The following is a 56,925-nucleotide window of genomic DNA, read 5'->3' as shown; positions in this document are numbered from 1 at the left end:
CGCCTTGAGCAGCATTACGAGGATATGCAGGATATTGAATTCACAGTAGAGCGCGGAGAGTTGTTCATCCTTCAGACTCGTACCGGGAAACGTACTGCTCAAGCAGCAATCCGTATCGCCACGGAACTTGTCAATGAAGGGATAATTGATAAGAAGACCGCTCTGCTACGCGTGGATCCAGAACAATTGGATCAGCTTCTGCACCGCCGTATTGATGAGGATTTCGAGCGCAATCAGCTGGCAAAAGGATTGCCTGCTTCACCAGGTGCCGCTACCGGGATAGTAGTATTTGATGCTGATGAGGCAGAACTGCTTGCGAATGATGGTCAAAAGGTCATTCTTGTCCGACCAGAAACAACTCCAGATGATATCCATGGAATCATTGCTGCACAGGCTGTCGTTACGAGCCGGGGCGGAATGACAAGTCACGCTGCTGTAGTTGCGCGGGGTATGGGTAAAGCATGTATTTGTGGCTGTGAAGCTATGAAAATTGATCTTCATGAAAAGCAGTTCCGTGTTGGCGAAGTGGTAGTAAAACATAGTGATGTCATTACAATTGACGGTGGAACCGGTGAAATCATGCTTGGTGAAATCCCAATGATCGAACCTGAGCTTTCAGAAGAGTTCCAGCTATTGCTTGCATGGGCTGACGAAGAACGTAAAATTGGAGTCCGCGCCAACGCTGATAATCCTGAGGATTCTGCCAAGGCCCTGGAATTCGGTGCAGGCGGTATTGGTCTATGCCGTACTGAACATATGTTCATGGACGCAGCAAGGGTGCCAATTGTGCAGAAAATGATTCTTGCTGAAACATACGATGAGCGAAACGCAGCACTTGATGAACTATTGCCGATGCAGCAGGGGGATTTTGAAGGGATTCTTGAAGTGATGCAGGGGCTGCCTGTAACAATTCGTTTGCTGGATCCACCTTTACATGAGTTCTTGCCTGATAAAGAAGAACTTATTGTCGAGATCACCAAATTGCAAATCCAGGACCCAGAATCGAAAGAGCTTAAGGAAAAGGAAGCATTGCTTAAGAAGGTACGCCAATTGGACGAATTCAATCCAATGCTTGGCCACCGGGGCTGCCGACTTGGCATGATTCATCCGGAAATCTACGAAATGCAGGCAAGAGCGATTTTCTATGCTGTAGCGAACTTGGCTGATAAGGGTATCGATGCACAGCCTGAAATCATGATTCCTCTAGTCGGTCATGTCAATGAGTTAAAGGAAATGCGTGAACTGGTAAACGCAGCTGCGCAAAGTATTAAAGAAGAAACTGGCAAGGATTTTGAATATACAGTGGGTACAATGATTGAGATACCGCGTGCTGCATTGACTGCAGACCAAATCGCCGAGGAAGCTGACTTCTTCTCATTTGGTACGAATGACTTGACACAGACAACTTTCGGATACAGCCGAGACGATGCTGAAGGAAAGTTCCTTCAGGCGTATATCGAACAAAAGGTCCTTCCAGAAAATCCGTTTGCAGTCCTTGATCGTGAGGGAGTGGGCAAGTTGGTCGAGACAGGAGTGGAACTTGGCCGCCAGACTAAGCCTGGCCTAAAGACCGGTATTTGCGGTGAGCACGGCGGTGAAAAGAGTTCGATCGAATTCTGCTACAATGCAGGACTTGACTACGTAAGCTGTTCTCCATACCGTGTGCCGCTTGCCAGACTGGCTGCTGCACAGGCAACGATCCGTCACGAGAGAAATAACGAAAAAGAGGCTGTTATTGCCAAATAACCTTGAACTGGAGCGTGTTACTAAATCACGCTCCTTTGTTTTTTAAATCATTTATTTCCTTATTAATAGGTAACTGATGGAAAAAAGGGTATACTATCTATATACGCAATTCCTCGGGTCTTCTGGTGTTTCCACTTACCATGAGAAGGCGTGAGACCAAACCAGAGAGGATGAGGGAAATGTTAGTAAAACTTTATCAAGCAAAAGCGGGCGATGGCAGCAAAAAAAAGGGGTTAAGGAGAACAAAATCCTATTTTGTGACACCGGAGGATGCATTATCTGAGGCATTTGCTTTAAAAGAAAAAATGGATTCAAGATATAAAAATGAAATAGAATGGGATTATCAAGGTGCTTTCACAGGTACCTCTGAAAAAATGAAAATTCTAAAGGGTTATCTGAAGGGTAATCGGAAAACCACTCCGTTTTACCTAGAAATCCTAAGTGTCGATAACATCGATAAAATTAAACCAGTATCACCGATTAAACCTAAAAGTGTAACAAAGGACGACAAAAAGGTTCTAACCAAAGTCATGAAAAAGTTAAAGGTGAAGAACGCATAGTCAAGCCGTTCCACTGATTTTATGAAGAATCCTAAATGGAAGGGCGCGCACATCTCGTTGTGCGGCCTTTTATTTAGGTTCTTTTTGTAACTTTTGCCGCTTATAGCCGATATTCATTTTGGCGGTTGTCTTAAAGCTTATATTTTACAGATTTTAAGGGGTTCAGATATGAAACAAATTGAATTGATCCATCAGCAGGCAGTGGAGAACACCAAAGTTAAGATAATGGATGATATTGAAAATTTCCTTGGTCAACTGGAAACTCTTCCGGAATTTAAGGAGTATCTAGATAAAAGAAGTACTTACATCAGCCAGATCTGGCTGAATGTGTGGCTGACCAAGTCTACAAATGATTTTTCAAAGCGAGATAAAAAGGCTTTCTTGGGTGAACGGGGATATGTTGTTGAAGGTGTCGACCGGAAGTTAATCAATAAGCTTTTCAGGAATGAAATGAGAGACTATAAACCTTTCAATACTAGGGAGTGGATCAAGTCTGCAATCAATGAGCAAGACTGGGAAGCACAGTATACTCTTGCAAGGAAGAGCTTTCTCAAAAAAGCTGAGGAAGACCGGCTGCTTGAGAAAAAGGCGGGCATAAAGGAAAAAGTTTACCAGGTTGCACACACGGTTTTAAGTGATTTCCAGGAGTCGGCATATCTGAAAATCCGGCATGAGATGGCAAAGGATTTAAAGAGAATTTTAAATGAAAATCAGAAGTACAAGGATATCGACACATACATGCTGGAAGAAAGATTGACCGTTATTGGCTCTTTCAACTCCGATGATTACAGGACGATGGCTGACTTCTTTGATGAATTGACGGGGGAGATCCATCAAACAGCTAGCTGGGGGCGCTTTTATTTTGAATACGAGACCTACCAGTATCATTTTGAGAACAGTGTTTTAAAGTATTTTACAGTGATTGCGGCTGAGGTGGTAATGAAACATCTTGACCAGCAAATCCTGAGCGAATATGAGGAAGTTTTCGCGGACAGGCTTTCAGTCGCTGAGACAAAAAGAATCATTAACGACTTGACTGAAATTTATTTAGATGGTTTCCTTTTTAAGCTTCAGGAAGAGTATGTAACAGACCTATTGGCTCTAGCTGAATTAGAATTTGAAGAACGGGCGCATCTTGCGATCTATGAAAGAGACCTTGCTGAGAGGAAACGCAGGAAGGCAGAGGAGCTGGCCGAGCTTGAACGGAAAAGGGAAGAAGAAGCTCGCATGCTTGAGGACATATTCGGCAGAGAATACAATCCTTCACTGAGAAGAAATGTTAGATATATTCTGCACATAGGTGAAACAAATACAGGAAAAACCCACCACGCTTTGGAAAGAATGAAGGATGCAAGAACTGGTTTGTATCTGGCTCCGCTTCGTCTGCTTGCTCTTGAGGTTTACGAAAAGCTCAATGCAGAGGGCGTTCCATGCTCACTAAAAACAGGCGAGGAAGAAAAGCCTGTGGAAGGAGCAAACCATATTTCCTGCACAGTAGAAATGTTCCACGAAAAGGAATTTTATGAAGTAGTCGTCATAGATGAATCACAGATGATCGCTGATAAGGATAGAGGATTTTCCTGGTTTAAAGCCATTACAAAAGCAAACGCAGAGGAAGTCCACATCATCGGGAGCAAGAACATCAAGGAAATGATGTTGGGTCTTCTGGATGATGGGGTGGCGGAAATATATGAATACACTCGTGATATTCCTCTCCAGGTAGAGAATAAAGAGTTCAGCCTGAAGGATACGAAGAAAGGCGATGCGCTTGTTTGCTTCTCACGAAAACAAGTGCTTGAGAATGCATCGAAACTACAGAACAACGGGCGCCAGGTAAGCATGATTTATGGAAGCATGCCGCCCGAAACAAGGAAAAAGCAAATCGACCGATTCATCAAAGGAGAAACGAGTGTGGTAGTGGCGACCGACGCTATTGGTATGGGGCTGAATTTGCCAATCAGGAGAATCGTCTTTTTGGAAAATGAAAAATTCGATGGTACAAGGAGAAGAAGGCTTACTTCCCAGGAGACAAAGCAAATAGCGGGGCGTGCCGGCAGAAAAGGGATTTACAATGTCGGCCGAGTAGCGTTCACCTCAGATATTAGCTTGATGACAAAGCTGCTTGAGAAAGAGGACAAACCTGTAGAGACATTTTCCATTGCTCCAACATCTGGTATTTTTGAAAGGTTCCAAAAATACCACCGTTCACTTGCTGTTTTCTTTGAATTATGGGATAAGTTCGAGAGTCCTAAAGGGACGAATAAAGCTTCGCTGTCAGAAGAAAAAGAGCTTTATGAGTACATCAGGGATACTGAAATTGAAGCGAGACTGCCAATGATGGAGCTGTATGGATTTCTTCACCTGCCTTTTTCATCAAAAGAACCTGCCCTTATTGAACAATGGCTAGAAACAATCAGAGCAATTGTCGCAGATGCAGAACTTCCGGAGCCGCCAGTTAAAACTGCCTCCCTGGAGGAACTGGAGCTTTCCTATAAAGCAATCGGCCTTCACTTGTTGTTTTTATATAAGCTTGGAAGAAAAACTGAGGCTGTTTACTGGGAAAGAGTTCGTACAGGCTTAAGCGACGATGTTCACGAATTTTTAAAGTCAGAAGTGAAAAATTATAAAAAGAAGTGCAGACACTGTGGAAAGGGAATCCATGTTGACTCCCCTTATCAGATATGTGATTCCTGTTATTCTGCTAGAAACAGGAAACGGACAGACAACAGAGATCGTTGGAGATAATCAGCTGTAAGCGGGGCTTTCATTTGGAAGCCCTGCTTCATTTATCCCACAAGTATATAACAGCTCAATCGCCATATGATTATAGAAGGAAAAAATAAAAAGGTGTGATCAGATGGCTGTCCACGTAGTTAGGTCAGGAGAGAACCTTTGGGCAATCGCCAGAACATATGGTGTATCGATCCAAAGTATTGTCGATGTCAACGGACTTCCTTCCACTAGCTTAATCATTCCCGGGCTGGGACTCTATATTCCAGATCAACAGCCAATTACTCGCTATTATCAAATCAAGGCTGGCGATACATTATGGAGGCTTGCTTTACAGTTCAGGACGAGTGTCAGCAGCATTGTCAGTGCAAATCCGGGACTGGATCCCAACAGATTATATATTGGCCAGAACATTAATATTCCTTCACCTGTTAAGCCGCGGTTTTCTACACTTGGATTCATCGTACCTGGCGCCTCTCAAACCTTTCTAAATGATTTCGAAAAAATTGCCCCCAATCTTACATTCGTTGCTGTTGCGGCCTTTACCTTTACGGCAGAAGGATATGCCTATGTGGTGGGCAATGATGCCCCTATTGTTCTTAAAAGCAAAGAATTGAATGTTATCCCCTTATTATTAATCCAAAACACCACGGCATCTGGATTCAGCAAAGAACTGGCAGGCATTGTACTGGCTTCTCCGACTTACCGAAGGAACCTTGTTGCCAGTCTCGTGAATTTAGCAAATCAAAGAGGCTATGGCGGCATAAGTGTCGACCTTGAATTCATTCCGCCGCCACAGAGGGAAGATTTCAATACTTTCCTCCGTGATCTGAAGGCGGCGATGGGAAATCTGATTTTACATGTAAATGTCCATGCAAAGACAGAAGATATCCCGACAAATCCAATAATCGGAGCGTATGATTATAAAACGATAGGGGAGATTGCTGACATTGTTGCGGTTATGACCATTGATTACGGATACCCGGGAGGTCCGCCTGATCCTGTTTCTCCTTTATGGTGGATCGCACTCGTTGTCAGGTATTCATTAACATTGATTCCACGTGAAAAATTGCAAATCGGTCTCCCGCTTTACGGGCATGATAAAGTCGTCTCGACCAATCAATATCGAGCACTCTCCGTGCTGGACGCACAAAATCTCGCTATTTCTACTGGTGCGGTCGTCCAGTATGATACCGCAGCCAGGTCACCGTGGTTCAGGTATTGGAAAGGAACCGAGGAGCATATCGTCTGGTTTGAGGACATCCGAAGCTATATTGAAAAGTACAGATTGATTGATCTATATCAGCTTTATGGCGCAACCTATTGGCAGCTTAGTTTAAAAGCTCCGCAAAATTGGGCTTACTTGGATAAAGTGGATGTTATCAAACTCTGAATTTACATTAATTGCCGAATCCTTGTATTTATTCTGAAAAGTGAATGTTATCTAGGAAGTAGTAAGCATCTGTTCTCCAATAGAAACAGGTGCTTTTTTTATTTAATAAGGTGATTGCTCGCTTTTTTGGGGTATTAATAAGTAAATTGACTTATATAAGAGGAGGATCATAGATGAATAATTTTCTGAAGAGCGGCTTTCTGCTTGGACTGGGAGCAGCGGTTGCCGGTAAGGAAAAAGTAGATGAAACCATTATGAAGCTGGTTGAGAAAGGGAATATGACCCAGGCTGAAGCAGACACCATCTTTGACGACTTTTTCAAAAAGGGAGAATCGAAGAGCGGGGAATGGAATAAGGAATTCAAGGAGATGGCGAGAAACCAGCTGACTGAGCTTGGTTTTGTCCGAAGGGAAGAATTAGACACTGTGCAGGCACAGCTTGTTTTATTGCGGGAGGAAATTTCACAACTTCGAAACAGCGGATTAAATAAAGAAATTGACCAGGTTGAAAACGGAATGGAGAATATTCCGCCTGGATTTTCAAAAGACATTGATTAGCAGCGGGTGATGGAATGTTGACTGACCGATTGAGACGTTTAAATAGATATAGAGAGATAGCTTCATCATTTGTGAAATATGGATTTGGCTATGTACTGGAAGAGGTGGGGCTGTTCCATGTCCTGTCATTGAAGGACCGGATCGCTGCAGACGTAAAAAACGGAAATACAAAGGAAGCTGGTTACCGTATAAGGTGCATGCTGGAGGAATTGGGGCCCGCTTTTATAAAGCTTGGCCAACTCCTCAGCATCAGGAGTGATATGCTTCCTGAAGAGATTGTTAAAGAACTGGAACTGCTTCAGGATCAGGTTCCCCCAGTGCCTGTTGATGAAATTAAAGAAAAGCTTCACCACGAGTTTGGCAGGCCTGTTGAGGAAGTCTTCACCTATTTTAATGAGGATTATGTAGCAGCAGCGTCGATTGGACAGGTTCATGAAGCGGTACTGTCAACAGGGGAATCTGTCATGGTGAAGGTCCAGCGCCCGGGCATTAAGCATACAGTCCATACAGACCTTGAAATTTTAAGGGATATTGCGAGATTGATTGAGCAGCGATATGACTGGGCTCAATATTACAATATCACTGATATGGTTGAAGAGCTGTCTGAATCAATCCGCAGGGAGCTGGATTACACAGAGGAAGCCCGTAATACGGATATAGTCCAGATGCAGTTTGAAGATTGCGAATCGATAAAGGTGCCGGTTATCTTTCCTGAATACTCAACTCCACAGATTCTCACCATGGAAAAGGTCGAAGGTATCAAGCTCAACGAACTGAATACTATTGTTATTGATTATGAGGAAAAGCGAAGGATTGCGGATTTATTGGTAAGTGCATTCATAACCCAAATCTTAAAAGAAGGTTTTTTCCACGGTGATCCGCATCCGGGTAATATCCTTTATAATCCAGAAAATCAACAGCTGATTTTCATAGACTTTGGGCAGGTAGGTCGTCTGTCAGCAGGCTTGAGATATGATTCTGCATCAATGATGATGGGAATCATGCAGGAAGACACCCACCAGATTGTCAGGTCTATTTTCAGGATGGCCTATGTGCCTTCTGATATTGATGAACAGCATTTTTATGACCGAGTAGATGGAATCAGGAAAAAGGTGGAAAGGTCGTCAAAAGAAGGTCTAAGTTTAGGCTTGACGGTCAAGGAGTTGTTTGCTGCGGCACAGGAACATCGCATCATCCTGCCTAAGGAAATGACAATGATGGGGAAAGCGTTGATCACGATTGAAGGAATCATCTCTGAAATTGACCCAGGCCTGGATATGATCGAGTTAGCCAAGCCTTATGGTGAACAGATAATGAGGGAAAGGTACGATCCGATTAAAATGGGCAAAAGGCTTTGGAATAAAGCCGAGGACTTATCAGATACGGTCACCAATATTCCGAAGCAGGTTGAAAATGTTTTGAATCAAGCTTCCAAAGGTGATTTGAAATTTGAAATCAGCTTATCGGAAATCAATCGGATTCTTCATAAATTCGACCGGATCAGCAACCAGGTTTCCTTCAGTTTGACCCTGCTTGCCTTCAGTATTGTTGTTCTCGGTCTGATTGTGGGAGCAACATTTGGCAATAATACTATACTGACAAGTGTACCGGCAATCGAAGTAGGGTTTATCATTGCATTCGGAATGTTTTTATGGATAATTTATTCTATATTGAAATCCGGACGATTTTAATAAGTCCGCTGAAATTTTTCTTTTTCATTGTTAATTTAGCTGGTTGATTTCCACTCCAAGATGCTTCGCTTTCCGCGGGGCGTGCGGTGAGCCTCCTCGGCGCTAATGTGCCTGCGGGGTCTCACCTGTCCCGCTGATTCCGCAGGACATTGATTGACTTCCTCGAACCTGCCCACGCACGATGGAAATGCGGCAGCATTTTCGAAGGAGTCTCGCACCTTCCGTTCCAATCAACCTATTGCTATATAGCAAATCACAATAACCAAATTCAAATTTATGAATTACAAGGTGCTATATTTATATTTACGGTCAATTTAAAAGAATGTAAACTTGCGGCACTATTAGAGGCAACAAGACAGGATACAAGCTAAGAAAGTCTAGAAAACAGCAGATTTTCAGTGCTCCTTTTCTAAAGCTTAGGCAATGTTAACACCATTGCCCTTTTTCTGTGGAAAGACGGTTAAGAATGTTATGAACTAATGATTCGGAGGAGTTAATTATGCCTTGCAGAACGACTGATGAATTAAATGAACTTGTACAAGAAGCAAAAAAATACACTGACGGCGGGAAGGTTGCAGACTACATTCCTGCTTTGGCAAAAGCGAATCCTGAAGAGTTGTCCGTCGCTATTTTTCATGATGACGGAACTTGTGTTTCGGCCGGAGACATTCATCAGAAGCTAACTTTGCAAAGTGTTTCAAAAGTATTGACACTTGCACTTGCCCTAATAGATTACGGGGAAGAAGCCGTTTTTGACAAAGTGGGTTATGAGCCAACTGGTGATCCATTCAATTCAATTGTCAAACTGGAATTCAGCCCTTCGAAACCATTGAATCCAATGATTAACGCAGGCGCACTTGCCGTTACTCATATGATCAAGGGGAAGGATGCGGATGAACGATTTGAACGAATTCTCTCTTTCATCCAGGAACTTGCAGGTAATTCTTCCATTGGATATTCAGATGAAGTTGCTGTTTCTGAATATGAAACTTCAGATCTCAACAGGGCTTTATGCTATTTTTTGAAGCAGCACGGGGTTATTGATGAGGATGTTGAGGAATTGTTGGAGGTTTATACAAAGCAATGTGCGATTGAAATGGATTGCCTGGATCTCGCCCGAATTGGTTGTGTGTTCGCAATGGATGGTTTGGAGCCTGTTACCAACCGACGTTTGATTCCTGCCCATGTGGCTCGCCTTTGTAAAACGTTCATGGTAACCTGTGGAATGTATAATGCGTCGGGCGAGTTTGCTGTCAGGGTCGGAATTCCTGCGAAAAGTGGTGTATCAGGCGGGATTATGGGGTCAGTTCCAAACAGATTTGGAATTGGAATTTTAGGGCCAGCCCTTGATGAGAAAGGGAACAGCATTGGTGGGATCAAGCTGCTAGAAAGCATGTCTGCAAAGTATAAGATGAGCATGTTTTAGTGAATGTAAAATTGTAAAAATTCAGACAAATATTACCCGCATGCGTATTTAAATTCTTGATATGATAAGGAGGTGATTGATTACAATTGAAAGGAGAAAAATATGGCAGTTGAACAAAAGGTAATCTCAATTCAGGAGAAATTAAAAGATTTGGCTTTTGAAGAGATTGGAGAAATATTCAATTTCAGCAGTGTTTACTATGGTGTATATTTACTTGGATTAGTTAATGATTTTATAGAAACAGAACAGATTCCTGAAGAAATTGCCTCCGCACTGGTGCCTCACTTAATTTCTTGGGTTGTGTTTTCCCACCGCCTCAGCGATGAGAAGAAGTCTATTTTTGAGTTTTATCTAGACTCGCCAAAATATAAAAGCAGAATGAAACCCAAAGTGCATACACTCATCAGTGAATGGAAATATGCACTTCCTGGAGTTTATAACATTGAGGGATTTCTTGGGGAAAGAGTGCTAGTACTTAAGGATATCATTCTTATGAAGGAGAGATTAGTTGGAGTATATAATGAAATATACCATTTGCCAAAGGAAAGCGATTTGCTTATAGGATATCTTCTTCCTGCAGGGGATAGCACCTATTTCCCAATCATAGACTTTTTCCACATTCCAGCTGTCCACAAAAAACAAGCCGCATATAGGATCATCGAGTTCTATAATAAAGCCGAAACCACCGATCATGAATTCTTCGTCCGCTACTATCCAAAACTACTCTCAATTATTTCAAGTGTAATTAAATGAAGAAACTGATTTTAACTATGAAGATAGATTCAAAAGACCCAAATACAAAAGTGAAGGACGTGTACATTAGTACCGTCCTTAATTTTGTTCAATATGACTAGCCCCCGAACGCTTCAAGGATATCCTCAACTTCCTTCATATTGAGTAATTTTGCGGCCTCTGTTTGTTCTTTCATGGTTCTTGCCTTTATAGGTGGCTGGATGAGGTAGGTGCCATTTTCAAGCATCGATCGAATGTCAGCAAGCTGCTGAAGGATTTCAGCAGAGCCACCACTCAATACGGGCTTGGGATTTAGGTAATGATGGAGTGCGGATAGAACAAGATGGCTCAGTGAACTGTTATCGGCATGATATTCGATTTGGTCCACTATTTTTGGTGAAACCGAGTACGACTCACCAGTCTTAACATCAATATATCGTTCAGGGACAGTTATCGCGATCTTATTTACATAATCCGTATATGTGTTTGACATACCGATCATCCTTCAATGGAAATTAGTTCCTCGGTATTCTCATGTTGTTTCTTGAGTTGATTCATTTTGGCTAAAATCATGAGTCCGAAGACGTTCAATTTTTCCAGGTTTTCTGGGAAAGTCAGCTCAATAGGGCGCCCCTTATCAGCCCATCTTACTGCGGCTTCCTGTATTTGATTCTGGGCGAGTTTTGCTGCACCACCAACTGCAATGTAACGGGATGCTCCCTTGATTTCGCTGGAACTGCTTCTGGCGCGGTCAAAGTGCTCAAGGTACTTTATTGCCATGATCCTCAATTGAGGGATTACATACTTGCTAATATCTTTCCTGACACCGGCAAAAGGTTCGACATACCATTCTGATTGGCCGGCGAATAGCTTTTCTTCTAACTCAGACCTTGAGTCGAAAGTGTATAATTCATTCTTACTGATTTTTTTTATGATCGTATCCAAGAACAAATTGATTCCAAAATGGTCGCCTTCAACTGAGGCTACAGGCTTACTGTTCTTGATTCCAACGAAATCTACTGAATCACCTCCCAGGTCGCCAATGATGATTCCTTTCTTAGAATCCTTCACCAGGTTATCGTCCTTAATTGTCAGTGTATCAACGTCCCGAATTAATCCTAAATAGGCACATGCTCCTTCCGCACCGACAATCACATCCTTGATTTCAAGCTTGACAATCAGTTCTTTCGGCTCCGGAATTCCCGGCACTTTATGGAGTGTAATGGTATGGTTACCAATCAAGCGCTGCTTGATTAATTCTTTCCTCTCCTTATATTGCGTGGTTGGAAGAGATACAGCTAATTGGTCTATACAATAACTTAATTCGATGTCATTTGGATTTATGATTGAAGCATGGTAGGCAGCCGCGGCAAATAGAAGGATATATGTGCGGTCTTCGTCAGCTTTTTGATTATTGCTTGCTGTCAGGCTGACATTTCTTTGCTTGGCAGCCGCTTTTCCAGCATAAAAAATTTCTCTTTTATTTGTGATCGCCGGGCTTTTTACCTCTACGATCAAATTCTCCTCGAGGTCAATATCTTCCTCGTCATAGGGCTTTTCGTAAAACTCATCGTCATACAATGCGATGGCGTTTGGCATCTGGTATTCCCTTAGCTCTCCATGATCAGAGGCTAGAACTTTATACCAGCTGTTGCCTATGTCGACTGCAAAATAATTATGATTGTTCATTTTATCCTCCTCCTTTTGAATCCTATGCAAAGTGCCTGTTCAATTGTGCAAGTACCTAATTTTAATGGAAGAAAAGAAATTAATTGTTGAGGAAATCTCGTGAATCGTAAAAAATCCGCATTTGTGCTGATTCATTCATCTAGTCCAAAAAATCTAGTAGGAATAGGATAAATTGTACAAGAAATTTTAAAGGAGGAAATAAAATGACTAATGATAAACATGGTAACCACAAATGTGTTAGCATAAATAAGTCTGCCTCTAAGGCTGAGTGTGCTAACGTTCAGGCGTTATCAGGCAATATAGATGCAGGACCAGCACTCGTTAATTTGCCAGTAACTCTTACTGAAGTTCGTATTACAAGCAATCTTGATGCTAATATTCATTTCCCAGATCCGGTTTTAGAAATTAAGGATATAAAAAAGAGGGTTAAGATTGTCCAGTGCACATTGCTGCTTGGTGGGGCTGAGCTTGATGATGCGGGAGATCTTATTTCTGACATTCCACTTTTCATTAAAGGATTTATCCGCAAAAATATCCAATATGCAACACCTTGCCCAAAAACAAGCGGTGATTGTGTGGCATCTGATTTGCGCTCACTAACTGTTGACGTTCCATTTGACTGTGTAACTACAATTGCAGCAGCAGATTTTAATAGACCACCAGTCCTTCCGGAATTTAATTCGCGCTTCGAATTCGATTTCTTCAGAGCTCAGAAATTAGGCACTGGTTTCCCTGAAAAAGACCGACTCCTGTCTAGCGATCTATCGCAGTTCCACCAGGTAAGTGACCAATTCTATAATCAATTTCCTTACTGTGAGCTGATTGATAGCCGAATCGTCCAATATGATGAAGCGATTGACCGTCATCCCCTGCATCATAATGCTCCATTCGAAGAAGGAGTATTCTATAATATGGTTGAAAAGTCATTATTGGAATTCCGGGTTAGAGTAATTCAAAACCAGCAAGTAAGGATTATCGCAGACTAATTCTGATCTGTGATCTTCAGAAAGAAAAAAGGACCAAGACGATATCAGATATCAACTGTTATCGTCTTTTTCTATGTACTTATACATATTCATTTGATGATGTTTTTGCAAGTAATATAAGAAGACTTAAACCCCCTAAAAAAATTATTATAATGAAATTTAACATGTACATTCCCAGGGATATAAAGGGATGTCACTGGGTACTTGCCCTGAATTTTGTAATTGCATACGGGCAAATGCCTAGACCCAGAAAATCAAAGTGCATAGGATAAAGCATCTTCACTCTAAGGAGTTATAAGGAGGAGCCATGTATGTTTGAATTAGATAAAAATAAAAAGCCTGATTTTGAGTGTAAGCCTTCAACAGATCATTTTGAATGCTCACCTCGACACCACCATCCACATGTAAGCCTGGGAAAGTTGGTTACCAAAGTTCCTGTCGTTCTTGCGGAACTGACCTTGCACGTGAATCTGGATACGATGATCAATTTTCCAGAACCAGTACTAGAAATTAAGGATATCAAAAAAAGAATAAAATTGACTCAATGCAGACTGCTTTTGCCGACAAATAAATTGTTTATCAAAGGGTTTGTAAGGAAGAATATCCAATATGCAAGTCCGAGTCAGGAAATCGAAGCTTCATCATCATCTTCAGTAGCTTCCGACTTGCATTCTTATACAGTAGATATTCCGTTCCAGGTAGTAACAGAAGTGAAGGACTTCCTTTCAAAGCCTGTATTGCCTCAAGTAAACAACCGTAAGGAATTCGACTTTTTCGTATCAAAACCTTTGTCAACAGGATTTCCGGAGAAAGATGAATTGCTGACAAGCGACTTGAGCCAATTTCATCAGGAAAGCTCACAGCACTATAACGAGCTGCCTTTCTGTGAATTAGTATCAAGTCAAATCATTGAATGGGATGAAGCGATTGACAGACAGCCGCTTCCTACATCTTCACCGATCGATGAAGGGTATTTCCAGACAATCGAAGAAAAAATGGTCATTGATTTCACTGTCCGCGTACTTCAAAATCAACAAATCCGCGTTTCATCAGCAACAAATGATCCAGATTGCTATGACGAATCAGAATAAATATTAGATAAAAGGCGGGGTAATATACTAGGCACCAATAGTATATGCCCCTTTATGTTTTTACCCCTATAAAGAAAGGAGGGTAGGGATAGGTTGCAATAAAAGCAGACCCTTCCATTGAATATGGAAAACACAAATAGAACGTTTCATGAAATGCATCTTTTCCAGGGGAATTGGAGAAATAATTCTGTAGAGCGCGGAGTGTCTGAACGTGACTCGGAAATGGAAAAAGTTTTTGAGGAAATCGATAAAGATCTAGGCGGAAATTTCAATGAAAGCAGGTTCCTGCCAAAAGGAAAGAGTTCAGGCAAGCCACTGATCCTCGCGCCTCCTGTTATTAAAAGTGTCGAAGAAAAGCCTTCTGCTTCAAGAAGAAAATTTACAATAGATGAGGTTGAGGAAGAGTCAAGTGAACTGAATGAAGTCGTTGGTGGCATAGAGGATTATGTAGAGGAGGAAATTCAGGAAGGTCACATGGAATCCTCTAGTGAAATTATGTTGGAGGAGTCCAGCAGTTCCCCTGATGAAGAGGAATCTGCCAATCAATTATTAGCCATAAACGAATACTGTGATGAGCTTCATTATAATGATAGCCTTGATGAATCAGTGGATTATCAATATGATTCATCTGAATCTTCCTCAGAATCTATGAAATTAGCTACAGCCGCATACAGTGGAAAAAAAACTAAGACAGAAATGACGAAGGTGAGGCTTCCTTTACATCTGGCAGATGTTGATCTCGAAATTGACATCTTTGATACATTCAGTCTCTCAAGGCCAATTTCCACGGTTTCTAATGTAGAGTGCTCACTTCATTCGATTGATGCTGAGGTATTGCTGCCATCAGCCAACTTATTCACCAAAGGAACGCTTCTGCTAAATATTGATTATGTAAGTATTGACGATACTGGGACGATGCATTCACTTAAGATACACATACCATGGAAAAAAATCATCCCGGTAAAATGGGTTCATAAGCCCGAACTTTCTGCCAAAGAAAGCAAGGAATATTTATTCACTTCAAATCTTGGTAGGGAAGAAGGATATACCCGTGAATATAGTGAGAGTTTAGTAGAAAAAGTGGATTTCAGTCTATCGAGTTTGCATTGTGTGTGGAATGAACAATTCATCCAGAACGACAGAGTAATGATCCAGGGTACGGCAAGGATGAAAATGGAGCTATTTCAAACACAATGCCTGGATTTACAAAAGCTGCTTTCGCTATAAAGGAAAACAGGGTGCCTCAGGTGAGACACCCTTGCTTTGGTGTTAGCCTTCATGGCGTTTCATTAATGCATCCATTCTGTGCTTCATGTTTTTTGGCTCGTGCTCCATTTTATAATCTGATTCCCAAGAGGATGATGACGACGATGATGAAGATGACTCTTCTTTATCTTTGTATCCATGGGAATGGTCTAAGTCAACCTGCTGCTTCTGAAGCAATTTGAAGAATAAACCAACCTCCATCTTTTCAGTGATGCGGCTGAATCTGCCCCAGTTGTCAAAATCCTTGTAAAGGTCCAGGTCGTTGACGAAAGAAGCAAGAAGTTTGCATTCAATTGGCTCATTATAGTATTCATACGTAAATGCTCCAGAGGTGCACTGGTCAGCTCCGTGGCCTTTTTTATCAATGAATCTTCTTTCAAAGACCGTGTTCTTCTGGCTTAGATGTTCGTAATCAGGGTAGTTGAAGACATGGACAGCTTCACTGCAAGTAAATGGTACATCTACACTGTAGTCCTTCAGCAAGCCACTGCATTGTTCTACATACTGGATATTTTTATGAACAACACCAGAAATATAGAGTTTTACCTTTTTGTAATCCATTGCAGAGCGGATCGCCTTACATTGAGTCAGGGAAACGTTTCTGCGCATATGCTTGATTTCACGTGCTGCAGTTGGCAGCTTGATGTCAGATTCAACTTCAACTTGTAGTTCTACTTCGGCCAGAGCTACATTGATGTCGGCGACTGGGAATTTGAGTTTGTTGCCATATGGATGGAAGGAATCACTATCGCAATCTACCCGAATCGTTTTTGCTTTATCACAAGAAAGCTGTGGCGGGCAGCCATGGTGCGAGTTGCAATCTGTATTTCTCTTCATTTTTTTCACTCCTTTTTTATTATAATCAAAAGCAGTAAGAAACAGATTGTTTTCGTTTCTTTCTTTTGACTTACTATTTATATATGCCAGTACAACGGCAAAGGAATAGACGAATGATAGAGGGCAATCACATATTTTTTTATTAGCAGTGAAAATGTTAAGAGAATTCGGGACAAATGTGATTAAAAGACAAATAAAGCAACCCCACTTGATGTGGGGTTGTAGATCTATATTGAAAATCCACTGTTATATCCTCGCTTTAGCGTCGAGAGCATAACATCTTCTTAGGATCCATCTTCTTCACTTTTACAGGAGGGAAGCAAGTAATGCCGACAAAATCCTTCAAATCAACTTCGAAGCAAGCTCCAGTCCTTGTGAATCCCTCGATACCGTGATGCTTTCCTTCACATCGTTCCGGACAGAGCAGCTCAAGAATCGCGCAGCAGTCAGATCCTTTCACAAAGTCAACAACCCGGAAAAAACTAGACTTGATATCAAAAAAGCAGCCATCGATTTTTACTACACCTGTACCAACGAATGTCTCGCAGTCTCCTTTGGTGCAGCCGCATAATAATTTGAACGGTATTGTATCGAAGCTTGATTGCTTGCATTGATTAAGCAGCTCTTTGATCGACCGGTCGCAGCTTACATCACATCCGTGTTTCCTTTGATTTACCTTGTGCTGTGCTTCATTTATTTCCCTGACTTTTTTGCATATACACTTGTCGGAATGTTTTTCATCATGGTGGCCTTTGTTACAGCCACAGTCATGAAAGTCATCGTCCCAATCTTTATGCTTTTTCCTTTCCTTGTGCTTATCTCTTTCCTTTCGTTTATCCCAATCCTTGTGGTCATTCCAATCTTTGTGATCGTCCCAATCCTTGTGGTCATTCCAATCTTTGTGATCGTCCCGATCCTTGTGGCCATCCCAATCTTTGTGATCGTCCCAATCCTTGTGTTTATCTCTATCCCGGTGCTTAGGTTTTTCCTTTTTATGAGTGTAATCATCGTCAGGTCGATGATCATCTTTGTAATAATAATTCATAAAACGCGCCTCTCCTTTCTTATAGAGTGGTGATATATTAACAGGATATGGGGAAAAGCAGTGATTTGTATGGGGATGTGACTATACTGGCGAAATTCTTAATAAAGTTTTGGGAAAACTGATAAAGATATTTGCTATTTGCAAATTTACCATTCAATATAAATAGCAGCTAAATAAATATGGAGGCAATTAATATGTTAAAAAAACAGATGGAGAAGTATATAACTACGCTGAAGGATCCAGTTGAATTACATACTGAAGAAAAAGAATATGCACAACGTCATGGACTGCTTCATGGAGTTGAAGTTAAAGAATTAGAATCGGATGTTCGTTTTGCGGATGCTTATGTTGAAAGAGGCAACAAAGAAACTGAGGAGTTCCTGGGTGAAGAATTATTTGAGTTCCTGAATCTTCCAATTGGTTATTTTAAAGAGCGAAAAAATGAATTCATGTATTTGGAATCCGAATGGTTTGATCTGATTAGCGTTGATGCCGTCAGTCTAGAAAAAGATGATGTGTTCGGAACATATGATGTCATGCTGGGACTTAAGGTGCAGAAGAAATATGAAGCAGTCATCAAAAAATACCTGGAGGAAAACCTCCATGATGAAGGGTCTAGATATAATTTAATGTTCGATGCCAATGAAGGAGTTTGGAGCCTTAATTTCCCATTGAATGGGCTGGAAGGATTCAAAGAGGATTTATCTGTTAGAGAAGCTTATACTTTAATATACGGTTTTCTTTTTAGGCTGGCAGAGTCAATTGAAAATAAGCAATAAGAAGCGCCTTTAGGGCGCTTTTTCAATGCTTTAACAAGTTATCATACTACTATATTAGAATACTAAAATTTACCATATGTGTTGACAATGGCATTAAGGAAACATAAAATTAATATAAGTTATTAGTCAATAGTTAAAATTCAGAAAACGGGGTTAATCATGAGCAAAATTGCGATTGGGAAAACAGCGATCCTGCTTGCATCTTTTACAGAGGAAGAAATGGCTTTCTTTCAGGATTCCTTAAAAGAAGTAAGCTATTGCCTTGGCAAAGTAGGATCGATGAACATGCAAAAAGTTATTTCCGCAGTGGAAACAGCTGCCAAACGCCATGGCCTCATACATCCCAATTTATACCGTGAAACCCATGCACTATACCATGCGATCATGGAAGGGATGGAGGGGGTCACGCGAGGTCATCTTTCAATTGGTGAAATGAGCCGCACTGTAGGTCTTCGCTTTGCTGTTGTCCGTGGAACACCTTTTACAGATGAAGATGAAGGAGAATGGATTGCTGTCGCTTTTTATGGAACGATTGGCGCTCCTGTAAAAGGATCTGAACACGAAACGGTTGGTTTAGGAATCAATCATATATAAAGTTACATTGCCTATAGTCCACTAGTCAGTAGGAGGCGATGATGGTTTAAGTATGCCATTGTCGTCTCCTTTTTATTTTATCTACAGATTTGGAGGTTACGAGAATGGTTGTTTTAACAGGTGCAACGTTAACATTAGAGCAAATCAGGCAGGTTTGCTATCTCGACGAGGTAGTCACTATCAGTCCCGATAGTATGAAGAAGGTTGCTGAAAGCAGGGAAGCAGTAGAGAAAATCGTTGCCGACAAGCGTACGATTTATGGAATCAATACAGGATTCGGCAAGTTCAGTGATGTCATCATTAATGAACAGGATGTCAATGCATTGCAGTTAAACCTGATCAGGTCACATGCATGCGGCGTAGGAGAACCATTTCCCGAGGTCGTTTCACGTGCCATGGTCTTACTCAGACTCAATGCGTTGATTAAAGGGTTTTCCGGGATCAGGCCGGTAATCGCTGAGAGGCTGAAGGAATTGCTTAACCTGCAGATCCACCCGGTTGTCCCGCAGCAAGGCTCGCTTGGCGCTTCGGGTGATTTAGCGCCACTATCGCATTTGGCACTAGTACTGTTAGGTGAGGGCAAAGTTTTTTATGAGGGAAGGGTTTGTGCAACAGAAGAGGCATATAACAAAGAAGGTCTTGAGCCAATTGTATTACAGGCAAAAGAGGGCCTTGCCCTGATTAATGGGACCCAGGCAATGACGGCAATGGGTGTTGTCAACTGGATTGAAGCAAATGATCTGGCAAATCAATCAGAATGGATTGCCGCCCTTACAATGGAAGGCCTAGAAGGTGTCATTGATGCATTCCATCCCGCGATTCATGAAGCGCGCGGCTACCAGCAGCAAATGGATGTAGCGGAGCGCATGAGAAATTTACTGGCTGGCAGCAACCTGACGACTCGCCAGGGCGAAAAAAGGGTCCAGGACGCTTATTCATTAAGATGTATTCCTCAGGTACATGGGGCCTCATGGCAAGCTCTTGATTATGTAAAAGAAAAGCTAGAGATCGAAATGAATGCAGCTACGGATAATCCGCTCATTTTTGACGGGGGAGAAACCGTCATTTCGGGAGGTAATTTCCACGGCCAGCCAATTGCAATCGCGATGGATTTCATGAAAATAGCTGTTGCTGAATTTGCCAGTATCTCTGAAAGAAGGATTGAAAGACTGGTAAACCCACAATTAAATGATCTGCCCCCATTCTTAAGTCCACAACCGGGACTTCAATCTGGTGCGATGATCATGCAATACAGTGCTGCGTCACTAGTTTCTGAAAATAAGACTCTCGCTCATCCTGCAAGTGTGGATTCCATCCCATCCTCTGCCAATCAGGAGGATCATGTGAGCATGGGAACGATTGCTGCCCGACATGCACACAGTATCATCCAGAACGTCAGACGTGTTCTGGCAATTGAATGTATTTGCGCCCTTCAAGCAGTCCAATATCGTGGTATAGAAAAAATGGCACCTAAAACAAGGAGCTTCTACGAGGAAGCAAGAAAAATAGTTCCTTCTATTACTGAGGACCGAATTTTCTCTGAAGATATTGAAAGACTTGCAGAATGGCTAAAAAAAAATAGACGCCAGTGGACAGCTATAAAAAATCAGGAGAGCCTGGTTTAAAAACTTAAAAATTGAGGAGTGTGGAAACAATGGCAATCGAAGCAAAGCGAAATATTAAAGCAAAAAAGGGTCTTGAACTGGAATGTAAAGGCTGGGAGCAAGAAGCTGCGTTAAGAATGCTCTATAACAATCTTGATCCAGAGGTCGCTGAAAAGCCGGAGGATCTAGTTGTATACGGTGGAATTGGCAAAGCGGCACGGAACTGGGAGGCATTCGACGCAATTGTTGATACGCTGCGCAGGCTGGAAAATGATGAGACAATGCTCGTTCAGTCTGGCAAACCTGTGGCTGTATTCAAAACGCACAAGGCTGCACCAAGAGTGTTAATATCGAACTCCGTATTAGTTCCTAAATGGGCGAATTGGGACCATTTTCACGAACTCGATAAAAAAGGCTTGATGATGTACGGCCAAATGACTGCGGGGAGCTGGATTTACATTGGTTCTCAGGGAATCCTGCAGGGGACATATGAAACATTTGCCGAGGTTGCGAGACAGCACTTTGGAGGTACCTTGAAAAATACAATTACGTTGACAGCAGGGCTTGGCGGCATGGGTGGAGCGCAGCCTCTCGCGGTCACGATGAACGATGGGGTGTGTATAGCAGTTGAAGTTGATCCAGAACGGATCAAAAAGCGAATTGATACCCGATATTGCGACCGGATGACACATTCAATCGATGAAGCCATTGAGTGGGCTAAGGAAGCCAAGCATAAAGGAGAAGCCCTATCAATCGGTCTGGTCGGAAATGCAGCCGAAATCCATCTTGAATTATTGTCCAGGAATTTTAAAGTTGATATTGTAACGGACCAGACTTCTGCACATGACCCGCTAAACGGATATATTCCGGTTGGTCTTACTTTGGAAGAAGCAGCTAAACTTCGTGTGGAAAATCCTGAAGAGTATGTAAAGCAATCATCTTTCTCAATGGCTAAGCATGTCGCATCCATGCTTGAATTCCAGAGGAGAGGTGCTGTGACCTTTGATTACGGCAATAATATCCGTCAGGTTGCCAAGGATCATGGGGAGGAGCATGCTTTCGATTTCCCTGGTTTTGTTCCTGCTTATATCAGGCCCCTGTTCTGTGAAGGAAAAGGACCGTTCCGCTGGGCAGCTTTATCAGGAGACCCGGCTGATATCCACCGGACAGATGAACTGATCAAGGAGCTTTTTCCGGAAAATGAAGCCCTTCAGCGCTGGATTGACATGGCCCAGGAAAAAGTGGAATTCCAGGGTCTGCCTTCACGGATTTGCTGGCTTGGATATGGTGAGCGAGTGAAAATGGGATTGGCAATCAATGAACTCGTTCGAAAAGGTGAATTGAAAGCGCCGATCGTAATTGGACGCGACCATTTAGATAGTGGGTCCGTTGCCTCTCCAAATCGCGAAACAGAAGCAATGAAAGATGGAAGCGACGCAGTCGGCGACTGGGCAATTCTCAATGCACTAGTCAACGTCGCAGCTGGGGGATCCTGGATCTCTGTCCATCATGGCGGCGGAGTTGGCATGGGATATTCCCTTCACGCAGGAATGGTCGTAGTGGCAGATGGCACAGACCTTGCTGAAGAAAGACTTAGAAGAGTACTGACTACAGACCCAGGCATGGGAGTAGCCCGCCACGCAGATGCTGGCTATGATAAAGCCATTGAAACAGCGAAAGAAAAAGGCGTCGACATCCCAATGCTCCCTTAAAATGTAAAGAGACGGTGTTTGGACTGATAGAAACCAAACATGGCCCGTTTTGCAACAACTTAAACTATGGGACTTAAATATAGAAAGAAAGGGTGGAGAAGATTGACATACGATTTATTAGTACACAATATCGGCCAGCTTATTTTACCCAAAAGCTCTGATAAGCCATTGAAGGGGCAGGAAATGAAAGAGCTGAACATAATTGAAAACGCAGCAATAGGAATCATGGATGGGAAAATAGCCTGGCTTGGATCAAATGCTGAAGCCGAATCACTTAAGGCTTCCGAAAGAATTGACGCCCAGGGAAAGGTAGTTTCTCCTGGTCTCGTTGATCCTCATACTCATTTGGTTTTTGGGGGATCTCGTGAACATGAACTATCATTGAAGCAAGCTGGAGTACCATACTTAGAGATCCTCGCTCAGGGCGGTGGGATTTTATCGACGGTGGGATCCACTAAAAAAGCCACAGAGGAAGAATTGTTTGAAAAAGCATCCTTCCATCTGGAGAGAATGATTTCTTACGGAGTTACGACTCTAGAAGCTAAAAGTGGATATGGCCTGGATGCTGATACAGAGCTCAAGCAGCTTAGGGTGGTTCAAAAATTAAAAGAAAAGTACCCTGTTTCTGTTGTTTCAACATTCCTTGGCGCGCACGCTGTTCCACCCGGTTTTAAAGGGAAAGAGGATGAATTCCTGGAAGAAATGTCCCGGCTTTTTGATGATATTAAGGAAGGCCAACTTGCTGAATTCGTGGATATATTTTGCGAAACAGGTGTATTTACCATCGAACAGTCAAGGATGTTTTTACAACAGGCAAAGGAAAAGGGATTTGGCTTGAAGATTCACGCTGATGAAATTGATCCCCTTGGCGGTACTGAACTTGCCGTGTCATTAGGGGCAGCAAGTGCAGACCATCTGGTTGCCGCTTCTGATGAAGGAATTAGACAGCTAAGCGAAGGAAATACAGTAGCTGTTCTGCTGCCAGGAACGACATTTTATCTGGGGAAGGACTATTACGCCCGCGCCAGAAAGATGATTGATGAGGGAGCGGCAGTCGCTTTGGCGACAGATTTCAACCCTGGCAGCTGTGTTACTGAAAACCTTCAGATGATAATGTCCCTGGCAGCTTTGAAGTTGAAAATGTCTGCGGAAGAAATCTGGAATGCGGTCACGGTCAATGCTGCCCATGCAATCGGAAAAGCCTCCGAGGCAGGGACATTAGAAAAAGGGCGCTCAGCTGATTTCGTCATCTGGGATGTGCCTAACTATAAATATATCCCGTACCACTTTGGCGTGAATCACGCACAAAGTGTTTACCATTCTGGTAAAAAACTTTGGGAAAGGACAGCTTATGGTGAAATTCAGTTATCTCCAGCCAGGTAAGCCTGCGGTTTTCAAGGACCGGTTTGTCACAAAGGTCAATGAGTGTCTTATACCTTATTCTGAAGGGGAGAAAGGGGAGATCGGCTTAATCGGTCTCCCATTCTCTAAAACATCCATATCCTTATCGCAGGCTTCAGATGCGCCGAATACAATCAGGGCAAGCATGAGTTCATTCTCCACTTTTTCAGGTGAAAAAGAGAAAGATTACAAGGATATTAGCATCATTGACTTTGGCGATGTGCATACCCATCCAACTGATTTGGTGGAATCCATTGAGAGACTGCATGTTAGTGTTAGGGAAATGCTTGAAAAGAACTCCTGTCAACGGTATATCATGCTTGGCGGAGACCATGGGGTCAGCTATCCTTCCATACGCGCTTTCAAGGAACATTACGGCAAAATAGGGGTTATTCAATGGGATGCACATCATGATGTTAGGAATCTGGATGATGGCGGGCGGACAAATGGCACACCATTCCGAAGTCTTATTGATGGTGGTCACTTAATGGGTGAGAACCTTGTCCAAATTGGGATTCGTGATTATGCGAATGCGAAGGAATATCATGATTATACAAAAGAAAAAGGGATTTCTGTCTATACAATGGAGGATATTGAGATGACAGGGATCATCCCTATCATAAAAAAGGAACTGGATAGATTAGCTGAATTAGTAGATATAATATACTTATCTGTTGATATGGATGTCGTTGATCAGGCTTTCGCGCCCGGTTGCCCGGCAATTGGACCAGGTGGAATAACAAGCAGGGAATTACTTGCGAGTATTGCGGAAGCTGCTTCCTATGAAAAAGTTAAGGCGATGGATATAGTAGAAATAGATCCTTCGAAAGACTTCCGTGATATGACAAGCAGGCTGGCAGCCGCCGTTATGCTTCGTTTTATGTACAACTGATACTCATACTAACCAGCCTGCAGACCATTCTATTTGTCTGCAGGCTGATTTTTTTAAGGTAATGTTGGGCAAAATGCGGGATTTTATAGAATATCCAGTTTGGCATCCAGGGCAACCAGAATTTAAAGGAGCGCCTGGATATTCACAGCGATATCAGTAAATGTTGTCTTGACTTCAAGATGCTTGACCCTTCAATAATGGCTTTGATTGGCACTCGTTTTCTTCACTCCCTGAAAAATTATTTCGTCTTATTAAGATGTAATTATGAAAAAACTATGGACAGAAGGTAAATTTTTGACTGGACGATTATTCTGAGCTTTTAGCAAGAATTTGAAGAAATATAATTGTCTAATTTTCGTTGCTTGAACTATTTTGTTTTTAAAGTTAGAGTTATTTTATACATAATAAAAGAGGGTGTCAGCTTTTGAGCAAGAGGTATTTTACCATTGGAATGGCAGGGCATATTGACCACGGGAAAACGTCGCTGACCAAGGCGTTGACAAACGTGGATACAGATCGCCTGAAAGAAGAAAAAGAGCGGCAAATTTCAATTGAACTTGGCTTTGCACCATTATATGAGGATGAGGAACTGCAAATTTCCGTTGTCGATGTCCCAGGTCATGAGCGCTTTATCCGCCAAATGATCGCTGGCGTTGCGGGAATTGACCTTGTAGTACTGGTGGTTGCTGCCGATGAAGGTGTTATGCCTCAAACGAGGGAACATCTTGATATATTAGGTTTTCTCGGAATAGGATCAGGTATTATTGCGATCACAAAGATTGACAGAGTTGAAGAAGAATTCGTTGAACTTGTTAAAGACGATATCTTAAGTGAGCTTGAAGGGACAGTCTTTGAGAATGCCCCCTTTATGATGGTCGATAGTTTATCTAAAAAAGGAATCAATGAATTAAAAGAATTGGTTATAGAAACGCTGAAAGAGCAAGAAATGCGTGATGCAAAAGGAGCCTTCCGACTGCCGATTGATCAGGTATTTACGGTTAAGGGACAAGGTACCGTTGTCAGAGGTACTGTTTACGAAGGGACGGTCGAAGAGGGCCAGCTTTTAAAAGTCTTGCCTTCCGGACTTGAAGTGAGAGCACGTCAATTGCAGGTGCATCATAAGCCAGCAAAAACGGCTTTCGCAGGGCAGCGAGCCGCCATCAATCTATCGGGCGTTTCGAAGGATGATCTTGAACGTGGGGAGGTCCTTGTTTCCTCTGAACATTTTATTGTAACGAATACGATAGATGTCGCAATCAGAGTTGTCGAGGACCTCGAGCACTTGGTAAAACAAAGGACGCCAATAAAGTGCCATATCGGTACCGCCGAAGTAATGGGACGGATTGTCTTTTTTGATCGAAATGAACTTAAGGAAGACAATGGAGAAATCCTTTGCCAGCTTCGTCTGGATGAAAAAATCGTCACAAAGCGCGGAGACCGGTTCATCGTCCGTCGGCCTAGTCCGCAGGAAACGATTGGCGGCGGTTGGGTAATTGACCCGCGTGGAAATAAATATCGATTTGGTCAGCAGACAATAGAAGAGCTGGAGAAAAAGAAGACAGGTACACCAATTGAACGAATTAATGCCGCTTTATATGAAGCGAAGAGTTTATCTGTCGAAGAACTGATAAAGCGAACTGCTCTGGATGAAGGATCGATTTTGGCCAATCTGAACGATGACCAGTTTGTCCGGATTTCGAAAAAGGAATATGCCCTTATCTCAGTTGTTGAACTCATTGAAGAGGATATCAAGGACCGGCTGGAAGATTACCATCATGAAAACCCTATGAGAACCGGTATGAACAAAGCCGAGTTGCTTCAGTCACTTCAAAAATCATTTTCTAAAACTTTGCTTGAATTTATTATCGATAATGGCATCAACAAAGGCTTATTTCTCAGGAAGGAACAGTATATTTACCTGGCAAACTTCATTCCTCATGTCCCGAAAAACTGGGTGAAGCGGACAGAGAATATGCTTAACGAACTTAAGGCAGATGGACTAAAAGTTGCTTACCTGAATGATTATATAAAAACTGCCGGCATCCCGGACTCCATAGCAGTTGAGTTGAAACGCTTCCTTGAAGACCAGGGTGAGATTGTCTTGCTTGATGATCAATATGCCTGGTACGGAGCTCATTTTGCTGAGTCAGTCCAGAAGCTGAAGGATCATACAGGAGAAGAATTTGAGGTGCCGCAGGCTAAGGAAGCAGTGGAGTTATCGCGGAAATACATGATTCCTTTCCTGGAGCGTCTCGATTCACTTGGATATACAAGAAGAATTGAGAACAAGAGGGTTTGGCGGAAATAATCCTATCAAATGGATTATTGAACGGTGCAATTCTTGCACATAGTCCAATGGGTATAGGTTTCGGACAAATTAGAAGAAAACCAAAGGGATTTTGTCCGAACATGAGTGAACTTTGGACAAATTAGAAGGAATGCAACGGGATTTTTTTCGAACCCGAGAGTATCCTTCGTACAGATTCCATAATCAATCAAAAACAGCAGTCCCCCTAGGGGAAGCTGCTGTTTTTCTTCTCAAAACTGTTTACATAATATTATTATTTAACTCTCTGTAGATTTAACTTGCAATGGAGGAGGGATTAACCATCCCTTTGTTTTATTCAGTTTCAGCATCTTAGCCCCGAATTGTGCTTTAGCCATATGGAACTGGCCATACATTACAGCAATATCTTCCCTGATGGATTGGCCAATCATTGTGCTGGCAGCTACTAAGCCTTCTGCAACATCCTTTGAAACGGCAGCGGCAATTTCAGGGTCACTGAATCTTGCTCCCGGTGGAATATCTTCCAGATGAGCAACTGGGCGTTCGGGGGGGGCAGGAGGAAGCCCAATTCCATTTGTTTTTAGTAATTCCTCAACCTGCTTGTTTTCTTCCTGCATCGCTTCAATGGCTTCTTGAACAAGTTTTTTGAGATCCTCATCACCAATATGATTGATAAACGTCTGGTATGCAGCAATCAATCCGTGATTGACGGAAAGATGGCTCCACGTGCCATAAACCTCACCATAATGCATTGGTTCATCTTTAGGATTCCCGCTTAAAATTCCCATGATCGCACTCCTTATCGTTTCTATATTCATTGTTTTTCTCCTTATTAAAGGAAGTTGGTCCATTGATTATTTTGCATAGTCCTGACTAATTGATACTTATATTTTCATGGAAAATAAAGGGTGGAGTAATTTGAATGACGAATTACATAATTAGAGGAAATCTACGTTCTGAGACCCGCGTTTGGTGGATAAGAGGGGGGGGCTGGCTTTGAACAGTCAGCATCCCGAAAACCGGAGCCTGTAACCTTTAGAAATGCAACATGGTTAATGGGGGACTACTCTTCAAAAGGAAATAATACATACAAGACAGTATTCATCTGAGAAAACCATGAAGCGGAAATTGCGAAGGTCATTTTAGAAGTCAATCATAACAAGTATAATGCAAAGATTTTAACTAGCGATAATAGGAAGTTCTGGACCCATTTATCAGATGTTGAAGATGCCCAAAGCGATATAACAAAGATCTCCGGATATTCATCTGACGGGAAATTATATATGAAGACTTTCTTAACTTACCTGAATGAGAAAGAGCTTGGTCATTCCAAGCTCCTGATCATTCTCCGAAAAAACCTTCGTATATTTTAGTAATATCATCCCTTAACTTCTCAACCTGTACAATCCTGGCTTCTCTTAAATATTCACGTCCATCTGCATAGAGGACAAGGACGGGAACTGTGAAGGCCATCAAGAATCCGGCGATTTCTTCGACCTTGCCAGCATTTACTAAGCCGGTTTCGATTTTAGGGAAATCTTTCATTACTTCCTCAACCTGAGGAAGCAGACCATGGCAGACACTTCAACTGTCGGTCAATACATAAATAAAGCTTAATTCATTGTCACTGATCAAGCTTTTAACTTCATCCATTGTCGTTAGTTCTCTCATTAAATATACCTCCTTATCTTATTGATACCCATTTGAAAATAGAATAGCCTTATGCATAGTAATCATACTATAAAAAGGGTAATGGGTATAATAAGGAGGGGTGATAGAATGGGCAATCCGTGGAATGAACGTTTTGGGTCTGAACAATATGTGTATGGTGAGGAACCAAACCTATTTATAAAGAACCAGGCACACAGGCTGGAAAAGGGGCGGAAGGTTGTATGTTTCGCGGAAGGAGAAGGCAGGAATGCTGTCTACCTTGCGAAAAAAGGTCTAGATGTCACAGCTTATGACTATGCGCTGAATGGGTTGAAGAAAACTGAAGCCTTGGCTGAAAACAATGGGGTGAAAATCAAGACTGAACAGAAAGATTTAATTCACGATTCAGTACCAAGTGCTGAATTCGACGCAGCGATCATGGTTTTTGGCCATTTTGCTAAACAAGACCAAAAGACTGTGTATGATAAATTAGTATCGGCTGTAAAACCAGGTGGCATAGTGATGCTTGAAGTATATTCAGAGGACCAGGTCCAATATGAAACAGGCGGGCCAAGAACAGTGGATATGCTTTACGATCCAGCAGACCTGTTACAATGGGTGAAAGGATATAAAGTATTGCATTTCTTCTACGGAGAACAGGAACGAATTGAAGGTCAATTGCATACCGGGACCGGTCATGTGATCCAGGTAATTTTGGAAAAATAAAGCTTTGTATATTCAGCGATTCTTCTGAAAAGAAGGTCGCTTTTTTCTATTTTTACAAGGATTTTCCAAGGATTTGTCGAATTTATTACAGAGGAAAATTGAAAGGACAAAGGCCATGAAATTTAACATTGATAAAGGCTGTTTTTATGAGGCTTTATCCGATTTAAGCAGGAGTATTTCAGCAAAAGCAGAACCGCATATCATGAGCGGTATTAAAATTACAGCCCACACTGAAGGATTAACCCTGATCGTCTGTAACCACTTATTTTTCATTGAAAGGACAATTCCGATTGGGACTGACAAAATGTTGACTATTTATGAAACAGGAAGTGTTGTGGCACCGGCAAAACATTTAGTTGATTTGGTGAAGAAGCTTCCAGAGGAACTTACAGTTGAGTTAATGGATCGACATAAGCTATCAATAAAGACTGACGAAATCTCTGTAGTGTTAAGTTGTTTTGACGTAGAGACATATCCTAAGCTTCCTGTCCTCAACCTTAATAACAGTGTTCAAATACCTGGCAGTCTTTTAAATGAGATTTTGAGCCAAACGGCGTTTGCTGCTTCTTCCTCAGATACACGAACCGTGCTAACCGGATTGCTGGTCACCTTTCAGGATAACAAAATCAAATGTGCAGCAACTAATTCCCACAGATTAGCACTGAGAGAATGCGATATTGAAACTGACATTGAAGGCTCCTATATTTTGCCGCTAGCATCAGTTAAAGATTTCATGAGATTGTTCAACGATTCAGTAGATATGATTACTGTTTATGTAAGTGAGAACTATCTTGTCTTTAAAGCTCTTAATCTTGCAATGTACACAAGACTAATTGAAGGGAACTATCCGGATCTTGATAGTCTCATTCCAGCACATCCAAAGACAATGATTACGGTCCAAACTTCCAAACTATTGAAGGGAATCGATCGAGCCAGTTTATTTAACCGGGAATCAAGGAACAACAACGTTAAATTGGAATTGATGCATGGAAGCACCCTTAAAATATCTTCATATTCTCCGGATTTGGGCAATATTGAAGAAATACAGCAAATCATTGAATTACATGGTGAAAAGGAATTGTCCCTATCGTTGAACAGCACATTTTTAATTGAGGCATTAAAAGCTTTTACGGAAGAAGAGGTTAAGTTGAACTTCACCGGATCAATGAGACCAATATTGATCAAACCGAACAGCAACAAGCGTCACTTACACCTTATATCACCTGTGAGAGGGTAAATCAGAGAGTCTTTGGGAGGTATTTATGAAAGAAACAATACAAAGCTATGAGGATTTATTAACAATGTTAGACCATCTTCTGAAAGAAGAGAGTGAATTCAATTGGGATAATTTTTATTCTGATCGAGAAAGAAGAGTACCTTTTTTTGAAAATCATCCCGATGAGAACTTAGTGGAATATGTTGAAACGGAGAGAATTAAGGCGGGAAAAGCGTTGGAATTAGGCTGTGGACCAGGAAGGAATGCAATTTATCTGTCCAGGAATGACTTTCATGTGGATGCTGTCGACCAATCAGAAGAAGGATTGGGATGGGCTGAAGAGAGGGCAAAAGAACAAGGGGTTCACGTGAATTTTATTCAAAGCAATATTTTTGATTTGGATATTGAAGAAGGTACATACGATCTTGTGTATGATTCTGGCTGCTTTCATCATATCCCTCCTCATAGGAGAATGAGTTATATTGAGCTGGTAAAGAGAGCTTTAAAGCCTGGTGGTTTCTTCGCGCTAACTTGTTTTGTTCTGGGAGGAGAGCTTGGCGGAGCCGCTATTTCCGATTGGGAGGTCTATAGAGGTAGAAGCATGAGAGGCGGTTTAGGTTTTACGGAAGAAAAACTTAAGGAGATTTTTCACGACTTTAATGCAGTTGAAATCCGAAAAATGAGGGACAAGGGACCTGAATCTTCCCAATTTGGAACATCTGCACTATTAGCTGCATTATTCAAAAAAGAAACAATGGAGTGAATGAGTTGGGATATATCAGAGAGTTAAGAAAACTAGTGGGTCACAGGCCGCTTATTTTGCCAGGAGCTGTTGTGCTTGTTTTTAACAATAAAGGTCAATTACTTCTTCAGCATAGAAGTGACGGGGGCTGGGGTCTTCCAGGAGGATTAATGGAACTAGGAGAGAGCCTCGAAGAAACTGCAAGAAGGGAAGTAAAAGAAGAAACGGGACTCGACATTGGAGAACTGAAGCTTGAGGGCGTAATATCAGGTGCTGAATATTATTTAAAAGTAGCCAATGGCGACGAACTCTACTCAGTGACTACAGTCTATTCCACAAATGAATATGTCGGGGAACTAGAGATAGATGAACTTGAATCAATCGATCTTCAATTCTTTAGCTTGGATCAATTGCCTGAAGACTTGCAAAAAAGTTACATGGATTATATAAAACATTATCTTCAAAATAACGCCATAGAATAGTGAAAACGATTTGTGGCTCATTGTCCCGAAGTCGAGAAAGGCAATTAAAAGAGGTGTTCAAATGATCGCTGAACAAAGATGGGAAGATTTCTATTGTGATGAAGTATTATCTGGTAAAACCCCGGTTGAAAAGGTATTTGAAACGGAGCAGACTCTCGCGTTTCATCACACTCGGCCATATTATGAGGTACATATTATTATCATTCCCAAAAAACATATTTTATCCTTTTTAACAGTATCCAGTGAGGAAAATGAAATTTTGATTGATGTGCTTCAAGTTGTGAAGCAGATTGCCTCTAAGCTTGAAAAGGATTATGGGGCCTGCACGATTTCGACTAACATTGGAAACTACCAAAGCAATAAGCATATGCACTGGCATGTCCATTTTGGTGCAAGGGTTCGTGACGAACAAGGACGGTTGCTTCATGATCACCAGGCAAAATAATGGATTTGAATTAATTGATTTCATCGAAATGAATGAAATGGAAATGAACAAGTATCACCCGCTGGCAGGCTCTCATGCGATAATCGAGATAAAGGGCGGTTATCTCCTAGGTTTTAATAGCTTGAGGCAACAATGGGAAGTACCGGCTGGCAAAAGGGAGAAAGGTGAAACACCTTTGGAGTGCGCTCAAAGAGAACTGCTTGAAGAAACTGGACAGTTTGTTGAAGACCTTGAATTTATTGGATTGGCAAGGGTGAGGAATCTCCAAAATGAAACTGAAAAGTTTAATCCGATATATTACTCGTCAGTTGATTCTTTACTCCCTTTCCAAGAGAACGTAGAAATGACCGAAATAAGACTTTGGGATTTAAAAGAAACTATACACATCGATCAGGTAGATTTGGCAATATTAGACTATGTTAGTCTATTAAAGTTGAGAGATAAAAAGTGAAAAAAAAATTAACTTTCGTCAGACACTACTCACAGGTTTTTTGGTCGCTACAATCATGACGTTTGTGCGTAATATGTTCGATTGGGAAAATGGATTCTACTACGGTATTTTTGCTTTCATTGTTACTTTAGCTGTTGCCTTTATCTCACAGAAACTGATTAAAGACTAATCAAAAAAGGACTTATTCCTAAGTCCTTTTTTGTTCTTCTATAATTTTTCGCATTTGATAATAATCGTCGTCGGTACTGACTCAACTTTAGGGCGGTTATACCATCTGTTATGATCCCGGTTTATTAATTCCTCGTTGATTCTAACGTCTTCCACCATTTTCACAATCTTAAAACCTGTATCGACTAGTGAATTGATGTATGTACTTACTTTATACTGCTGCATGATGGCAGGGTGGTTCCATGCCTGATGATCATAGGGGCCTTCTTCATGGTAGGATTTATTAAACAACAGGCCATCCTCTGTATTTTGGATCCGGCTAAATAATGGATGTTCCCAGCTGAAAATGAATGTTCCGCCTGGCTTTAAATATTGATAGACATTCTTAAGTGTCTGTTCCAGGTTCGTCGTCCAACCAAGAGCGAAAATCGAGTAGACAACATCAAAATAGGCATGGGGCAAGCCAGGATCCAGTTCCATAGGTGATTGGAATAATTGAACCTTTGCATCTTTTAGTAATTCCTTTGCCGCTGAAATTTGTGAGTGTGAAAGATCCAACCCCCACAGTTCAGCAGCGCCATTGTCGTTCATGTACTTCAAAGAGTGGCCGCTTCCACAACCAATATCGAGAATTTTTTTTCCGCTTACGTTCTCAAACAGGTTAAGCTTAGTTTCCTCAGGAGCAAAGGGACCGTACTCGGGCAGTGCCGTTCTTCCATAAAATCGAGGAGCGACCACATCCCAGCTCTTTTTATTGATTAATAGTGTGTCATTGTTCAAACTTAATACCTCCAACTCTTAATATGTTATATTTCTCTAATATCTAGTATTTTCCTTCGAAAATTTTTGTGGTTTGTAATAATTAATGATTTGAAAATTCATTTGCCAGCTTATTAAAAGAATTTGATGATGGCTAATTCTAAATAGCTAGGTGGTTATATGGAGGGAAAGACGTATGCTAGCTGCAGGTATTCATGGATTAATCCTTGCATTCGGTTTGATCCTGCCATTAGGGGTCCAAAATGTATTTGTTTTCAATCAGGGATCAATGCACAAAAAATATAGGAGGGTATTGCCGGTTATCCTGACTGCTTCGATAAGTGACACACTCTTGATCACTTTGGCTGTGTTGGGAATATCGGTCATCGTATTGCAGGTTGCCTGGCTAAAAACATTGCTATTATCAGCAGGAATACTGTTTTTAATTTACATGGGTTATTTATCCTGGAAAAGTACAACCTCTGAAATATCAGCTCAACAGGAGGCTTTTTCCCCAAAAAAACAAATAACCTTTGCAGCCTCGGTTTCCTTGCTAAATCCGCATGCGATCATGGATACTATCGGAGTGATAGGAACAAGTTCGCTGAACTATGCAGGACCGGCGAAAATTATATTTGCGCTGGCCTGTATATTAACATCCTGGATTTGGTTTTTTGCACTTGCCTTTGTTGGCCGGCAAGTGGGGAGGTTAGGAAAATCAAATGGTTTTCTCATTATCATGAATAAGGTATCCGCTATGATTATCTGGGGAACAGCCATTTATTTGGCGGTACTTCTTTTTAACCGTTAAGAGGCGTTTTAAGGTTACATAAGCACCTTATGCAATCGATGAAGAAAAGCTGAAAAAAATAGAGTTCTTCATATTGAAAATGAAGGACTCTATTTTTACTTACCTCCTCCTCCGGCGTTTTAGATATTGGACAGTTGTCTCTAGTTCTTCCAAACGTTGATTTTTTTCTGTTAACTGAATCTTGGTTTGATTTAATTCCTCTTTTACTTCGCTCAATTCAGCTGAAAGTTGTTCGACTTTATGTTTTAAGCTTGTAGTGTCAGAATCCTTTTCTTTAATTTCTGACTGATTTAAAGTCCTTGAAAGCAATGATAAAGTAGTTGGATTTATAAAGCCTTGTGCAGCAGTCACCAGGGAGTTAAGTGTTTCTGCATTCAATTGATTATCTTTTGGTGCTTCAATATTATCGGTTGCTTTCTCGTTTTCTGGTAATTTCTTGAGGATTGCTTCTGTAAAATTAAGTATTTCATTTAATGACGGATCTTTTTTTAGACGGTCAATATATGGCTTTACTTCATTTTCATTCATTTAATACTTCCTTTCTATCTTTTAGTAAGATCTCCCCGGCATATACCGGTATAGCCGGAGAGACTGTAAGGAACATCAAGTTTCCAATCTTACAAAGAGATTAAGCAGCACCGTTTTCGACAGCAATTACTTCACCGATGCAATTGTAAAGGACATCAGCTAAAGCATCCTGACCCAACAAAATCGCAACGACTAAAGCAAGAGCCAGCAAAAGAACAACAATCGCAGTGATTAACATCTCTCCACCTCCTTCCGTTTAGAAGATAGGTAAGATCCGAACCTTACAACAACATCATATGTAAAAATATCGGACGAGCATCAGCTTATATCATAGATTAGTGAATTCGGGCTGCCTATTTATAAAACCTGCAGGCAATTGTTTGCTAATCTGCAAGGTTTCTTATATGTTGGAGTTACAAAACTAAGGAGGGATTGTATAATTGTCTGAGCCAATCGCCTTAACGAAGATAACAGTGATTCAAAAAGATACCCCTAATAAGATAAGAGAGGCTTATATTGGCGGTTTTAGTGAGCCTTTGGTTTTTGGAGTCCATGGCGGAGTAAAGCAGTTCTATGGTGTAAATCCAGAGGTAGAATATCCGTCAACGCTTGATTATATTGTTTCTGCAGCAGGCGGCTGACTGGTAGGAACCCTATCTGGCGCGCTGGAGGCGCGTAAAATACCAACTTCTCCTGATAAAGTCATGGCTAAAGTCCAAGGAACAATTGAAGCACCGGAAGGAGTCCTTAAAATTACGAAAATTAGCTGTCACTATGAATTGAAGGTCCCTGCCGGAAAAAGTGAAGCTGCCGAAAGAGCATTGACTGTTTTTGAACGGGGATGCCCGGTTGCACAAACATTAAGAGGCTGTATCCAGTTCACCCATACTTGGCAAATCGAAGAATACTAATAAAGTGAGTCCTTATCTAAATAAGATGAGGGCTCATTTTTACTTTATAATGGAAACAGAGCAAAATTGTGTCACACTTTTCATTCTGTTTCGACTTATCGTATAGATGGCGGAAATGAGGTGGGGGAAATAAACGATAAATTTAAGGAACAACAGATAATGGAATGGTATGAGATATATTATAAAGATATTTACCGGTTTATTTTTTACATGATGGGAGACCGTCAATGCTGCGAGGACTTGATACATGACACTTTTTTGCGGGCCTTTACGTCCTATGAGAAATTCGAAAATAGAACGAATGTGAGAACCTGGCTTTTTAGTATAGCAAAGCATCTCGTAATAGATGAAATACGCAGGAGAAAAAGAAAGAGGGTTTTTTCATTATTTGCTAATGACCCAGAGATCCAGTCGCCTTTTAACATTGAACAGTATATTGAACACAGAGAAACAATAGAGAGAACACTAGAAGCAATCCAGCAGCTTAAACCAGACTACCGGCTTGTGATTACTTTGAAGAAGGTTGAAGAGTGTTCCACCAAGGAAATCTCTGAAATCCTGGGTTGGTCGGAATCAAAAATCAGAAAGACTTTGTCTAGGGGCTTAGCTGCATTAAAAAAAATGGATGTATTGGAAGGGAGTGAATATTTTGAGAAAACCTTCTGATAGAAATTGGACTGTCCTAAGATCATTTACCCCAGCAGAAGATGAAAAAGACAGGATGAGAAGTAAGATCAGGTCATCGATTCGTGCACAAGCTGGATTAAATGTAAAACGTCGAATATTCGAGTTGAAAAATGTTGTATTAACAGCACTATTTGTAATCATCTCGGCAGGTCTGCTCATCCAGTTACAACAACAATATCAATCTCCAAATGGGTCAGGACAATCGCAAGCAGTTAATGAACTCAGTCTCAATTGGGATTTAGAAAGCATATATAGCGAAAAGAACGAGGAGGGTTATGCCTTTTTTGAAAAAGGCAACCTTGAACAAGTAGGAATGGCTGAGTTTGTAACTGATGGAGAGAAGAATAAAATCATAAATACGAGCGCTATGAATATGGCAAAAGAGATGGTGAACTTTCCTTATCCAACATCATTATATATCGAACACGTCAAAATGATGGATGTTAGCCTCCGGTACCATTTCTTCGTCGAAGCCGGAAAAGAAACAATGCATTTCAGTTTCGATTACCCAAAACTTGAATATTCTGAAATTTTCCAGGTCATTTCATCACTTGATGTTATCAAACCTAAACCATATCGACATGATGAGCAGCTTTATGTTACCCATGGCTACGGAAGTCTCCCTTATCCTGTTGGATTAAGACCAGTAGAGTTAATAGGTGATAAAGAAAAATATGTATGGGAGCAAGGGGTACCGCAACAGTTTAAAGATTATATCGAAAAAATCAAATCAACTGGGATTTGGAAGCAGATCAAGGGTGGCGGTTCATCATACACATTAGAATCCACAGATGGTACAGAAATAGTTGAAATTTCATTAAAAGAAAAAGAAATAACCTACCATTATTCATATCCTAACAGAGAAGAGTAAAAAGACATTTTTAGGAGAAAAAGGATTTTATGATAAGTAGCCGAATTCTTATATATATCTTGAAAAAAGGGGAATCCATGTGATTGATTTAGTGCGTGTGAAACAAGAGGAGGAACAAACTCTTCAAAATTTAATTCAATTTTATATTTACGAATTTACTGTCTTTCAGGATATCAATCTTGAAATGAATGGCAGTTTTGCTCCATTTGATTTGAAGCCGTATTGGTCCGAAGCTGATTTATACGCTTATTTTATAATCCGCAATGGGGAGCTGGCAGGTTTTGCAATGGTCGAAAGCGGAGACCCAAATGTCATCCTAGAGTTTTTTATCATGAGGAAATTTTACCGGAGAGGGTTCGGCAAAATTGCTGCATTTAAGCTGTTTGATCAATTTCCTGGAAAATGGAGCATCACTCAGGTAGAGAAAAATGAACCGGCAAGGAACTTCTGGCGGAAAGTGATAGGCGATTATACCAGCGGTAACTATATTGAAACGTTTGATGATTACAATCGATCCATACAAGAATTCAACACAGGATTAAAAGTTAAATAGTTTTATCTAAATAGCTAAAATAATGATTGCAAAATGACATAGCATTTGTTTATAATGGTAAAAATATCTAATCGATGATAAAGAGAGTAATTATTCTTCGTTTGCTTCAGCGAGTCAGGGACGGTGGAAGCCTGGTGCATCAGAGTAATGAAGCGCACTTTTGAGATGCTTGCCTGAATGGAAGTAGGGTCGGCCGGGAATTTCCCGTTATCAATGAAAGAAGGTTCCTTAGTGTGGAACAATTTGAGTGGTACCGCGGGATAACTCTCGTCTCTTATATAGAGGCGGGAGTTTTTTGTGTTTTTAAAAGGGGGGATTTCTAATGGAATATGTAAAACTGTATTCAGAATTGCTTACTGCCGAGATAGATGGGCTTCTTACTTGTAATGAAATAGAGAGGTTAATTGAGAAACCAAAATTTTTGCACCAGGGGGACTTGGCTTTTCCATGTTTCCAACTGGCGAAAACGATGCGAAAGCCACCAGCTGAAATTGCCAAGGGTCTAAGTTCACGATTGCAAAGCCAGGTCGATGGGTCATTCAATCGGTTTGAACCAGTTGGCGGTTATATAAATGCGTTCTTAAATAAGCAAAATGTCGCCAAAGAACTTTTAAACGAAATACGGCAAAAAAAGAATCATTATGGTGACCTTAACCTTGGTGAAAGTCAGACTATAACAATTGACCTTTCATCGCCCAATATCGCTAAACCATTTTCCATGGGCCATCTGCGGTCAACCGTTATAGGGAATTCCCTTTCACTTATCTATGAAAAATGTGGATACAGAACAGTGAAAATCAATCATCTAGGAGACTGGGGAACTCAGTTTGGCAAACTCATCACGGCATATAAGCTTTGGGGCACTGAGGAAAAAGTGAAGGCTGAACCGATACAGGAGCTGCTTGCACTTTATATAAAATTTCATCAAGCCGCTGAAAGCCAGCCACAGCTTGAACAAGAGGGCCGCGACTGGTTCAGACGCCTGGAAAATGGTGATGCTGAAGCACTCGAGCTTTGGAAATGGTTCAAGGATGAATCATTGAAGGAATTTAAAAAGATATACGACCTTATGGGAATTGAGTTTGATTCATATGCTGGAGAAGCTTTTTATAATGATAAAATGGAACCAATCGTGAAAATGTTAAGGGAAAAGGGAGTGCTTGAAGATTCTGATGGGGCACAAGTAGTCAAATTGGATGAATCTGAAGCTCCTTGTTTAATAAAAAAATCGGATGGTGCCACTTTATACGCTACACGAGATTTAGCTGCAGCCAAGTACAGATTCGAAGAGTATTCTTTTGTGAAGTCATTATATGTGGTGGGTAACGAGCAAACCCTTCACTTTAAACAGATAAAAGCAGTGCTTGCAAAAATGGACTTTCCATGGGCGAATGGTATTACTCATGTTCCATTTGGAATGATGTTAAAGGACGGCAAAAAAATGTCCACAAGGAAAGGCAAAGTCGTTTTGCTTGAAAATGTTCTTCAAGATTCTATTCAGTTGGCGGAAAAGAATATAGAAGATAAAAATCCTTCTTTGGCCAATAAGAAAGATATTGCCGTAATGGTCGGTACTGGTGCTGTTGTTTTTCATGACCTTAAAAATTTCCGTATGAATGATATTGAGTTTTCCCTTGAAGAGATGCTAAAAGTCGAAGGCGAAACAGGACCATATGTTCAATATACAAATGCCCGGGCACAATCATTGGTGAGAAAGGGGGCATTTGCAGATGGCGATGGGGAAGTCAATTTGGCTGCAGATAGTGAATGGCCCGTGATAACTGAGCTTCAAGTATTTCCGGATACAATCAAGAGAGCGATCGAAAAAAATGATCCATCCCTAATTGCTAAATATGTCTTAAACTTGTCACAGGCTTTTAATAAATACTACGGAGAAGTCAAGATTCTTGAAGATGATGCAGAAAAAGATGCCCGACTCCAGTTGGTCCATTCTGTTAGCATTGTTCTTGAAGAAGGACTTAGGTTGCTTGGCCTTAAAGCACCGAATGAAATGTAAAAAGAGTCCCTGGATAATACCAGGGACTCCATTAGTTTCAATTGTGTTCTATATAATTAGCGAAAAGTTCACCAGAGATGTCGCTTAACTTCAGTTCTACATCTGTCTCATCAAAAAACCATGTATCGTTTGATTCGACAAAAAAGGTAATTCCATCAATCTCTTGCTGTTCAGCAGCAATCGCAGGTGCTTCAAGGGAAAATGCCAGGCTATAGCCTTTGTTCTTGTCGCCAAACCCGGCATATTGAGGGTAAAGGCGGATGTGAAACGGTTTAGGTGTATCAAATTCCTGTTCAAACCATTTGAATGCGTTTTGATCAATCTTGATTGTCATCTTTGCACCATCCTTTCGTTAGTTTTATTTTAAAACCTGAATGGTACTGGTTGCCGTGCTTTATGTCACAGTTTTTGCGTTGTCATGAAAGTGTCAAATATACTTATAATAAAAACAGCTCCCAAATTGGGAACTGAAGATATTAAACATTTGATTCTTTTTTACGCATTGCTTCTGGGATGTAGACACAAAATGGCTCGCTGTCCATATAGTCACCGGTCACTGCGTACGTTCTGGAGCGGGAACCCCCGCAAACAAAGCGGAATTCACATACACCGCATTTGCCCTTATATTTGTCAGGGCTTCGCAAGTCTTTAAAGATAGGGGAGTTTCGATATATTTCAGCCAATGGTTTTTCGCGGACGTTCCCGCCAACTAGAGGCAACAGCCCTGAAGGCATGACATCACCGGTATGTGAAACAAACAAAAATCCGTTTCCGTCATTTACACCTTTAGGCGCTCGCTTCAACCCATCAATCACAGAGGCCATATCTTTAGTTAAAGTGTCTTCATAACGAATTCCATCGTTTTTATTGACTCTATTTTCTCGTGCTTTTTGCTGAAAAACTACACGTCTATAATGTTGAGCTGCAGTGGTTTTAATATCGTATGGAGCGGTTTTGCTTAACTCGAAAAGCCATCTAAAAACTTTTTCGTGTTCTGCTGGAGTAAGGCATGCATCCAGCTGTCCCCGACCTGTAGGTACAAGCAGGAAGATGTACCACATTACTACCTTGAGTTCTTTCATCAATTCGGCCATCTGTTCAAGATGTTCATAATTGTAGCGGGAAATAACCGTATTAAGCTGCAATGGCATATTCAAATCGTTCAGGTATTTTACTTTTTCAATTGTAAGGTCAAACGATCCAGGAGTGCCGCGAAAATGGTCATGAATTTCAGGAGTAGGACCATCAAGGCTGAAAGCCCATCTTGAAAGTCCGACTTCTTTAGCTCTTTGCATTTTTTCTTTCGTCACATTATCTGTGGCGCTAGGGGTCATTGAAACGCGCATCCCTTTATTAATTGCATATTCCGCAAGGTCAAAGAGATCTTCTCGCATCATACAGTCCCCACCAGTAAATACAAGCATAGGATTCCCCATGTCGTATATCTGATCGATCAGATTTTTGCCTTCTTCAGGTTTCAATTCCAATGGGTCAGGCTTATTCTGAGCATCTGCTCTGCAATGCAAGCATTTAAGCTGGCAAGCCCTCGTAACTTCCCAGATAACGATATATGGATTTTCATTAAAATCAATTCCAGCAGGGTGTCCGCCCGAAGGGTGTGTTTGTCTAAATCCATGCATTTATACCACCAACTTTTTTATCATTTATTTACTCATTATAAAATAAGAGATTGTATACGCATGTAATGAATGTTACATTATTTCGAAAACGGTTTTAGCAGGAAAAACAATATCTCTTTAGATAACATATATTGGAGGAGTTTAAAGCAACTCTAATAAAATTAACTGAAATATTTGAAACTTATTCACTGACCATTCCGTCTATTTAATGGGAGTAATTTGGTGTTCTGGAAATGGGGGATATCGGTGGTGAAGAAGTCTGTTCTGTGGGTAACCATATCTTTATTGATTTTATTCTGTGTAATAAGTTGGAGTACTTATAGCCGGTATAAACCCACCCCTCCGGATTTAGAAGTGGTTGTAGCCAAACATGCTGTGGAGGTTAAGCCTGTAACTTATTCGTTGAGGAAATGGGGAAGGACAGCATCGGCAGATACTAATACCGACCCTGCTGTCCTCTTAAAAGAATCACGTCCAATTATTGTTGAGACTGATGACAAGATCAGGCTATTATTTGAACAATCACCTGATTCTGTGAAATGTTACTTATGGGAAATGGATACAGGAAAGCTCGCATATAAAGGACTTAAAGGGTACCCATTAAACCTTGAGGAGTCGAATGTTGCTACTGGGGATTATGCAATGGAAATTCGTGCTAAATGGGGAAATGGCTACGTTTTATATAACACAAGAATTATTGTACACGATGATACCGAATAATCTGCCATTGGTTTGCCGAAAAGCATGCTAATGGCTTTTTCCCTTTTTGGAGCTATTTAGGCTGGCATATTTCTTTGCACTCTTGCCATACTAAAACAGTACCAATACTCTGAGAAAGAAGGGACCAATATGACAGTAGGAGCTCAAGTCAAACAAACAATCGCTGGTCTAAAAAGTGCACAGGCAAGTTTGGAGACTTTTGCACTTGGTACAGATAATCAGCAAGCTAAACAACTATATCAGACAGCTGCTCAACAAACTCAAGCAGTTATTGATAGCATTCAACCACGTCTGCAGGAGATTGAACAAGAAGAACCACAATACAAACAGTAAATAGCCAGGGAGGGCAGGGGGAACCCGCCCTTTTCTTATATAAAGGAGTGAAATAAATTGACAATTGCATCAGATGTTAACCAGGTCCTTTCAACGATAAAAGGGATTGAGGCACAGTTATCTTCCATGTCAATGAATACCAGTAACCCTGAAGCTAGCAAAATTTTTCACGAAACGATGCTAGTCATCGGAGAAATAAAAACAGATGTGCAAAAAAGGAAAACTCAGCTTGAAATAGAAGAGCCCCAATATAAAAGCTAGAAGGTGAGAAAATGAATGAATGGATGCATATAATTGTTTCGTCTGTGTTATTTGTGGTGACATTGTTTGCAATTACGAAAATTGGCGGGAAAAAGCAACTGTCCGAGCTGTCATTTTTTGAATATGTTTCGGGCATCACGATAGGAAGTATTGCTGGTGAAGTAATAATGGGTCTTGATGGTAATTTGTTTCATGGAGTTTTGGCCATTGTAATATTCGGATCTTTTACATTTTTACATGACCTCTTAGGAATTAAAAGCAAGAAGTTTAGTGAGTTTTTTGAAGGAAAGGCAACGGTAATAATAAAAGATGGAAAAGTAATGGAAGAGAATTTGAAAAAGGAAAAATACACGATCGATGAATTGAATTCTTTGTTAAGACAGAAAAATGTTTTCAAGACATCAGATGTTGAGTTTGCTGTTCTGGAGCCAAAAGGCGACATAAGTGTATTGCTAAAAAAAGAATTGATTCCTATTACACCAAAGGATTTAAACATGCCTGTCGCTCCTGAAAAGGAGACCTATACTGTCATCATGGATGGAAATGTAATGCATGACCAATTAGCATCTGTTGGTAAAAACAAAGGATGGCTGGATATTGAGCTAGACAATCTAGGAGTGACTATTGAAAATGTTTTTTTAGGTCAAGTTGATTCTTATGGCAAATTAAGCATTGATACTTACGATGACCAACTTCAGATTCCATCACCTCAACCGAGGAAATTATTGTTGGCCATGCTTAATAAATGCCAGGCAGACCTAGAATTGTTTGCTTTAGGGACAGAGTCGACAAGTACTAAGGAAATGTACAATAAGAACGCTAAAAAATTGCAAGAAGCGATCAATAAAGTGAGACCATTTTTGAAAGAATAGACAGCTTATTATGTAATCTTTTTCCGGAATACCAATTTGCAGATATCGAATACTAAGAAGGAGGGGATTATTAGAACTCCTCTAATTTATAAAGGGGTGCTGCCGATGAATAGATCTGCATGGATTTCCACGCTGATGAGAACGAATATACCTCAAAACATGATGAAAATGTTCGGATACAGACGTAAGAGAAATCGCTCCATGACGTATTCGATTGTAGGAGTTGTAGCGAGTGCTGCAGCAGCGTTTCTTTTTCGAAATCGCATGGGAGATGGAATGAGGCAACTTTTCCAAAATTCAAATGCCGGAACAGCTTTTAATAAGCCAGTGGCTGCAGGACTTACAGAATTTGCAAAAGAAATCACATCTGGATTGAATACTGGTAAGTCAAGTCCATCTAATGGATTCCATTCGACAACCTCGACAAACCCTGAAAGCAGTCAGATGATTAATCAAATTGCATCAGCTGCCAAAGAAACTGGAAACAGCCAACAGGTCGATCACTTGGCTAATCAACTGATTAAGCGCAACCTTTAATAACTTGCAAGAAACAAAAATCCCGCTGTTACAGCGGGATTTTTGTTTTTCACTTAAAAATAATATTAACCTCATATAAAGTAAATATCATTGTTTGTTCAATTAATTAGTTCCTTTTTCCCTTGTTAATAAAACAGGCTGGGTAAACTGGCATAGATTGTTAAAGTTACAACAAGATTAAGCTTATATTTCATTCATGTAACAAAAAGTGTTATTAAAAGGAAAAAAGAGCCTGAAAACCCTGTAAATAATAGGTTTTGGCTCATTTTTGGCATGTAAACGGTATTTTTACCAGAGGAAAACAATTCCTCACAAACCAATATTTATAGATTCAAAACTAGTTTGGGAAACTCTACTATTAAGCTGTAATCGAAATCAAAGGAGTTGCTCTAACATGAAAAAACAGCTTTTGACGGTGGCTGCAACAGCCGGGATTTTATTTACTTCATTCAATGGTTCTGCAAGTGCTCATGATAAATTACACACAGTACAATCTGGAGATTCTTTATGGAAACTTTCAAATATATATAATGTTGCTATAAATGATATTCAAAAGTGGAATAATTTATCAAGCTCAACCATCTATGTAAGTCAAAAACTATCAGTTTTAGCGCCGCACAGTCATTCAACTGGTGCTAGTACTGCCGTAAGCACATCTGGTTCTACGTATGTCGTAAAGACAGGCGATACGTTATGGGGAATATCAAAATCAAATGGAATGTCCATTAGCGGACTTAAATCATTGAACGGACTTAAATCTGATGTGATCTATCCTGGACAAAGATTAAAAGTGTCTGGGACTGTTGCTACAACTGCAACAACAGCACCAGCCAGCTCATCCAGCACATACTCAGTCCGTAGCGGTGACAATTTGTCAACGATTGCTGCTCGCCATAATTTATCGCTATCACAATTGATGTCTTTTAATAATCTGAAATCTCATCTTATCTTCCCTGGTCAGGTATTGAAGCTATCCGGTTCAGCTTCAACACCAGTTGCTACTAATGTATCAACTGCAAGTACTCCTGTCATGGCGACATATGGTTCTACCTCTAAGGTAAACTCATTAATTGCTGAATCCAAAAAGTATATAGGTGTACCTTATGTTTGGGCAGGGAGCACGCCGGCTGGGTTTGATTGTTCAGGATACTTAAACTATGCATATAGCAAAGTCGGAATTTCAATCCCGAGAACAGTCGCGTCCATTTGGGATGCTACAAAACCTGTTTCTTCACCAAGTGTAGGAGACCTAGTGTTCTTTGAGACATATAAGGCAGGGCCATCCCATGCAGGCATTTATCTAGGCGATGGCAAGTTTATTCATGCCGGTTCTTCAAGAGGAGTAGAAATCAGTGATATGAATAACTCCTATTGGAAGCCGCGTTACCTGGGTGCAAAAACTACATTTTAGTATATGATATAGACCTTTACCCACCTCTTTGAATTTTAAAACCTCCTGACAGGAGGTTTTTTTATTTTATTTTTATTTTTTGTTCCTATTCACTTATCATACAATAAACACTGCTTTTAATTTGTAAACCACTTGATATATAGCGTATAATCCAATTAAAATCTTATTTGCTAACGTGCAAGTGTTTGGATGTAGACCATCTTGGATTAAAATTATTTGTACATAGTGAATTCTGGTAGTTTAACGATTTGGAGGCATATAAAGTGAGAATTCCTATACTAAAGTTAAAAGATTATTTATTAGTTTCCATTCAAGTAGAATTAGATGACCAAACGGTATTGACTTTTCAAGAGGACTTGTTGAATAAAATTAAAGATACAGGAGCAAAAGGTGTCGTAATTGATTTGACTTCAGTCGATATGATTGATTCGTTCATTGCAAAAGTATTGGGCGACGTAATCGTAATGACAAGCCTGATGGGCACCAAAGCTGTCCTTACAGGTATCCAGCCTGCTGTCGCCATTACGTTAATAGAACTTGGCATAACAATGGAGAATGTCCATACTGCACTGGATCTTGAGCAAGGAATTTCGATATTAAGCCAATTGTTAGAGGGTTAGCCAAATGACAGAACCGATTATCATTAATATTAATAATGAATTTGATATAGTGCTGGCCCGTCAAAAAGGGAGAGAGGTTTCAAAAGATCTCCAATTTGGTGGAGTTGACCAGGCAAGAATAACGACAGCAATTTCTGAGCTCGCAAGAAATATTTATTTATATGCGGGCAGCGGTCAAATTACTATTGAGGTATTAGAGGAGAACGGAAGAAAAGGAATCCAGATTTCTGCTTCTGATAATGGGCCAGGTATTAATGACATAAGGATGGTCTTGCAGGATGGGTTTTCAACTTCAGGCGGTCTTGGTGCAGGACTTCCGGGGGTTAAAAGGCTAATGGACAGCTTTGATATTGATTCTATGCCAGGAGCTGGTACAAAAATCACGATTGCCAAATGGGCTAGATAAAGAGGGATTTGAATGAGGCTAGAGAAGATTCATCACGTCGCCATTATCTGTTCAGATTATGAAAAGTCAAAAGAGTTTTATACAAAAGTCCTTGGCTTTAAGGTCGTCTCAGAAATTTATAGAGAAGAACGAAGGTCATATAAATTGGATTTAAGTATTGGAAGTCACTATCAAATTGAATTGTTCTCTTTCCCAGACGTTCCAGCACGCCCGAGTTATCCTGAGGCTGCTGGTCTCAGGCATCTCGCTTTCACTGTGGAAAATCTATCTTCATATGCAAATTATCTTGAAAAGCAAGGATTGGAAGTGGAACCTATCAGAATTGATCCACTAACTCATAAGCAATTTACATTCTTTACCGATCCTGATGGATTACCAATTGAATTATATGAAAAGTAATATCAGTAATATCCTCTGTCTCGATTTCCACGCTTAAATTTGTACCGCATTGTTGCTCTGTGCAATTGGTTTGAGCAGACTTAAATGTCCCAAAAAAGTAAAGTGCAATTCTGGTGTCAAATCCACCCAAGATAATAAAAAAGGATGTTCAGCGACAGCAGCTGAACATCCTTTTCGTTATTTTAAAAGAGCCATTGCTCGTGAACTTGCTTACGTGCCATCTCTAGGATTTCTTCCTCAGATGTTTCACGGTCAGCAATGACGTTGGTTAAATAATTTTTCCCTTTTAGGTCTACGCTTACTGTGATTTCTCTCATCATACATTTTCCTTTCTTCTTGTTTTACTTGATGTTAAACCCCTTTGTTATACTAATTACCATCTTAACGATTTAGGTAAACCTACTGGACTGGCAGAAGTTTATATTTTAGTTGATGATATGTGTCTGGATGCTGAATTGCCACGTGAAAAGTCAATCAAAAGTTTGTTGGAATTCGCTTTAATGCAAAGTGGTTAGAGGAAAAGCTCCTCAACCATCATATACATCTCGCCAGCGGGTTTGGCTATATTCCTTAAGGGGAATAGCATGAATACTAATGCTAAGGAGGGAATAGCTCATGGATAATTCAAAAAAAGACCCGCAAAGCTTGGTTGAATACGAACGAGAAAAACTTGGCGAAGATAAAAAGATAGATGAATTCAAGGATCAAGGAAGAGTTCCCGACCAGCAAAATAGGTTAAAGGATCAGGAAAACTTGAGAAAATAAGATCAAAGCAAGCCGGAGATCATTCCGGCTTTTTTTTTGTATTTGCAAAGAAAAAAGTTTCCAATTTATGCAGGAAATTTTTTGCTTTTGGTTGAATATATATTATGGAAATATAGAGATTTAGAAAAGGGGAACAAGATTTTGAGTGCACATAATGCTGACCGTGCCGGGAGTTTGCTGATAACAGTCGCTGTTATCCTGCTCTTCGCATCTGTACCAATTGGGATTTTTATCGTATCTTTTATTCACAATTCAGTTTACCTTGACCGTTCGCACTGGTTTTTTGACAGTCCGATGTCATCTTATATTACGATGGTTGCGGTTTTTTTGATTATACCTGTGTTACTGATCTTCATGGCCATATACCTTTTTAAAACTGATGAATCAAGAAAGAGAAGTTTCAATGTTTTTATTGCCGCTGCTTTCACCCTGGTGATTATGGCTGCAGGTGGTTACTTGAGTATTGACAATTATTATTTTATGGATAAGAATGGCTTGTATTATGATGAGCTCTGGAAATTAGAACAAACCGAATATTCTTGGAATGAAATTACCGAGATGAAACAAATCAACAAAAAAGAGGGTGGTACCTTAACACCTGATAAAGTGATATTCACATATGATGATAAAAGAATTGAATTGCCGTTGACTCCTAAACTAAGAAACGAAATTGACCCTGTAATCAATTATATTGAGAATACAAAAGGGGTCGAACTGGTCATGGAGAATATCACTACAGATGAAGAATAGACGAAAAAACCCTTCCATCGAAGGGTTTTTATTTTAATTTAATCATTTAAGCAAACTATAATGAACAGCATTTATCTTTTAGACTTCTGAAAAAAATACTGGAAGCCGTAAGCGAAAATAGCAAATGAATAAATAATACTGAAAAAATACATTGGTTTCAGTCGCTCTAGTTGATAGATGCTCATTTTCTTAAAAAGCTTAGTGATGGGAAATGCTAATAAATAGTCAATCACCAGATTAATCCCTAAATACTGCCAAAGATTCCCGTAGGCCAGGCGGAACACCCAGAGGTTTGTAACAAAAAATGGGCCAAGTGTAAAACTAAGATCATTGAAAATTCGGGTTCCGATACCACCCGAGACTTTCCATAGTTTATATGGGTGAGATAATACCAATAATATCGAGACTAAAGCTGTAACAAATATCGTGACCGGAAGAAACCGCTTTAATGAACGTTTGGGGTATAACAATAATGTCGACCACGATATGAGCAGCAAACACAGCCTAAAAATATTATGTAACATGGTTGCTCCTTTCTTAAACTAATTTAAACTTTTGAACTGCGTTATGCATAGTTTCTCCAAATATACAAAATATAATAATATAGTCTGGAAAAGTTATTGTTGTTTTAATCAGTTAAATATGATAAGTTAGACCACACACATGACTTTTGTCCTGTTAAGGAGAATTTTGCCATGATCAATGAAGAGGAAAAGTTAATCTTTTTAAAAGAACTCGGACGTTTAATTGATGATTATAAAAGATGTTGTGATGACGAATATCAAGAGCAGATTTATGAAGATATCATGCATTTAATTAATGTTATAAATTGAATCAAAAGGGTTACCTTTTACTTACTGCTTCTTTAATTGAAGCAGTTTTTTTCTATACAAAAAATTCCTCAAAAGGTATCATAGTAAAAGCAGGGAGAATTCTACGTCACCGGGGGGTTTGGAATTTTGGAAACAAATAGGCTCGAGGAGCTAGAAAGAAAAATTCAAGAATATGAAACGATTATTTCTGAAATGTCCGCGCCAATTATACCTTCTATTGTTCCTCAAACAATACTGATACCTATTACAGGGTTAATTCGAGCAGAGCGTTTTGATAAAATACGCGGGAAAGTTCTTAACTTTATCCATAATAAAGACATTGAAACGGCAATTATAGACTTAACGGATATTAGTGGAGAAAGAATTGAGGATGTATGCCTTGAAGAAATAGGCAGGGAGCTTCATGAGATGGCTTCTGCTATCTCATTGATGGGTGTCGAAACGTTATTTGTAGGAATGAATCCAGAATTGGTCAAGCGGATGGTCCTTGATGGAATAAAATTAGAAGCACAATCTTTTTCAACCTTTCAAGCAGCCTTAAAACATTTGATGAAGCAAAAGGGCGTGGAATTCAGAAAAATCTCAGAATAAGAATAACCCGCCAGGTTTTTCCTGGCGGGTTATTTTACGATAATTTACTTCTCTGGTTCTGAAGGAGTGGAGATCTCTTCTAAAGCTTGTCCTGCTTCATCATCCAGTTTATGAGTTACGGCAAGGTCTCCCAATGAAACAATTCCAATCATCTTTCCGTCTTCAACGATTGGGAGTCTGCGAATTTGTACGTCTGCCATCAAGTCTGCAGCTTCCTCGGCAGTCATATTGACAGTACCCCTCACTGGATCAGTTGTCATTACCTCGGATATTGGTGATTCCATTGAAGTGTTATCAGCAACAGCCTTCAGAATAATATCTCTGTCGGTAGCAAGTCCTGTCAGTTGGTCACCCTCACAAATTGGCATGACACCAACATCGAGATCTCTCATTTTTGCTGCCACCTCGTGAATTGGTGTATCAGGGCTGCAATATTCTACCTCTCTAGTCATTACTTTTTCGATATTCATACTGTATTCCTCCTTTAATTTGTGTATATATAAGGAATACCCGGATGCTATCAAGGGGAAACTGTTAGTTTTTTGCAGGTTGAGTTGTTAAAATATGAATAAATAACAAATTTACATAGGAACGAGGGGAAAGTAATGATTGATTTAAGAAGTGATACTGTCACGAAACCTACTGAAGAAATGCGTAAAGCCATGTACTCTGCTGAGGTGGGCGATGATGTATATAAAGAGGATCCAACAGTCAGGGAGTTGGAAGAAACTGCAGCTGAAATATTAGGAAAGGAAGCAGCCTTGTTTGTTACAAGTGGTACACAAGGGAATCAAATAGCGGTTCTAACTCATTGTCGGCCAGGACAGGAATTGCTTTTGGAGGAAGAATCCCATATTTTTTATTATGAATCAGGTGCTGTAGCTGCCCTTGCCGGAGTCCAGACCAGGACCATTCCAGGGGCCAGAGGAGCAATGGAGCCAAAAGAGGTTTTGAATGCAATTCGAACTGAGGATATCCATTATCCTGAAACAGGACTAATCTGTTTGGAGAATACTCACAACCGTGCAGGGGGAGCAGTCGTTCCTGTCGAAAATATGGAAGCAATCTATAGTATTGCACTAGCCAATAAAGTGCCTGTTCATCTCGATGGTGCAAGATTGTTCAATGCCGCAGCAGCTGCAGGTGTCGATGTGAAGGAATTCGCTAAATACACAGATACTGTTCAAATATGTCTTTCAAAGGGACTAGGAGCTCCGGTTGGCTCAATCATAGCTGGTAATGCTGAATTTATCACAACAGCACGCAAATGGAGGAAGCGCCTAGGTGGCGGTATGAGGCAGGCAGGTGTCATTGCTGCACCTGGTTTGATTGCCCTGACAAAGATGAAAGATAGACTTGGAGAAGATCAATGGAATGCAAGGGTTTTGGCTGAAGCAATCGAAACGATCCCGGGAATGAAGCTTGCCAGGCAGCCCGAAACAAATATAGTTGTCGCAGATGTAAAAGGCTTGAACATCACTTCAGATGTTTTTGTCGAGAGACTGCGTTCTGAAGGAGTCATCTCCGGTACATTTGGCCCTACTTTTGTTAGGTTCGTAACCCATTATGATGTAACAGAAGATCAAATCCAGGAGGCAATCGAAGCAATCGCCAAGGTAGCCAGACAATAAGAAAAAAGCTGGATGGCTCACATCCAGCTTTATTTTTCATCACCGATACATGGTCCACTTCCCGATATCCACGAAACCCAACCGCTTATATATCCGGCCTGCCTCAGGGTTGTCATAAAAGAGGCATAATAACTTTCCTTCATTCATAACGTCTTTAAAAAGTTTTTGCATTACAGCGGTTGCAAGTCCTTTTCGTCGATAATCGATGTGAGTACATACTCCAACAATCATAGCAGACATTGAATTTTCCGCAGCCGTAGAAGCTGAAGCAACCATCTGTCCATCCTGCTCAAGGTAATAGGTTCTCCCGGTACCTGTTTCCATAGATTGCATTAATATTTTGCGCGCATTTGGATTAGGATGAAATTCTTCAATCCCAGCTCTTAATTCGATTATTCGATCCAAATCTTCAGTATTTGCTTTTTTTATTTCACATTTTGTTTGTCCAATGAACTCATCAGTATTACATTCAGCGAAATATGTCACTTGCTTTTTGCCAAGTTCGATCCCAGGTATAGTCTCGAATTTTTCAACCAAATCACTTTTTCCAGATAAGAAAATTTTATCAGGGAATGACTTTATAATCTCGGAAAATTCTTTCACGGGTACTGTGCCAGTTTTAGCATAAGGTATGAAAGAGTTGTGGAACCGAAGCAAAATCGCTGATAAATCATGATCTTCTCCAAAAAAACCCCACAGCTCCTGGAAATCAGAATCATAACCAAACGCCTCAATATCACCAATTATGAAGAGGTTCAATGCAGCTTCATCTTTTAAAAAGTCCATAACCATTTCGTTATCACTTGCTTTTAGTTTTTTAATCATACCAGTTTCTCCCTTTCAAAGCTTTTAAGTATATTATTTTAAATGTTAGAAAAATACAAGTCTTTTTTTAATAGTGAAAAAATACTATTTCTACTGTGAAAGTCGTTAATTTGAATGGAGACTCCTAGAAATGTATAATGGCACTATGTCTTAAAAGGAAATAGGGGGGGATGGAGTATGTATATCGTTCATTCAACTGTGAACATACCAGAAAGCAAGGTTGATGAAGTGATAGGCATCTATCAAAAAAGATCTAGAATGGTAGATGAGTATGAAGGATTCATTTCCTTTCATTTGCTTCAAAACGAACAAAAGCCATCAGAGTTGACCGTTCAAATTTCCTGGGATTCAAAGGAAAATTATATAAAATACATTACCAGTGACGCATATAAGAAAGTTCATGAACTGGAAAAGAACTATCCAGACCAGGAACTTGCATCAATCCGACCATCTGTTGGGCGTTATAAGGTGGTAGCTGAATGAATCATTCAAAAATCAACGCTATTATAGAAGAGGTTACCGACGGAATCTACAAAGACAATCCAATCCTGCTCGAAAAATTCGGGGAACGTGGAAGAGAGAAATGCAAGGAGGATAATGAGCATCATATTAAATATCTTCAAACAGCGGCTGCCATGGGCGAAGAAAAATACTTCGTTGATTATGCTCTTTGGCTAAATGGAATCCTAACCTCCAGAGGGATGAAGACAGAGCACCTTGTTGATAATTTTCAAAGATTGAAGAACGCTTTTGAAAAGATGAATGCAGACGAACATTCAGGAGTATTGATCAAGTTGCTTGAAATCGCGATTGAATCATTATCAGATGATGCAATAATAAATGAATGAGGTGAGGTGACAATGGAGAAGGCTATAGAGCTTGCCCAACATTTGCTCGAGGGCGATCAGGATACCTCCTGGGAACTGATAGAAGATGAGCGAAAAGCTTCGAAGGACAGTTTATATATTTATGAAAATATCATTACTGCTGCAATGAGGCATATCGGTCACTTATGGGAAACCAACAAAATTACAGTCGCCGATGAACATTTGGCAACTTCGACTTGTGATTATATACTGGCACGGTACAATTGGCAAAATGGAATAGATAAGCAAATATCCTCTAATGGGAAAAAAGCGATGTTTCTTTGTGTTGAAAATGAACAGCATTTTCTTGGCCTGAAAATGGCTAGCCAGCTATTTAGTGAGTATGGTTGGGAAACAAAATTCCATGGTCCGAACCTTCCTCTGGAATATGTCAAAAAAGCAGCTGAGGAGTGGAAACCGGATGCTATATGTCTGTCGTTTTCAATCTTGTACCATGCAGAAAACCTTCGCCCATATATTAAAGAGTTAGAAGAGCTTCCGCATCACCCAGTGGTAATTGTTGGAGGACGACTGTTAAGTCAGTATGAATTTGAACGATATGGTTCTGATCGGACGCTTTTCCTGAAGAACCTGGAAGACGTAAATGATTGGCTTGATCGTCATCAGCATGGAGTGAAAATGAATGTCAGATGTTAAATATTCACCACAACCTTATTTTTTATTAGATCGTGACTTTAATATTCTTGAATTTTCCCAAATAGGCGCAGAGATTTTTTCAATAGGAGATATGTTTCTTGAGCTAGTGGACTGGGAAAGCCATAAGAAAGCAACAAATATACTAGGTAATAGAGAAAGCAGGGCAGAAGGTGAATTGATCATGAAAACAAAAGAATCCCCATATGCCCTGTTTGACATAAGTGTTAATTGGAATGAAGACAAAGGCCATGTCATTTGTATTGAGAAAGACCATCGACTTGCTGAGTTAGAAAGTATTGTTGAGAAACATCGCAAACGTCTAGCCGAAACGAATATTGAGCTTCTTGAAAAAAAAGAGCTGGTTGAAAAAACATTATTTGAGATTAAAAGTCTTTCCTGCCCATTCATTAAGTTAACAAAAAGCGCGGCATTGGTGCCTCTTTTTGGGAATTTGGACGAGGAACTGATCAGCCAAAATGAAAAAAGTGTATTGGATAAAACCCAGCAAGGGGGCTATCTGGAAATACTTTTCGATTTTAATGGAGTCGGAGATTTAACAAACGAAGGAGTAGAAGCATTCGTATCTCTTGTTAAGGAACTCCAGTTAATGGGGCTTCAGCCCTGTATTATTGGAATTAAGCCAAATCATGCCTTTTATCTTAATAATTCAAAAACAGTGCCGGATGTACCGTTCCTAAATAGTCTCAGCAAAGCATTTAACAAACTAATATAGAATGAACGCTTCGATAAAATTATCGGAGTTTTTTTTTTAGTCCCGATAAATGAGGTGAATTGGAGCTTGTTTTATGGGTCTTTTTTTCTATAAATGCCTTCTAAAGCAAGCGGTTTCCCAATATTATTGGATCATGATTTACCAGTTCGTTTATGCCATTTTCTTATCGTTAACGGCACTAAATTTAAATGTATATAAGGAAGAAACATGTTGAACAGAAATTGACTATCATGTTGGAAACGTGTTTTTAAATTGGAAATGCAAATGGTAATACACTTCCAAAATAGCGTCAATACTGTATTTTTGTGTTTCATTTTTCCCAAACAGATAGGCTCGGTTAACAGTTGATATTGGCTGAAAATTTAAAATATACTTATTTCTGCAGCCGGCAAGCTGTAAAATTTTTTGAAGGCGAGAGGAGCAAAAGAATGAAAAAGAAAAGAATATTCGGATCCGCAGTACTTAGTTTGGCAATGGGTGTTTCCATGTTTGCGACAGGGGCTTTTGGTGCTACAACACCAGAAAGCCAGGATACTTATCGAGTTTTGATTCAGGGTCCGAGTGCCGAGAAAGCGAAAGTGCAAGAACAATATGGCAAGCGATGGGACTTTGGTAATCAAGGATTTACAGCAGAAGTAAACAGCAAGCAATACCAGGCATTGTTAAAGAACAAAAATATCGATGTTTCTCAGGTTGGGATCCACACAATTGATGCTCGTGTTGAAGGAAATGGCAATGGTAAAGGAAAAGACAAGGGGGATTACACTGTCCAGGCATCATATCCATCTGACCAAACTCCTTGGGGCATTCAAGCGATCTATAATGATAACTACATCCAATCTACAAGCGGCGGCGATGGAATCAAGGTAGCTGTCCTAGATACTGGTATTAACCGCAACCACATCGACTTAACTGATAATGTCGAACAATGTAAAGACTTTACACAAAGTTCACCTTTGGTTAACGGAACATGTACCGACCGTCAGGGACACGGGACACATGTTGCCGGAACAGCTGTCGCCAATGGTGGTTATGACGGAGCAGGTATCTATGGTGTAGCACCACAATCTGAACTTTGGGGCTATAAAGTTCTTGGCGATAACGGTTCAGGTTACTCAGATGACATCGCAGGAGCGATTCGCCATGCTGCTGATGAAGGAGTACGAACAGGAACGAAAGTAGTCATCAATATGTCACTTGGATCAAGCGGAAAAGATTCAATGATCGCGAGCGCTGTTGACTATGCATACAGCAAAGGTGCGCTTGTAGTAGCAGCTGCTGGGAACAGCGGTCCATATGCGAACACTATTGGCTACCCTGGCGCATTGACAAATGCCATCGCAGTTGCATCACTTGACAACGCATTCGTCAACGGAACTCATAGAGTATCCAACTTCTCTTCTCGCGGAAACCCTAATACTGACGGCGACTACTATATCCAGGAAAAAGATGTTGAAGTTTCTGCTCCTGGCGGAGGCATATACTCAACTGCAGTAGATGGAAACTACACGACAATGAGTGGTACTTCAATGGCAACTCCGCATATTGCTGGTCTTGCAGCGAAGCTTTGGTCTTCTAACAAGTACTGGAGCAACTCACAGCTTCGTTCAGAAATCCAAAGACGGGCTAAGCTTTATGACATCAAAGGTGGAACAGGAGCAGCAACTGGAGACGATTATGCATCTGGTTTCGGTTTCCCACGCGTAAAATAATAAAAGCTGACAACTAGCCAGCCATCCGGGTTGATTGATCCGGGTGGCTTTATTTCATGATTTGTAGTAATATATGAAGAAATAATTTATAAAATATAGAATTTTTAAAAAATAGTACTTTTGGTCTGTTTAAAATGTTAGAAAAGATGGTAGATTAAAAGAAAACGGTAGGTGAACGTATGCAATTCGGACCACTCATTAAATTTTATAGGATCCAGCAAGGTTTAACACAGAAGGAACTGGCTAATGGCATATGTTCAGTTCCCCATCTAAGCAAGATCGAAAGCAATTCGAAGGAAGCTAACGAAGAAACAATGGGCCTATTGCT

General features: G+C 40.5%; 65 protein-coding genes and 1 other annotated feature (2 of these 66 cut by a window edge). Of the genes, 51 read left to right on the top strand and 14 right to left on the bottom strand.

Annotation, left to right across the window (positions count from 1 at the left end):
* The 8 genes from ppdK to TY49_RS10255 all read left to right on the top strand — a co-directional run.
* Positions 1–1,746 carry the 3' portion of a pyruvate, phosphate dikinase gene (gene ppdK, locus TY49_RS10290; protein WP_041965815.1) on the top strand. 927 nt of this gene lie to the left of the window's left edge, so the window shows 1,746 of its 2,673 coding nt (coding positions 928–2,673); its start codon lies beyond the left edge, outside the window; the stop codon is at positions 1,744–1,746.
* Between the two features lie 179 nt (positions 1,747–1,925).
* A complete protein-coding gene (locus TY49_RS10285; RefSeq protein ID WP_041965814.1) occupies positions 1,926–2,306 on the top strand; it encodes a hypothetical protein in 381 nt (126 codons plus the stop codon).
* 168 nt (positions 2,307–2,474) lie between these two features.
* Positions 2,475–5,051: a helicase-related protein gene (locus tag TY49_RS10280; RefSeq protein ID WP_041965813.1), complete on the top strand. Its 2,577-nt coding sequence runs from the start codon at positions 2,475–2,477 to the stop codon at positions 5,049–5,051.
* Positions 5,052–5,163: 112 nt separating this feature from the next.
* Complete coding sequence (locus TY49_RS10275; protein WP_041965812.1) at positions 5,164–6,429, top strand: LysM peptidoglycan-binding domain-containing protein; 1,266 nt, start codon at positions 5,164–5,166, stop codon at positions 6,427–6,429.
* Between the two features lie 173 nt (positions 6,430–6,602).
* A complete protein-coding gene (locus TY49_RS10270) occupies positions 6,603–6,986 on the top strand; it encodes a phasin family protein (RefSeq protein ID WP_052442155.1) in 384 nt (127 codons plus the stop codon).
* A 14-nt stretch (positions 6,987–7,000) separates the two neighbouring features.
* The gene (locus TY49_RS10265; protein ID WP_041965811.1) at positions 7,001–8,677 is read left to right on the top strand and encodes an ABC1 kinase family protein; all 1,677 of its coding nucleotides are present in this window, start codon (positions 7,001–7,003) and stop codon (positions 8,675–8,677) included.
* 499 nt (positions 8,678–9,176) lie between these two features.
* Positions 9,177–10,103, top strand: a complete 927-nt coding sequence (gene glsA / locus TY49_RS10260; RefSeq protein WP_041965810.1) for a glutaminase A — start codon at positions 9,177–9,179, stop codon at positions 10,101–10,103.
* A gap of 102 nt (positions 10,104–10,205) precedes the next feature.
* On the top strand, positions 10,206–10,856 hold the full coding sequence (locus TY49_RS10255; RefSeq protein ID WP_041965809.1) for a hypothetical protein: 651 nt from the start codon (positions 10,206–10,208) through the stop codon (positions 10,854–10,856).
* A 97-nt stretch (positions 10,857–10,953) separates the two neighbouring features.
* Here TY49_RS10255 and TY49_RS10250 read toward each other — a convergent pair whose 3' ends face one another.
* Positions 10,954–11,328, bottom strand: a complete 375-nt coding sequence (locus TY49_RS10250) for a hypothetical protein (RefSeq protein ID WP_041965808.1) — start codon at positions 11,326–11,328, stop codon at positions 10,954–10,956.
* 5 nt (positions 11,329–11,333) lie between these two features.
* Entirely contained in the window at positions 11,334–12,524 is a 1,191-nt protein-coding gene (locus TY49_RS10245) for a ParM/StbA family protein (protein WP_041965807.1), read from the bottom strand.
* A 203-nt stretch (positions 12,525–12,727) separates the two neighbouring features.
* Between TY49_RS10245 and TY49_RS10240 the strand changes: the two genes are divergently transcribed.
* The 3 genes from TY49_RS10240 to TY49_RS10230 all read left to right on the top strand — a co-directional run bounded on the left by TY49_RS10240 (position 12,728) and on the right by TY49_RS10230 (position 15,828).
* On the top strand, positions 12,728–13,510 hold the full coding sequence (locus tag TY49_RS10240; RefSeq protein WP_041965806.1) for a CsxC family protein: 783 nt from the start codon (positions 12,728–12,730) through the stop codon (positions 13,508–13,510).
* A 311-nt stretch (positions 13,511–13,821) separates the two neighbouring features.
* The gene (locus tag TY49_RS10235; RefSeq protein WP_041965805.1) at positions 13,822–14,601 is read left to right on the top strand and encodes a CsxC family protein; all 780 of its coding nucleotides are present in this window, start codon (positions 13,822–13,824) and stop codon (positions 14,599–14,601) included.
* A 117-nt stretch (positions 14,602–14,718) separates the two neighbouring features.
* A complete protein-coding gene (locus TY49_RS10230) occupies positions 14,719–15,828 on the top strand; it encodes a hypothetical protein (protein ID WP_041965804.1) in 1,110 nt (369 codons plus the stop codon).
* 42 nt (positions 15,829–15,870) lie between these two features.
* On the opposite strand, the gene TY49_RS23910 is transcribed toward TY49_RS10230, so the two are convergent.
* Both TY49_RS23910 and TY49_RS23905 read right to left on the bottom strand, forming a co-directional pair.
* Positions 15,871–16,704, bottom strand: a complete 834-nt coding sequence (locus TY49_RS23910) for a CsxC family protein (protein WP_052442153.1) — start codon at positions 16,702–16,704, stop codon at positions 15,871–15,873.
* A gap of 259 nt (positions 16,705–16,963) precedes the next feature.
* Positions 16,964–17,749 carry a CotY/CotZ family spore coat protein gene (locus tag TY49_RS23905; protein WP_052442152.1) on the bottom strand — a complete coding sequence of 262 codons (786 nt, stop codon included), beginning with the start codon at positions 17,747–17,749 and terminating at the stop codon, positions 16,964–16,966.
* A gap of 194 nt (positions 17,750–17,943) precedes the next feature.
* Between TY49_RS23905 and TY49_RS10215 the strand changes: the two genes are divergently transcribed.
* The 7 genes from TY49_RS10215 (at position 17,944) to selB (ending at position 27,039) form a co-directional block, all read left to right on the top strand.
* Positions 17,944–18,528 (top strand): hypothetical protein, encoded by a 585-nt coding sequence (locus TY49_RS10215; protein WP_041965803.1) that lies wholly within the window; start codon positions 17,944–17,946, stop codon positions 18,526–18,528.
* Between the two features lie 159 nt (positions 18,529–18,687).
* On the top strand, positions 18,688–19,122 hold the full coding sequence (gene hutP / locus TY49_RS10210; protein ID WP_041965802.1) for a histidine utilization transcription antiterminator HutP: 435 nt from the start codon (positions 18,688–18,690) through the stop codon (positions 19,120–19,122).
* 104 nt (positions 19,123–19,226) lie between these two features.
* Positions 19,227–20,747 carry a histidine ammonia-lyase gene (gene hutH, locus TY49_RS10205; protein WP_041965801.1) on the top strand — a complete coding sequence of 507 codons (1,521 nt, stop codon included), beginning with the start codon at positions 19,227–19,229 and terminating at the stop codon, positions 20,745–20,747.
* Positions 20,748–20,776: 29 nt separating this feature from the next.
* Positions 20,777–22,438, top strand: a complete 1,662-nt coding sequence (hutU, locus tag TY49_RS10200; RefSeq protein ID WP_041965800.1) for a urocanate hydratase — start codon at positions 20,777–20,779, stop codon at positions 22,436–22,438.
* Positions 22,439–22,540: 102 nt separating this feature from the next.
* On the top strand, positions 22,541–23,821 hold the full coding sequence (hutI, locus tag TY49_RS10195; RefSeq protein WP_232310431.1) for an imidazolonepropionase: 1,281 nt from the start codon (positions 22,541–22,543) through the stop codon (positions 23,819–23,821).
* Positions 23,790–24,731 (top strand): formimidoylglutamase, encoded by a 942-nt coding sequence (hutG, locus tag TY49_RS10190; protein ID WP_041965798.1) that lies wholly within the window; start codon positions 23,790–23,792, stop codon positions 24,729–24,731. The genes hutI and hutG overlap by 32 nt, the downstream gene beginning before the upstream one ends.
* A 424-nt stretch (positions 24,732–25,155) precedes the next feature.
* Positions 25,156–27,039 carry a selenocysteine-specific translation elongation factor gene (gene selB, locus TY49_RS10185; protein WP_084135445.1) on the top strand — a complete coding sequence of 628 codons (1,884 nt, stop codon included), beginning with the start codon at positions 25,156–25,158 and terminating at the stop codon, positions 27,037–27,039.
* A gap of 257 nt (positions 27,040–27,296) precedes the next feature.
* On the opposite strand, the gene TY49_RS10180 is transcribed toward selB, so the two are convergent.
* A complete protein-coding gene (locus TY49_RS10180) occupies positions 27,297–27,836 on the bottom strand; it encodes a DUF3231 family protein (RefSeq protein ID WP_041965797.1) in 540 nt (179 codons plus the stop codon).
* A gap of 523 nt (positions 27,837–28,359) precedes the next feature.
* Positions 28,360–28,563: a thioredoxin domain-containing protein gene (locus TY49_RS10175; RefSeq protein WP_041965796.1), complete on the bottom strand. Its 204-nt coding sequence runs from the start codon at positions 28,561–28,563 to the stop codon at positions 28,360–28,362.
* 234 nt (positions 28,564–28,797) lie between these two features.
* On the opposite strand from TY49_RS10175, the gene TY49_RS10170 reads away from it, so the two are divergent.
* From TY49_RS10170 to TY49_RS10145, 6 genes are all read left to right on the top strand, one after another.
* Complete coding sequence (locus TY49_RS10170) at positions 28,798–29,394, top strand: class I SAM-dependent methyltransferase (RefSeq protein WP_041965795.1); 597 nt, start codon at positions 28,798–28,800, stop codon at positions 29,392–29,394.
* Positions 29,395–29,509: 115 nt separating this feature from the next.
* Positions 29,510–30,631, top strand: a complete 1,122-nt coding sequence (gene dnaN / locus TY49_RS10165) for a DNA polymerase III subunit beta (RefSeq protein WP_041965856.1) — start codon at positions 29,510–29,512, stop codon at positions 30,629–30,631.
* Positions 30,632–30,656: 25 nt separating this feature from the next.
* Positions 30,657–31,373, top strand: coding sequence for a class I SAM-dependent methyltransferase (locus tag TY49_RS10160; RefSeq protein WP_041965794.1), 717 nt, complete (start codon positions 30,657–30,659; stop codon positions 31,371–31,373).
* A 5-nt stretch (positions 31,374–31,378) separates the two neighbouring features.
* Positions 31,379–31,834 carry an NUDIX hydrolase gene (locus tag TY49_RS10155; RefSeq protein ID WP_041965793.1) on the top strand — a complete coding sequence of 152 codons (456 nt, stop codon included), beginning with the start codon at positions 31,379–31,381 and terminating at the stop codon, positions 31,832–31,834.
* 61 nt (positions 31,835–31,895) lie between these two features.
* On the top strand, positions 31,896–32,279 hold the full coding sequence (locus TY49_RS10150) for an HIT domain-containing protein (RefSeq protein ID WP_041965792.1): 384 nt from the start codon (positions 31,896–31,898) through the stop codon (positions 32,277–32,279).
* A complete protein-coding gene (locus TY49_RS10145) occupies positions 32,260–32,730 on the top strand; it encodes an NUDIX domain-containing protein (RefSeq protein WP_041965791.1) in 471 nt (156 codons plus the stop codon). Before TY49_RS10150 ends, TY49_RS10145 begins: the two co-directional genes overlap by 20 nt.
* Before the next feature lie 207 nt (positions 32,731–32,937).
* Here TY49_RS10145 and TY49_RS10140 read toward each other — a convergent pair whose 3' ends face one another.
* Positions 32,938–33,678, bottom strand: coding sequence for a class I SAM-dependent methyltransferase (locus TY49_RS10140; protein ID WP_041965790.1), 741 nt, complete (start codon positions 33,676–33,678; stop codon positions 32,938–32,940).
* A 175-nt stretch (positions 33,679–33,853) separates the two neighbouring features.
* Between TY49_RS10140 and TY49_RS10135 the strand changes: the two genes are divergently transcribed.
* The gene (locus TY49_RS10135; protein ID WP_041965789.1) at positions 33,854–34,468 is read left to right on the top strand and encodes a LysE/ArgO family amino acid transporter; all 615 of its coding nucleotides are present in this window, start codon (positions 33,854–33,856) and stop codon (positions 34,466–34,468) included.
* A gap of 99 nt (positions 34,469–34,567) precedes the next feature.
* Here the strand turns inward: TY49_RS10135 and TY49_RS10130 are convergent, their stop codons facing one another.
* Positions 34,568–34,996 carry a hypothetical protein gene (locus TY49_RS10130; RefSeq protein ID WP_041965788.1) on the bottom strand — a complete coding sequence of 143 codons (429 nt, stop codon included), beginning with the start codon at positions 34,994–34,996 and terminating at the stop codon, positions 34,568–34,570.
* Between the two features lie 100 nt (positions 34,997–35,096).
* A complete protein-coding gene (locus TY49_RS24625; protein WP_156972657.1) occupies positions 35,097–35,234 on the bottom strand; it encodes a hypothetical protein in 138 nt (45 codons plus the stop codon).
* Between the two features lie 202 nt (positions 35,235–35,436).
* On the opposite strand from TY49_RS24625, the gene TY49_RS10125 reads away from it, so the two are divergent.
* The 6 genes from TY49_RS10125 (at position 35,437) to argS (ending at position 40,035) form a co-directional block, all read left to right on the top strand.
* The gene (locus TY49_RS10125; RefSeq protein ID WP_041965787.1) at positions 35,437–35,637 is read left to right on the top strand and encodes a hypothetical protein; all 201 of its coding nucleotides are present in this window, start codon (positions 35,437–35,439) and stop codon (positions 35,635–35,637) included.
* On the top strand, positions 35,638–35,907 hold the full coding sequence (locus tag TY49_RS10120; protein WP_084135444.1) for an OsmC family protein: 270 nt from the start codon (positions 35,638–35,640) through the stop codon (positions 35,905–35,907).
* Positions 35,908–36,066: 159 nt separating this feature from the next.
* Entirely contained in the window at positions 36,067–36,573 is a 507-nt protein-coding gene (locus TY49_RS10115) for an RNA polymerase sigma factor (protein ID WP_041965855.1), read from the top strand.
* Positions 36,557–37,465: a hypothetical protein gene (locus TY49_RS10110; RefSeq protein ID WP_041965785.1), complete on the top strand. Its 909-nt coding sequence runs from the start codon at positions 36,557–36,559 to the stop codon at positions 37,463–37,465. Before TY49_RS10115 ends, TY49_RS10110 begins: the two co-directional genes overlap by 17 nt.
* A 79-nt stretch (positions 37,466–37,544) precedes the next feature.
* On the top strand, positions 37,545–38,018 hold the full coding sequence (locus tag TY49_RS10105; protein WP_041965784.1) for a GNAT family N-acetyltransferase: 474 nt from the start codon (positions 37,545–37,547) through the stop codon (positions 38,016–38,018).
* A gap of 65 nt (positions 38,019–38,083) precedes the next feature.
* Positions 38,084–38,296 (top strand) — a binding site (T-box leader).
* 44 nt (positions 38,297–38,340) lie between these two features.
* A complete protein-coding gene (gene argS, locus TY49_RS10100) occupies positions 38,341–40,035 on the top strand; it encodes an arginine--tRNA ligase (protein ID WP_041965783.1) in 1,695 nt (564 codons plus the stop codon).
* A 37-nt stretch (positions 40,036–40,072) separates the two neighbouring features.
* Here the strand turns inward: argS and TY49_RS10095 are convergent, their stop codons facing one another.
* Together TY49_RS10095 and TY49_RS10090 are read right to left on the bottom strand one after the other, a co-directional pair.
* On the bottom strand, positions 40,073–40,369 hold the full coding sequence (locus tag TY49_RS10095; RefSeq protein ID WP_041965782.1) for a HesB/YadR/YfhF family protein: 297 nt from the start codon (positions 40,367–40,369) through the stop codon (positions 40,073–40,075).
* A gap of 142 nt (positions 40,370–40,511) precedes the next feature.
* A complete protein-coding gene (locus TY49_RS10090) occupies positions 40,512–41,675 on the bottom strand; it encodes a TIGR04053 family radical SAM/SPASM domain-containing protein (protein ID WP_041965781.1) in 1,164 nt (387 codons plus the stop codon).
* Positions 41,676–41,897: 222 nt separating this feature from the next.
* On the opposite strand from TY49_RS10090, the gene TY49_RS10085 reads away from it, so the two are divergent.
* The 9 genes from TY49_RS10085 to gloA2 all read left to right on the top strand — a co-directional run bounded on the left by TY49_RS10085 (position 41,898) and on the right by gloA2 (position 47,234).
* Positions 41,898–42,395, top strand: coding sequence for a hypothetical protein (locus tag TY49_RS10085; protein WP_156972656.1), 498 nt, complete (start codon positions 41,898–41,900; stop codon positions 42,393–42,395).
* A 129-nt stretch (positions 42,396–42,524) separates the two neighbouring features.
* Positions 42,525–42,728 (top strand): DUF1657 domain-containing protein, encoded by a 204-nt coding sequence (locus TY49_RS10080; protein ID WP_023614288.1) that lies wholly within the window; start codon positions 42,525–42,527, stop codon positions 42,726–42,728.
* A gap of 57 nt (positions 42,729–42,785) precedes the next feature.
* Positions 42,786–42,989 carry a DUF1657 domain-containing protein gene (locus TY49_RS10075; RefSeq protein WP_041965779.1) on the top strand — a complete coding sequence of 68 codons (204 nt, stop codon included), beginning with the start codon at positions 42,786–42,788 and terminating at the stop codon, positions 42,987–42,989.
* Positions 42,990–43,000: 11 nt separating this feature from the next.
* Positions 43,001–43,861 (top strand): DUF421 domain-containing protein, encoded by an 861-nt coding sequence (locus TY49_RS10070; protein ID WP_041965778.1) that lies wholly within the window; start codon positions 43,001–43,003, stop codon positions 43,859–43,861.
* A 105-nt stretch (positions 43,862–43,966) separates the two neighbouring features.
* Positions 43,967–44,398 carry a hypothetical protein gene (locus TY49_RS10065; protein ID WP_052442150.1) on the top strand — a complete coding sequence of 144 codons (432 nt, stop codon included), beginning with the start codon at positions 43,967–43,969 and terminating at the stop codon, positions 44,396–44,398.
* A 394-nt stretch (positions 44,399–44,792) separates the two neighbouring features.
* Complete coding sequence (locus tag TY49_RS10060) at positions 44,793–45,809, top strand: C40 family peptidase (RefSeq protein ID WP_041965777.1); 1,017 nt, start codon at positions 44,793–44,795, stop codon at positions 45,807–45,809.
* A gap of 263 nt (positions 45,810–46,072) precedes the next feature.
* Positions 46,073–46,429, top strand: coding sequence for an STAS domain-containing protein (locus TY49_RS10055; RefSeq protein ID WP_041965776.1), 357 nt, complete (start codon positions 46,073–46,075; stop codon positions 46,427–46,429).
* A 4-nt stretch (positions 46,430–46,433) separates the two neighbouring features.
* Positions 46,434–46,835 carry an anti-sigma regulatory factor gene (locus TY49_RS10050; protein WP_041965775.1) on the top strand — a complete coding sequence of 134 codons (402 nt, stop codon included), beginning with the start codon at positions 46,434–46,436 and terminating at the stop codon, positions 46,833–46,835.
* Between the two features lie 12 nt (positions 46,836–46,847).
* The gene (gloA2, locus tag TY49_RS10045; RefSeq protein WP_041965774.1) at positions 46,848–47,234 is read left to right on the top strand and encodes an SMU1112c/YaeR family gloxylase I-like metalloprotein; all 387 of its coding nucleotides are present in this window, start codon (positions 46,848–46,850) and stop codon (positions 47,232–47,234) included.
* A gap of 182 nt (positions 47,235–47,416) precedes the next feature.
* On the opposite strand, the gene TY49_RS10040 is transcribed toward gloA2, so the two are convergent.
* A complete protein-coding gene (locus TY49_RS10040; protein ID WP_232310430.1) occupies positions 47,417–47,554 on the bottom strand; it encodes a BA3454 family stress response protein in 138 nt (45 codons plus the stop codon).
* A gap of 295 nt (positions 47,555–47,849) precedes the next feature.
* Here TY49_RS10040 and TY49_RS24620 point away from each other — a divergent pair, with 295 nt between their 5' ends.
* The 4 genes from TY49_RS24620 to TY49_RS10025 all read left to right on the top strand — a co-directional run bounded on the left by TY49_RS24620 (position 47,850) and on the right by TY49_RS10025 (position 50,173).
* Positions 47,850–47,999 (top strand): hypothetical protein, encoded by a 150-nt coding sequence (locus tag TY49_RS24620; RefSeq protein WP_156972655.1) that lies wholly within the window; start codon positions 47,850–47,852, stop codon positions 47,997–47,999.
* A gap of 141 nt (positions 48,000–48,140) precedes the next feature.
* Positions 48,141–48,749, top strand: coding sequence for a hypothetical protein (locus TY49_RS10035; RefSeq protein ID WP_156972654.1), 609 nt, complete (start codon positions 48,141–48,143; stop codon positions 48,747–48,749).
* A gap of 695 nt (positions 48,750–49,444) precedes the next feature.
* Positions 49,445–49,582 (top strand): hypothetical protein, encoded by a 138-nt coding sequence (locus TY49_RS24960; RefSeq protein ID WP_023614008.1) that lies wholly within the window; start codon positions 49,445–49,447, stop codon positions 49,580–49,582.
* Positions 49,583–49,708: 126 nt separating this feature from the next.
* Complete coding sequence (locus TY49_RS10025; protein ID WP_198135606.1) at positions 49,709–50,173, top strand: STAS domain-containing protein; 465 nt, start codon at positions 49,709–49,711, stop codon at positions 50,171–50,173.
* Positions 50,174–50,217: 44 nt separating this feature from the next.
* Here TY49_RS10025 and TY49_RS10020 read toward each other — a convergent pair whose 3' ends face one another.
* Positions 50,218–50,643 carry a CBS domain-containing protein gene (locus tag TY49_RS10020; RefSeq protein ID WP_041965769.1) on the bottom strand — a complete coding sequence of 142 codons (426 nt, stop codon included), beginning with the start codon at positions 50,641–50,643 and terminating at the stop codon, positions 50,218–50,220.
* Between the two features lie 135 nt (positions 50,644–50,778).
* On the opposite strand from TY49_RS10020, the gene ltaE reads away from it, so the two are divergent.
* Positions 50,779–51,804 (top strand): low-specificity L-threonine aldolase, encoded by a 1,026-nt coding sequence (gene ltaE, locus TY49_RS10015; RefSeq protein WP_041965768.1) that lies wholly within the window; start codon positions 50,779–50,781, stop codon positions 51,802–51,804.
* Positions 51,805–51,843: 39 nt separating this feature from the next.
* Here ltaE and TY49_RS10010 read toward each other — a convergent pair whose 3' ends face one another.
* Positions 51,844–52,629 (bottom strand): GNAT family N-acetyltransferase, encoded by a 786-nt coding sequence (locus tag TY49_RS10010; RefSeq protein ID WP_041965767.1) that lies wholly within the window; start codon positions 52,627–52,629, stop codon positions 51,844–51,846.
* A 177-nt stretch (positions 52,630–52,806) separates the two neighbouring features.
* On the opposite strand from TY49_RS10010, the gene TY49_RS10005 reads away from it, so the two are divergent.
* The 6 genes from TY49_RS10005 to TY49_RS09980 all read left to right on the top strand — a co-directional run.
* The gene (locus TY49_RS10005) at positions 52,807–53,112 is read left to right on the top strand and encodes an antibiotic biosynthesis monooxygenase family protein (RefSeq protein WP_041965766.1); all 306 of its coding nucleotides are present in this window, start codon (positions 52,807–52,809) and stop codon (positions 53,110–53,112) included.
* A complete protein-coding gene (locus TY49_RS10000; protein ID WP_041965765.1) occupies positions 53,109–53,477 on the top strand; it encodes a bilin-binding protein in 369 nt (122 codons plus the stop codon). Before TY49_RS10005 ends, TY49_RS10000 begins: the two co-directional genes overlap by 4 nt.
* A gap of 12 nt (positions 53,478–53,489) precedes the next feature.
* On the top strand, positions 53,490–54,152 hold the full coding sequence (locus TY49_RS09995; RefSeq protein WP_041965764.1) for a cobalamin B12-binding domain-containing protein: 663 nt from the start codon (positions 53,490–53,492) through the stop codon (positions 54,150–54,152).
* The gene (locus TY49_RS09990; RefSeq protein WP_041965763.1) at positions 54,139–54,885 is read left to right on the top strand and encodes an STAS domain-containing protein; all 747 of its coding nucleotides are present in this window, start codon (positions 54,139–54,141) and stop codon (positions 54,883–54,885) included. Before TY49_RS09995 ends, TY49_RS09990 begins: the two co-directional genes overlap by 14 nt.
* A gap of 428 nt (positions 54,886–55,313) precedes the next feature.
* Positions 55,314–56,597: a S8 family peptidase gene (locus TY49_RS09985; protein WP_041965762.1), complete on the top strand. Its 1,284-nt coding sequence runs from the start codon at positions 55,314–55,316 to the stop codon at positions 56,595–56,597.
* Between the two features lie 179 nt (positions 56,598–56,776).
* On the top strand, positions 56,777–56,925 hold the 5' end (the start) of the coding sequence (locus TY49_RS09980) for a helix-turn-helix domain-containing protein (protein ID WP_041965761.1). 1,072 nt of this gene lie beyond the right edge of the window; the window shows 149 of its 1,221 coding nt (coding positions 1–149); its start codon is at positions 56,777–56,779; its stop codon lies beyond the right edge, outside the window.

It is taken from the genome of Mesobacillus selenatarsenatis SF-1 (assembly GCF_000813125.1).
GTDB lineage: Bacteria > Bacillota > Bacilli > Bacillales > Cytobacillaceae > Mesobacillus > Mesobacillus selenatarsenatis.
The sequence above is the reverse complement of the archived record's forward strand: the minus strand, read 5'-3'. Positions and strand labels throughout refer to the sequence as shown.

Bases quoted from the DNA above. Each gene is read 5' to 3' on its own strand.
- TY49_RS10160 (WP_041965794.1), top strand. From the start codon at position 30,657: ATGAAAGAAACAATACAAAGCTATGAGGATTTATTAACAATGTTAGAC.
- TY49_RS10270 (WP_052442155.1), top strand. From the start codon at position 6,603: ATGAATAATTTTCTGAAGAGCGGCTTTCTGCTTGGACTGGGAGCAGCG.
- TY49_RS10175 (WP_041965796.1), bottom strand. From the start codon at position 28,563: ATGAAAGATTTCCCTAAAATCGAAACCGGCTTAGTAAATGCTGGCAAG.
- TY49_RS10005 (WP_041965766.1), top strand. From the start codon at position 52,807: ATGTATATCGTTCATTCAACTGTGAACATACCAGAAAGCAAGGTTGAT.
- TY49_RS10040 (WP_232310430.1), bottom strand. From the start codon at position 47,554: ATGATGAGAGAAATCACAGTAAGCGTAGACCTAAAAGGGAAAAATTAT.
- TY49_RS10245 (WP_041965807.1), bottom strand. From the start codon at position 12,524: ATGAACAATCATAATTATTTTGCAGTCGACATAGGCAACAGCTGGTAT.
- TY49_RS24960 (WP_023614008.1), top strand. From the start codon at position 49,445: ATGATCAATGAAGAGGAAAAGTTAATCTTTTTAAAAGAACTCGGACGT.
- TY49_RS09995 (WP_041965764.1), top strand. From the start codon at position 53,490: ATGGAGAAGGCTATAGAGCTTGCCCAACATTTGCTCGAGGGCGATCAG.
- TY49_RS10135 (WP_041965789.1), top strand. From the start codon at position 33,854: ATGCTAGCTGCAGGTATTCATGGATTAATCCTTGCATTCGGTTTGATC.
- TY49_RS10215 (WP_041965803.1), top strand. From the start codon at position 17,944: ATGTTAAAAAAACAGATGGAGAAGTATATAACTACGCTGAAGGATCCA.
- TY49_RS10150 (WP_041965792.1), top strand. From the start codon at position 31,896: ATGATCGCTGAACAAAGATGGGAAGATTTCTATTGTGATGAAGTATTA.
- TY49_RS10255 (WP_041965809.1), top strand. From the start codon at position 10,206: ATGGCAGTTGAACAAAAGGTAATCTCAATTCAGGAGAAATTAAAAGAT.
- TY49_RS10090 (WP_041965781.1), bottom strand. From the start codon at position 41,675: ATGCATGGATTTAGACAAACACACCCTTCGGGCGGACACCCTGCTGGA.
- TY49_RS10115 (WP_041965855.1), top strand. From the start codon at position 36,067: ATGGAATGGTATGAGATATATTATAAAGATATTTACCGGTTTATTTTT.
- TY49_RS09990 (WP_041965763.1), top strand. From the start codon at position 54,139: ATGTCAGATGTTAAATATTCACCACAACCTTATTTTTTATTAGATCGT.
- TY49_RS10285 (WP_041965814.1), top strand. From the start codon at position 1,926: ATGTTAGTAAAACTTTATCAAGCAAAAGCGGGCGATGGCAGCAAAAAA.
- TY49_RS10080 (WP_023614288.1), top strand. From the start codon at position 42,525: ATGACAGTAGGAGCTCAAGTCAAACAAACAATCGCTGGTCTAAAAAGT.
- hutP (WP_041965802.1), top strand. From the start codon at position 18,688: ATGAGCAAAATTGCGATTGGGAAAACAGCGATCCTGCTTGCATCTTTT.
- TY49_RS10275 (WP_041965812.1), top strand. From the start codon at position 5,164: ATGGCTGTCCACGTAGTTAGGTCAGGAGAGAACCTTTGGGCAATCGCC.
- TY49_RS10010 (WP_041965767.1), bottom strand. From the start codon at position 52,629: ATGATTAAAAAACTAAAAGCAAGTGATAACGAAATGGTTATGGACTTT.
- TY49_RS09985 (WP_041965762.1), top strand. From the start codon at position 55,314: ATGAAAAAGAAAAGAATATTCGGATCCGCAGTACTTAGTTTGGCAATG.
- glsA (WP_041965810.1), top strand. From the start codon at position 9,177: ATGCCTTGCAGAACGACTGATGAATTAAATGAACTTGTACAAGAAGCA.
- TY49_RS24620 (WP_156972655.1), top strand. From the start codon at position 47,850: ATGGATAATTCAAAAAAAGACCCGCAAAGCTTGGTTGAATACGAACGA.
- argS (WP_041965783.1), top strand. From the start codon at position 38,341: ATGGAATATGTAAAACTGTATTCAGAATTGCTTACTGCCGAGATAGAT.
- TY49_RS10095 (WP_041965782.1), bottom strand. From the start codon at position 40,369: ATGACAATCAAGATTGATCAAAACGCATTCAAATGGTTTGAACAGGAA.
- hutH (WP_041965801.1), top strand. From the start codon at position 19,227: ATGGTTGTTTTAACAGGTGCAACGTTAACATTAGAGCAAATCAGGCAG.
- hutG (WP_041965798.1), top strand. From the start codon at position 23,790: ATGGTGAAATTCAGTTATCTCCAGCCAGGTAAGCCTGCGGTTTTCAAG.
- TY49_RS10170 (WP_041965795.1), top strand. From the start codon at position 28,798: ATGGGCAATCCGTGGAATGAACGTTTTGGGTCTGAACAATATGTGTAT.
- ltaE (WP_041965768.1), top strand. From the start codon at position 50,779: ATGATTGATTTAAGAAGTGATACTGTCACGAAACCTACTGAAGAAATG.
- TY49_RS23905 (WP_052442152.1), bottom strand. From the start codon at position 17,749: ATGAATTATTATTACAAAGATGATCATCGACCTGACGATGATTACACT.
- dnaN (WP_041965856.1), top strand. From the start codon at position 29,510: ATGAAATTTAACATTGATAAAGGCTGTTTTTATGAGGCTTTATCCGAT.
- hutU (WP_041965800.1), top strand. From the start codon at position 20,777: ATGGCAATCGAAGCAAAGCGAAATATTAAAGCAAAAAAGGGTCTTGAA.
- TY49_RS10250 (WP_041965808.1), bottom strand. From the start codon at position 11,328: ATGTCAAACACATATACGGATTATGTAAATAAGATCGCGATAACTGTC.
- TY49_RS10020 (WP_041965769.1), bottom strand. From the start codon at position 50,643: ATGAATATCGAAAAAGTAATGACTAGAGAGGTAGAATATTGCAGCCCT.
- TY49_RS10180 (WP_041965797.1), bottom strand. From the start codon at position 27,836: ATGAATATAGAAACGATAAGGAGTGCGATCATGGGAATTTTAAGCGGG.
- gloA2 (WP_041965774.1), top strand. From the start codon at position 46,848: ATGAGGCTAGAGAAGATTCATCACGTCGCCATTATCTGTTCAGATTAT.
- TY49_RS10235 (WP_041965805.1), top strand. From the start codon at position 13,822: ATGTTTGAATTAGATAAAAATAAAAAGCCTGATTTTGAGTGTAAGCCT.
- TY49_RS10000 (WP_041965765.1), top strand. From the start codon at position 53,109: ATGAATCATTCAAAAATCAACGCTATTATAGAAGAGGTTACCGACGGA.
- TY49_RS10240 (WP_041965806.1), top strand. From the start codon at position 12,728: ATGACTAATGATAAACATGGTAACCACAAATGTGTTAGCATAAATAAG.
- TY49_RS24625 (WP_156972657.1), bottom strand. From the start codon at position 35,234: ATGTTAATCACTGCGATTGTTGTTCTTTTGCTGGCTCTTGCTTTAGTC.
- TY49_RS10065 (WP_052442150.1), top strand. From the start codon at position 43,967: ATGAATAGATCTGCATGGATTTCCACGCTGATGAGAACGAATATACCT.
- TY49_RS10070 (WP_041965778.1), top strand. From the start codon at position 43,001: ATGAATGAATGGATGCATATAATTGTTTCGTCTGTGTTATTTGTGGTG.
- TY49_RS10050 (WP_041965775.1), top strand. From the start codon at position 46,434: ATGACAGAACCGATTATCATTAATATTAATAATGAATTTGATATAGTG.
- TY49_RS10265 (WP_041965811.1), top strand. From the start codon at position 7,001: ATGTTGACTGACCGATTGAGACGTTTAAATAGATATAGAGAGATAGCT.
- TY49_RS10280 (WP_041965813.1), top strand. From the start codon at position 2,475: ATGAAACAAATTGAATTGATCCATCAGCAGGCAGTGGAGAACACCAAA.
- TY49_RS10060 (WP_041965777.1), top strand. From the start codon at position 44,793: ATGAAAAAACAGCTTTTGACGGTGGCTGCAACAGCCGGGATTTTATTT.
- TY49_RS10130 (WP_041965788.1), bottom strand. From the start codon at position 34,996: ATGAATGAAAATGAAGTAAAGCCATATATTGACCGTCTAAAAAAAGAT.
- TY49_RS10145 (WP_041965791.1), top strand. From the start codon at position 32,260: ATGATCACCAGGCAAAATAATGGATTTGAATTAATTGATTTCATCGAA.
- TY49_RS23910 (WP_052442153.1), bottom strand. From the start codon at position 16,704: ATGAAGAGAAATACAGATTGCAACTCGCACCATGGCTGCCCGCCACAG.